Origin of the sequence: Weissella cibaria, from assembly GCF_004521965.1 — a bacterium.
GTDB lineage: Bacteria > Bacillota > Bacilli > Lactobacillales > Lactobacillaceae > Weissella > Weissella cibaria_A.
In genome coordinates, this window is record NZ_SDGK01000037.1 from 1 (window position 1) to 56,952 (window position 56,952).

At 44.8% G+C, this 56,952-nt stretch carries 65 protein-coding genes; 18 read left to right on the forward strand and 47 right to left on the reverse strand.

Annotation, left to right across the window (positions count from 1 at the left end):
- Positions 1 to 11: 11 nt before the first annotated feature.
- The 7 genes from EST42_RS05325 to EST42_RS10515 form a co-directional block, all read right to left on the reverse strand.
- Entirely contained in the window at positions 12 to 1,337 is a 1,326-nt protein-coding gene (locus tag EST42_RS05325; protein ID WP_118122938.1) for an APC family permease, read from the reverse strand.
- Between the two features lie 276 nt (positions 1,338 to 1,613).
- Entirely contained in the window at positions 1,614 to 2,051 is a 438-nt protein-coding gene (locus tag EST42_RS05330; RefSeq protein WP_128736236.1) for a hypothetical protein, read from the reverse strand.
- A gap of 8 nt (positions 2,052 to 2,059) precedes the next feature.
- Positions 2,060 to 2,521, reverse strand: coding sequence for a helix-turn-helix transcriptional regulator (locus tag EST42_RS05335; RefSeq protein WP_106444564.1), 462 nt, complete (start codon positions 2,519 to 2,521; stop codon positions 2,060 to 2,062).
- 16 nt (positions 2,522 to 2,537) lie between these two features.
- Positions 2,538 to 2,819 (reverse strand): type II toxin-antitoxin system RelE/ParE family toxin, encoded by a 282-nt coding sequence (locus tag EST42_RS05340; RefSeq protein ID WP_164238954.1) that lies wholly within the window; start codon positions 2,817 to 2,819, stop codon positions 2,538 to 2,540.
- Positions 2,820 to 3,018: 199 nt separating this feature from the next.
- Positions 3,019 to 3,933, reverse strand: a complete 915-nt coding sequence (locus tag EST42_RS05345) for a GRP family sugar transporter (protein ID WP_043707861.1) — start codon at positions 3,931 to 3,933, stop codon at positions 3,019 to 3,021.
- A 144-nt stretch (positions 3,934 to 4,077) separates the two neighbouring features.
- Positions 4,078 to 5,442: an MFS transporter gene (locus EST42_RS05350; protein ID WP_134644536.1), complete on the reverse strand. Its 1,365-nt coding sequence runs from the start codon at positions 5,440 to 5,442 to the stop codon at positions 4,078 to 4,080.
- 125 nt (positions 5,443 to 5,567) lie between these two features.
- Positions 5,568 to 5,726 (reverse strand): hypothetical protein, encoded by a 159-nt coding sequence (locus EST42_RS10515; protein ID WP_167711110.1) that lies wholly within the window; start codon positions 5,724 to 5,726, stop codon positions 5,568 to 5,570.
- Between the two features lie 213 nt (positions 5,727 to 5,939).
- On the opposite strand from EST42_RS10515, the gene EST42_RS05355 reads away from it, so the two are divergent.
- Together EST42_RS05355 and EST42_RS05360 are read left to right on the forward strand one after the other, a co-directional pair.
- Entirely contained in the window at positions 5,940 to 6,851 is a 912-nt protein-coding gene (locus EST42_RS05355; protein WP_134644537.1) for an NADP-dependent oxidoreductase, read from the forward strand.
- A gap of 103 nt (positions 6,852 to 6,954) precedes the next feature.
- Positions 6,955 to 7,440: a phosphatidylglycerophosphatase A gene (locus tag EST42_RS05360; protein WP_134644538.1), complete on the forward strand. Its 486-nt coding sequence runs from the start codon at positions 6,955 to 6,957 to the stop codon at positions 7,438 to 7,440.
- Positions 7,441 to 7,501: 61 nt separating this feature from the next.
- On the opposite strand, the gene EST42_RS10520 is transcribed toward EST42_RS05360, so the two are convergent.
- The 5 genes from EST42_RS10520 to EST42_RS05380 all read right to left on the reverse strand — a co-directional run bounded on the left by EST42_RS10520 (position 7,502) and on the right by EST42_RS05380 (position 11,914).
- Positions 7,502 to 7,642, reverse strand: coding sequence for a hypothetical protein (locus tag EST42_RS10520; RefSeq protein WP_004560182.1), 141 nt, complete (start codon positions 7,640 to 7,642; stop codon positions 7,502 to 7,504).
- Between the two features lie 128 nt (positions 7,643 to 7,770).
- Entirely contained in the window at positions 7,771 to 8,688 is a 918-nt protein-coding gene (locus EST42_RS05365; protein ID WP_134644539.1) for a proline iminopeptidase-family hydrolase, read from the reverse strand.
- Between the two features lie 12 nt (positions 8,689 to 8,700).
- Entirely contained in the window at positions 8,701 to 10,320 is a 1,620-nt protein-coding gene (locus tag EST42_RS05370) for a peptide ABC transporter substrate-binding protein (protein WP_134644540.1), read from the reverse strand.
- Positions 10,321 to 10,745: 425 nt separating this feature from the next.
- Positions 10,746 to 11,450, reverse strand: coding sequence for an MIP/aquaporin family protein (locus tag EST42_RS05375; protein ID WP_245150404.1), 705 nt, complete (start codon positions 11,448 to 11,450; stop codon positions 10,746 to 10,748).
- Between the two features lie 125 nt (positions 11,451 to 11,575).
- Complete coding sequence (locus EST42_RS05380) at positions 11,576 to 11,914, reverse strand: hypothetical protein (RefSeq protein ID WP_010375057.1); 339 nt, start codon at positions 11,912 to 11,914, stop codon at positions 11,576 to 11,578.
- A gap of 248 nt (positions 11,915 to 12,162) precedes the next feature.
- On the opposite strand from EST42_RS05380, the gene EST42_RS05385 reads away from it, so the two are divergent.
- From EST42_RS05385 to EST42_RS05400, 4 genes are all read left to right on the forward strand, one after another.
- A complete protein-coding gene (locus EST42_RS05385) occupies positions 12,163 to 12,828 on the forward strand; it encodes an NAD(P)H-hydrate epimerase (RefSeq protein WP_010375058.1) in 666 nt (221 codons plus the stop codon).
- Positions 12,828 to 14,681, forward strand: a complete 1,854-nt coding sequence (locus EST42_RS05390) for an FAD/NAD(P)-binding protein (RefSeq protein ID WP_134644541.1) — start codon at positions 12,828 to 12,830, stop codon at positions 14,679 to 14,681. The genes EST42_RS05385 and EST42_RS05390 overlap by 1 nt, the downstream gene beginning before the upstream one ends.
- A 169-nt stretch (positions 14,682 to 14,850) precedes the next feature.
- Positions 14,851 to 16,167 (forward strand): Y-family DNA polymerase, encoded by a 1,317-nt coding sequence (locus tag EST42_RS05395; RefSeq protein ID WP_134644542.1) that lies wholly within the window; start codon positions 14,851 to 14,853, stop codon positions 16,165 to 16,167.
- Entirely contained in the window at positions 16,145 to 16,531 is a 387-nt protein-coding gene (locus tag EST42_RS05400) for a hypothetical protein (RefSeq protein ID WP_123157476.1), read from the forward strand. Before EST42_RS05395 ends, EST42_RS05400 begins: the two co-directional genes overlap by 23 nt.
- A gap of 82 nt (positions 16,532 to 16,613) precedes the next feature.
- Here the strand turns inward: EST42_RS05400 and EST42_RS05405 are convergent, their stop codons facing one another.
- The 3 genes from EST42_RS05405 to EST42_RS05415 all read right to left on the reverse strand — a co-directional run bounded on the left by EST42_RS05405 (position 16,614) and on the right by EST42_RS05415 (position 19,284).
- Positions 16,614 to 17,075: a phosphate-starvation-inducible PsiE family protein gene (locus EST42_RS05405; protein ID WP_010373122.1), complete on the reverse strand. Its 462-nt coding sequence runs from the start codon at positions 17,073 to 17,075 to the stop codon at positions 16,614 to 16,616.
- A 76-nt stretch (positions 17,076 to 17,151) separates the two neighbouring features.
- Complete coding sequence (locus EST42_RS05410; protein WP_425335774.1) at positions 17,152 to 17,769, reverse strand: cation diffusion facilitator family transporter; 618 nt, start codon at positions 17,767 to 17,769, stop codon at positions 17,152 to 17,154.
- 117 nt (positions 17,770 to 17,886) lie between these two features.
- Positions 17,887 to 19,284 carry an APC family permease gene (locus tag EST42_RS05415; RefSeq protein ID WP_134644544.1) on the reverse strand — a complete coding sequence of 466 codons (1,398 nt, stop codon included), beginning with the start codon at positions 19,282 to 19,284 and terminating at the stop codon, positions 17,887 to 17,889.
- Positions 19,285 to 19,725: 441 nt separating this feature from the next.
- Here EST42_RS05415 and EST42_RS05420 point away from each other — a divergent pair, with 441 nt between their 5' ends.
- Complete coding sequence (locus tag EST42_RS05420; protein WP_134644545.1) at positions 19,726 to 20,964, forward strand: amidohydrolase family protein; 1,239 nt, start codon at positions 19,726 to 19,728, stop codon at positions 20,962 to 20,964.
- Positions 20,965 to 21,022: 58 nt separating this feature from the next.
- Here the strand turns inward: EST42_RS05420 and EST42_RS05425 are convergent, their stop codons facing one another.
- Positions 21,023 to 21,574 carry a 3'-5' exonuclease gene (locus tag EST42_RS05425; protein ID WP_134644546.1) on the reverse strand — a complete coding sequence of 184 codons (552 nt, stop codon included), beginning with the start codon at positions 21,572 to 21,574 and terminating at the stop codon, positions 21,023 to 21,025.
- Between the two features lie 126 nt (positions 21,575 to 21,700).
- Here EST42_RS05425 and EST42_RS05430 point away from each other — a divergent pair, with 126 nt between their 5' ends.
- Entirely contained in the window at positions 21,701 to 22,063 is a 363-nt protein-coding gene (locus EST42_RS05430; protein WP_134644547.1) for a hypothetical protein, read from the forward strand.
- 75 nt (positions 22,064 to 22,138) lie between these two features.
- Here the strand turns inward: EST42_RS05430 and EST42_RS05435 are convergent, their stop codons facing one another.
- The 7 genes from EST42_RS05435 to EST42_RS05465 form a co-directional block, all read right to left on the reverse strand.
- Positions 22,139 to 23,074 (reverse strand): nitronate monooxygenase, encoded by a 936-nt coding sequence (locus tag EST42_RS05435; protein ID WP_134644548.1) that lies wholly within the window; start codon positions 23,072 to 23,074, stop codon positions 22,139 to 22,141.
- Positions 23,075 to 23,184: 110 nt separating this feature from the next.
- Positions 23,185 to 24,081: a YeiH family protein gene (locus EST42_RS05440; protein WP_245150405.1), complete on the reverse strand. Its 897-nt coding sequence runs from the start codon at positions 24,079 to 24,081 to the stop codon at positions 23,185 to 23,187.
- Between the two features lie 257 nt (positions 24,082 to 24,338).
- The gene (locus tag EST42_RS05445; RefSeq protein ID WP_134644550.1) at positions 24,339 to 24,668 is read right to left on the reverse strand and encodes a hypothetical protein; all 330 of its coding nucleotides are present in this window, start codon (positions 24,666 to 24,668) and stop codon (positions 24,339 to 24,341) included.
- 291 nt (positions 24,669 to 24,959) lie between these two features.
- Entirely contained in the window at positions 24,960 to 25,505 is a 546-nt protein-coding gene (locus tag EST42_RS05450) for a helix-turn-helix domain-containing protein (protein ID WP_134644551.1), read from the reverse strand.
- 132 nt (positions 25,506 to 25,637) lie between these two features.
- Positions 25,638 to 26,633 (reverse strand): YeiH family protein, encoded by a 996-nt coding sequence (locus EST42_RS05455; protein ID WP_010373158.1) that lies wholly within the window; start codon positions 26,631 to 26,633, stop codon positions 25,638 to 25,640.
- Between the two features lie 52 nt (positions 26,634 to 26,685).
- Complete coding sequence (locus EST42_RS05460) at positions 26,686 to 26,865, reverse strand: hypothetical protein (RefSeq protein ID WP_134644552.1); 180 nt, start codon at positions 26,863 to 26,865, stop codon at positions 26,686 to 26,688.
- A gap of 24 nt (positions 26,866 to 26,889) precedes the next feature.
- A complete protein-coding gene (locus EST42_RS05465) occupies positions 26,890 to 27,462 on the reverse strand; it encodes a GNAT family N-acetyltransferase (RefSeq protein ID WP_085637149.1) in 573 nt (190 codons plus the stop codon).
- 182 nt (positions 27,463 to 27,644) lie between these two features.
- On the opposite strand from EST42_RS05465, the gene EST42_RS05470 reads away from it, so the two are divergent.
- Positions 27,645 to 28,706 carry a tRNA dihydrouridine synthase gene (locus EST42_RS05470; protein ID WP_209019478.1) on the forward strand — a complete coding sequence of 354 codons (1,062 nt, stop codon included), beginning with the start codon at positions 27,645 to 27,647 and terminating at the stop codon, positions 28,704 to 28,706.
- 62 nt (positions 28,707 to 28,768) lie between these two features.
- Positions 28,769 to 29,341, forward strand: coding sequence for a YiiX/YebB-like N1pC/P60 family cysteine hydrolase (locus EST42_RS05475; RefSeq protein WP_134644553.1), 573 nt, complete (start codon positions 28,769 to 28,771; stop codon positions 29,339 to 29,341).
- Here EST42_RS05475 and EST42_RS05480 read toward each other — a convergent pair.
- The 6 genes from EST42_RS05480 to EST42_RS05505 form a co-directional block, all read right to left on the reverse strand.
- Positions 29,310 to 30,251 (reverse strand): YihY/virulence factor BrkB family protein, encoded by a 942-nt coding sequence (locus tag EST42_RS05480; protein ID WP_134644554.1) that lies wholly within the window; start codon positions 30,249 to 30,251, stop codon positions 29,310 to 29,312. The two genes, EST42_RS05475 and EST42_RS05480, sit on opposite strands and share 32 nt — an antisense overlap.
- A gap of 88 nt (positions 30,252 to 30,339) precedes the next feature.
- Positions 30,340 to 30,546 (reverse strand): hypothetical protein, encoded by a 207-nt coding sequence (locus EST42_RS05485; RefSeq protein ID WP_010373175.1) that lies wholly within the window; start codon positions 30,544 to 30,546, stop codon positions 30,340 to 30,342.
- Positions 30,547 to 30,559: 13 nt separating this feature from the next.
- A complete protein-coding gene (locus EST42_RS05490) occupies positions 30,560 to 31,453 on the reverse strand; it encodes an alpha/beta hydrolase (RefSeq protein ID WP_134644555.1) in 894 nt (297 codons plus the stop codon).
- A gap of 76 nt (positions 31,454 to 31,529) precedes the next feature.
- The gene (locus tag EST42_RS05495) at positions 31,530 to 32,873 is read right to left on the reverse strand and encodes an amino acid permease (RefSeq protein WP_134644556.1); all 1,344 of its coding nucleotides are present in this window, start codon (positions 32,871 to 32,873) and stop codon (positions 31,530 to 31,532) included.
- Between the two features lie 205 nt (positions 32,874 to 33,078).
- Positions 33,079 to 33,489 (reverse strand): DUF6508 domain-containing protein, encoded by a 411-nt coding sequence (locus tag EST42_RS05500; protein ID WP_134644557.1) that lies wholly within the window; start codon positions 33,487 to 33,489, stop codon positions 33,079 to 33,081.
- 104 nt (positions 33,490 to 33,593) lie between these two features.
- A complete protein-coding gene (locus EST42_RS05505; protein ID WP_134644558.1) occupies positions 33,594 to 35,054 on the reverse strand; it encodes a glutamate--cysteine ligase in 1,461 nt (486 codons plus the stop codon).
- A gap of 151 nt (positions 35,055 to 35,205) precedes the next feature.
- Here EST42_RS05505 and EST42_RS05510 point away from each other — a divergent pair, with 151 nt between their 5' ends.
- Positions 35,206 to 35,847 (forward strand): NAD(P)-dependent oxidoreductase, encoded by a 642-nt coding sequence (locus EST42_RS05510; protein ID WP_134644559.1) that lies wholly within the window; start codon positions 35,206 to 35,208, stop codon positions 35,845 to 35,847.
- 134 nt (positions 35,848 to 35,981) lie between these two features.
- On the opposite strand, the gene EST42_RS05515 is transcribed toward EST42_RS05510, so the two are convergent.
- A complete protein-coding gene (locus tag EST42_RS05515) occupies positions 35,982 to 36,758 on the reverse strand; it encodes a nuclear transport factor 2 family protein (RefSeq protein WP_280633876.1) in 777 nt (258 codons plus the stop codon).
- 136 nt (positions 36,759 to 36,894) lie between these two features.
- Between EST42_RS05515 and EST42_RS05520 the strand changes: the two genes are divergently transcribed.
- Positions 36,895 to 37,230, forward strand: a complete 336-nt coding sequence (locus EST42_RS05520) for a winged helix-turn-helix transcriptional regulator (RefSeq protein WP_134644560.1) — start codon at positions 36,895 to 36,897, stop codon at positions 37,228 to 37,230.
- A 226-nt stretch (positions 37,231 to 37,456) separates the two neighbouring features.
- Here the strand turns inward: EST42_RS05520 and EST42_RS05525 are convergent, their stop codons facing one another.
- Both EST42_RS05525 and EST42_RS05530 read right to left on the reverse strand, forming a co-directional pair.
- Positions 37,457 to 38,197 carry an amino acid ABC transporter ATP-binding protein gene (locus EST42_RS05525; protein WP_134644561.1) on the reverse strand — a complete coding sequence of 247 codons (741 nt, stop codon included), beginning with the start codon at positions 38,195 to 38,197 and terminating at the stop codon, positions 37,457 to 37,459.
- Positions 38,198 to 38,203: 6 nt separating this feature from the next.
- Positions 38,204 to 38,905 carry an amino acid ABC transporter permease gene (locus EST42_RS05530; protein ID WP_134644562.1) on the reverse strand — a complete coding sequence of 234 codons (702 nt, stop codon included), beginning with the start codon at positions 38,903 to 38,905 and terminating at the stop codon, positions 38,204 to 38,206.
- 453 nt (positions 38,906 to 39,358) lie between these two features.
- Between EST42_RS05530 and EST42_RS05535 the strand changes: the two genes are divergently transcribed.
- The 4 genes from EST42_RS05535 to EST42_RS05550 all read left to right on the forward strand — a co-directional run bounded on the left by EST42_RS05535 (position 39,359) and on the right by EST42_RS05550 (position 43,061).
- Positions 39,359 to 40,096, forward strand: a complete 738-nt coding sequence (locus EST42_RS05535) for a transporter substrate-binding domain-containing protein (protein ID WP_280633877.1) — start codon at positions 39,359 to 39,361, stop codon at positions 40,094 to 40,096.
- 304 nt (positions 40,097 to 40,400) lie between these two features.
- The gene (locus tag EST42_RS05540) at positions 40,401 to 41,198 is read left to right on the forward strand and encodes a transporter substrate-binding domain-containing protein (RefSeq protein WP_134644563.1); all 798 of its coding nucleotides are present in this window, start codon (positions 40,401 to 40,403) and stop codon (positions 41,196 to 41,198) included.
- Between the two features lie 80 nt (positions 41,199 to 41,278).
- A complete protein-coding gene (locus EST42_RS05545; protein ID WP_134644624.1) occupies positions 41,279 to 41,551 on the forward strand; it encodes an acylphosphatase in 273 nt (90 codons plus the stop codon).
- 616 nt (positions 41,552 to 42,167) lie between these two features.
- Positions 42,168 to 43,061 (forward strand): prenyltransferase, encoded by an 894-nt coding sequence (locus EST42_RS05550; protein WP_134644564.1) that lies wholly within the window; start codon positions 42,168 to 42,170, stop codon positions 43,059 to 43,061.
- 51 nt (positions 43,062 to 43,112) lie between these two features.
- Here the strand turns inward: EST42_RS05550 and mprF are convergent, their stop codons facing one another.
- A complete protein-coding gene (gene mprF / locus EST42_RS05555; protein ID WP_134644565.1) occupies positions 43,113 to 45,623 on the reverse strand; it encodes a bifunctional lysylphosphatidylglycerol flippase/synthetase MprF in 2,511 nt (836 codons plus the stop codon).
- Complete coding sequence (locus EST42_RS05560) at positions 45,620 to 46,336, reverse strand: alpha/beta fold hydrolase (RefSeq protein WP_134644566.1); 717 nt, start codon at positions 46,334 to 46,336, stop codon at positions 45,620 to 45,622. The genes mprF and EST42_RS05560 overlap by 4 nt, the downstream gene beginning before the upstream one ends.
- A 209-nt stretch (positions 46,337 to 46,545) precedes the next feature.
- On the opposite strand from EST42_RS05560, the gene EST42_RS05565 reads away from it, so the two are divergent.
- Complete coding sequence (locus tag EST42_RS05565) at positions 46,546 to 47,667, forward strand: AI-2E family transporter (RefSeq protein WP_134644567.1); 1,122 nt, start codon at positions 46,546 to 46,548, stop codon at positions 47,665 to 47,667.
- Positions 47,668 to 47,937: 270 nt separating this feature from the next.
- On the opposite strand, the gene EST42_RS05570 is transcribed toward EST42_RS05565, so the two are convergent.
- The 6 genes from EST42_RS05570 to EST42_RS05595 all read right to left on the reverse strand — a co-directional run bounded on the left by EST42_RS05570 (position 47,938) and on the right by EST42_RS05595 (position 51,933).
- Positions 47,938 to 48,696: a hypothetical protein gene (locus EST42_RS05570; protein WP_134644568.1), complete on the reverse strand. Its 759-nt coding sequence runs from the start codon at positions 48,694 to 48,696 to the stop codon at positions 47,938 to 47,940.
- On the reverse strand, positions 48,693 to 49,403 hold the full coding sequence (locus EST42_RS05575) for an ATP-binding cassette domain-containing protein (protein WP_134644569.1): 711 nt from the start codon (positions 49,401 to 49,403) through the stop codon (positions 48,693 to 48,695). The genes EST42_RS05570 and EST42_RS05575 overlap by 4 nt, the downstream gene beginning before the upstream one ends.
- A 5-nt stretch (positions 49,404 to 49,408) precedes the next feature.
- On the reverse strand, positions 49,409 to 49,777 hold the full coding sequence (locus EST42_RS05580) for a GntR family transcriptional regulator (RefSeq protein WP_245150408.1): 369 nt from the start codon (positions 49,775 to 49,777) through the stop codon (positions 49,409 to 49,411).
- 101 nt (positions 49,778 to 49,878) lie between these two features.
- Complete coding sequence (locus tag EST42_RS05585) at positions 49,879 to 50,652, reverse strand: ABC transporter permease (protein ID WP_134644570.1); 774 nt, start codon at positions 50,650 to 50,652, stop codon at positions 49,879 to 49,881.
- Positions 50,636 to 51,295 carry an ABC transporter ATP-binding protein gene (locus EST42_RS05590; protein WP_134644571.1) on the reverse strand — a complete coding sequence of 220 codons (660 nt, stop codon included), beginning with the start codon at positions 51,293 to 51,295 and terminating at the stop codon, positions 50,636 to 50,638. Before EST42_RS05590 ends, EST42_RS05585 begins: the two co-directional genes overlap by 17 nt.
- A 56-nt stretch (positions 51,296 to 51,351) precedes the next feature.
- A complete protein-coding gene (locus EST42_RS05595; protein WP_134644572.1) occupies positions 51,352 to 51,933 on the reverse strand; it encodes a TetR/AcrR family transcriptional regulator in 582 nt (193 codons plus the stop codon).
- Between the two features lie 210 nt (positions 51,934 to 52,143).
- Here EST42_RS05595 and EST42_RS05600 point away from each other — a divergent pair, with 210 nt between their 5' ends.
- Positions 52,144 to 53,001, forward strand: coding sequence for an aldo/keto reductase (locus EST42_RS05600; protein ID WP_134644573.1), 858 nt, complete (start codon positions 52,144 to 52,146; stop codon positions 52,999 to 53,001).
- Between the two features lie 72 nt (positions 53,002 to 53,073).
- Here the strand turns inward: EST42_RS05600 and EST42_RS11555 are convergent, their stop codons facing one another.
- The 7 genes from EST42_RS11555 to EST42_RS05640 all read right to left on the reverse strand — a co-directional run bounded on the left by EST42_RS11555 (position 53,074) and on the right by EST42_RS05640 (position 56,886).
- Entirely contained in the window at positions 53,074 to 53,178 is a 105-nt protein-coding gene (locus tag EST42_RS11555; RefSeq protein WP_167711111.1) for an IS3 family transposase, read from the reverse strand.
- Positions 53,179 to 53,188: 10 nt separating this feature from the next.
- Positions 53,189 to 53,542, reverse strand: coding sequence for a hypothetical protein (locus EST42_RS05610; protein WP_134644574.1), 354 nt, complete (start codon positions 53,540 to 53,542; stop codon positions 53,189 to 53,191).
- 96 nt (positions 53,543 to 53,638) lie between these two features.
- Positions 53,639 to 53,926, reverse strand: coding sequence for a hypothetical protein (locus EST42_RS05615; RefSeq protein ID WP_245150409.1), 288 nt, complete (start codon positions 53,924 to 53,926; stop codon positions 53,639 to 53,641).
- Between the two features lie 165 nt (positions 53,927 to 54,091).
- Positions 54,092 to 55,069, reverse strand: coding sequence for an NlpC/P60 family protein (locus EST42_RS11400; protein ID WP_134644577.1), 978 nt, complete (start codon positions 55,067 to 55,069; stop codon positions 54,092 to 54,094).
- Positions 55,070 to 55,200: 131 nt separating this feature from the next.
- A complete protein-coding gene (locus tag EST42_RS05630; RefSeq protein WP_167711115.1) occupies positions 55,201 to 56,250 on the reverse strand; it encodes an acyltransferase family protein in 1,050 nt (349 codons plus the stop codon).
- A 62-nt stretch (positions 56,251 to 56,312) separates the two neighbouring features.
- A complete protein-coding gene (locus tag EST42_RS05635) occupies positions 56,313 to 56,540 on the reverse strand; it encodes a YneF family protein (RefSeq protein ID WP_010371877.1) in 228 nt (75 codons plus the stop codon).
- Between the two features lie 91 nt (positions 56,541 to 56,631).
- Entirely contained in the window at positions 56,632 to 56,886 is a 255-nt protein-coding gene (locus tag EST42_RS05640; RefSeq protein WP_134644579.1) for a DUF896 domain-containing protein, read from the reverse strand.
- Between the last annotated feature and the right edge of the window lie 66 nt (positions 56,887 to 56,952).

Sequence of the window (56,952 nt, forward strand, 5' to 3'; positions counted from 1 at the left end):
GCTTTTTTGATTTATTGCTTATTTTTATAGTATAGATAAACCGGAATACCAACAGCCACAAACACAAACGAAATGAGGACCATTGTAAAACTAGAAATCAACGTATTAATCAAGATGAACAACGCACCTAAGATAGCCACCAAAGGCACAAACGGGAATAACGGTACGCTAAACACTTCCGGATCACGTGCCAAACCGGCCCGTTTGTTACGAATACGTAAGATGAAAATACCAAAGAATGTTGCCGTATAGAACAACCAGATGACGAACACAGCCATATCTGATAGCCAATCTGCCTTTGACGTAAACATCAACGCACCGGCTAAAACAGCTGTGGTCCACAAAGCGCCAACCGGGGCCTGCGCTTTATTCAAACGGGCTAAGAACTTGGGCAACATGCCATCTTCAGCCATCGCATACACCATACGTGGGAAAGCTAACATCTTACCATTCAAAGTTCCCGCCATTGAAATCAAAATACCAATCGATAGCAGACGACCGCCTAGCTCACCGAAGGCCGACTTTGCTACTTCATAAGTCACATTATTGCCAAGTTTAACAATTTGATCGGCAGGCATCGCACGGTACACACCATATGAAACACCAACATAGGCCAACATAACAATCAAAATCCCCCCAATAATTGAACGGGGAATATTACGCCGTGGGTTCTTTAATTCACCCCCCAAATTGGTCAGCGTTGCCCACCCATCGTAAGCAAACAACGTTGCCAAAACGGCCATACCAAAGTTTCCCGTTGCCGTTGATGACAGCTGGGCAACCGTCTGACCCAGCGCGTCAGCCTTACCGAAAAACAAACCAAATACCATCAAGACTGCAATTGGAATCAACTTAATACTGGTCGTGGCGACTTGGAACATCGAAGCAATTCGATTATCTAGCGAATTCATCAATGTGATAAGCACTAACGTTCCCAATCCAACCCAAATCACCGCACTATCTGGTAGGCCAAAAAAATTAGCAAACAGATACGCGAAGTATGCAGCAATAGAAGCCACAATTGCCGGCGCATAAACCACAACTTGCGTCCAGCCGGTCAAAAAGCCCCAAAACTTACCGTACAACTTATCCATATAAATATAGATACCACCGGTCTGGGGAATGTGCGCGCCAATTTCTGAAATCGTTAACCCGGCTGCCAAAGTGATTACCCCACCAGCAACCCAAGCGAGTAACCCAAGTGTTGTGCTACCAGCCGTTTCCAACACTTGTCCCTGCTTGAAAAAAATTCCCGATCCGATAACGGTTCCGATTACAATCGAGATACCCGTCCAAACACCCATCGTCCGTTTCAAATGATGCTCTTGCCCTGCCATATCCTATACCCTCTACTTTCAAAATAACCCAATATCACACAAAAACACGCAATCGTCACGACGAAAATTTCGTCAGTTAACGATTGCGTGTTCGATTAAGCGCTTAATAATTTTTGTACGCTAAAATCCTCAACCGTTAAACTGGACGGTTGAGTCAGAGGACGTCGTCATGATGATAGCTGTGCTAATTCGATTATTCATAAGTCTGCCCTCCTTTTGGCGTTTTTGTATGATTAGAACTTTATCATCATCTCATCGTTTGTGCAATAGGTTTTCTCATTCTATTTTTAATATCTTCAATGCATCCCCAGACTGATTTAGAATTCGAATCTCTAATCCTGGCTGCGTTACCCCACCAGCCCGCATGGCCCCCAGCACCTTATCCGTTAACTTTTGAACCTGTGCTTGTTCATGCTTCAAGCCAAAATTAATGAGTTCCGTCGACACATTAGTTGTCCGGATGGTGTATATAATACGATTCTGATCATCGGTTGCATTAGCCGACGTAACCATCCCCTGCGACAGTTTTAATACGCGACGTTGGTAGGTATTTAATTGTGACGCAACCGCATGCGCGGATCCTGGTTGCAAGTTAACCTGCAAATCTGCTTGTGATGCCACCGGTAATTTAGGTTGCGTCTGCGACCAAACCACCAACCCAATCAGGATACTTAAAAAGAGGAGGCCACTGATTATCCACGCTAATTTTTTCATAACATGCCTCATGCCTGTAATAAAAAACTCACTAATTCATCTACTGTCTCAAACGATGGCATATCAGACGGAATAATCCCCATTGCCTTCGCTTCAGCTTCGACAAAGCTTTTCCGCTGGACGACATCATTTATATGCGGCACATCCTCACTTCCGTCCTTTGAATCATATGGTATCAAAAACAAGTCCTGATTAATATCATCCGCATCTTCACCTAAATGATTCAATTTGTACTGCGCATCCGCATGTAACAACATTTGTGCTGGCGTTCCCGTGATTGTTTCAATCCGACTCGCTATCTTTGGGGAAATAAATGCTTTAAAATGCAAAACATTTGATAAATACTTTTGCGATACGCCAATTCGCGCTGCAAAATCTTGTTGTGTTGCATTAAAATATGACATCAGCTCCGCAATCATCGTTGCAGCACCAAATTCGCCTTGTACTTTTATCGTTAAATCATTATCCATTCCATCATCCTCGCTATTAATGATAATCAATCACTTCAATAACCGCGACACTTCGAACCGCATCAAGCTGTGTGGAACTATTTCCCGATTCATCATAACCTCGAATAATAAGCCGCCAATTTCCTGTTAAATTAACCGCAAAGAGGCCGGCATACTTCCCTTTCAATTCATGTAGGCCCGCCGGCGGATACTGAGATAGTTGATACAAATTTTCCGCTTGTTCCATTTCCCAAATTCGTGTTCTGATTTTCGTTGCAATAACCGTTCCGAACCTAACCAACAATTTTCGTTCGTCCATTAAAATTTTCGTTAACTTCGTTGTATTACCCGATACTTTCAAAATATCCTCTTTCTCCATTATACCAAAACGGTATAATGGCGTCAGCCCATTGTCGTAACATTAATAAAGATAACGAATTAGCTAATTTGTCCATTTTTAGCAAATTAAAAAGCCTTAACCACATTTCAACAGTTAAGACTTTTACTATTAATTCAATTTAACCAGCAAGCGTTACTAGAATACCGCCCAACATAACGAAGAGGGCCCCGATGGCAATACCAATGATTTGCGTCTTTGTTTTACGTTCCTTCAAGATCAAAATCGCACCCAACGTTGAAACGATAATGCCCATCTGTGACAACGTTGAGGCCTTCGCTTGACCAACTGCAGGGTTCAAGACAGCAAGACGAATCATCACCTCACCAGTTCCCCACATAATACCAGCCAAACCATTCTTTGCCGTTTCCTTCGTCAATAATGGCAACTTGAAGTTTCCACCATTGAAGATGAAAATACCAAAAATCAAAGCCCCGATTGTTTGACCGATGGCGATGGGCAACGACAAGGCCATCGTGTTGTGCAACGTACCTGTATCAACGTGGACCAAGTGTAACAAAGCAACTGTCTTTGGAATCATGAAATAAATCATGTAAGCAAAGACTGAAATGATCGTTAACCGTACCCCATCCTTATTCAAGTGTGATGGCTTACCTGAAATCAAGAAAACACCAATAATGACGGAAACAATGGCTAACAAGCCGATTGTCCACTGGTGGGCACCTTGCCACTCACCAAAGACTGCTGCACCAACCAACGCGTTCACCGCAATTTGGCCAGCTGTATTCAAACCAGACGCCTGTGAAACACCCATCTTCTTAAAGGCTGCTAATTGGAAGCTCGTTCCGGCAGCCCAAGCGATTCCTGATAAGACGTACGTCAAACCAGCCATACTGAAGACAACGGGCCAAGTTGGTCCCTCAAACAAGGCGTACACGCCAACTACGATTGAGAAGACCAGCGAACCAAGCGCGCCACCCAAAATTTGGTTTGCGACACGACCACCAGCCCATCCATTTACAATTCCCATTGCTCCCCACAATACGGCGGGAATCAAAGCATACATAATTGACATGTACCATTTCTCTCTTTCAATTCTTTTTTATCAACGTTAATTACTATAGCACCGGGTTTTATGCCGTTAAATTAAAAAGGGAATAAAATAGACCAATCCAAGAATTGGCGTATACCACTTCTCGAATTGGTCTAGTTATGACACTTAATTAATTGCCGCTTCACCAGCATTTTTAGGCAGCAACATCACTTCAATCATTGGTACAATGGCAAAAATACCCAGCACGACAAAGCCCCCTGCATAGGCACCTTGTAGTGTCATACCATGACGGAAGATGTGGATAATCACCGTAATCAATGAAATACCCAAACCTTGGCCAAGACTCTGCGTCACAGCCGTTAAGGTATTAGCCCCATTTCGGTGAATTGGGGCAACATCCGTGAATTGTAGCCCATTATATGACGTAAAGGCCAACGACCGCCCCACACCCGAAACGAGTGCCAGGAACATAATCGCAATTGCCGTCGTATGCGACCGAACCAGCGCCAGTCCAAATGAACTCAATACCAACATCAAAAATGACGCAATTAATGCCCCACGGAAGCCAAGGCGACGAATAATTGGATTCGTAAATGGCTTAATGCCGATGTTACCAATGAAAATAAAGATGACATACCATCCTGCGCGGGCCGCTGACCAACTAAAGACCGTTTGCAACAGCACCGTTAAGACGTATGGCAAGCTGGCAATGGTAACTTGGAATAGCGTCCCACCAGTTTGCGACACTCGGAACGTCGGTACCTTCATCGTCACCACCGAGAACAATGGATGTTCAGCTCGGTGCAAGTGCTGGTAAACATTTACACCCAACACAATACCAATAACGACCATAATCAAACCGTACCAGACAACCACGCCTGTACGTGCTAACATTTCAGCACCCGTCAGCAACGCCATTGACGCCAGCGCTAATTCAACGAAACCACGCACATCAAACGGCCGTGGTTGTTGCTGATCATCACGTGGCAATAACCGGACGCCAATCAAAAAAGCGAGCAAGCCGATTGGCAGATTAATCAAGAAAATCCAGTGCCAAGTAAAGTATGTCACGAACATACCGCCAATAACTGGCGCCACAGCTGGTGCCATCAATGACGGCCAGACCAAATAACTAATCATCTTTAACAGCTGATCTGCCGGTGTCTTTTCCAACACCATCAGTCGGGCCGTTGGCGTCATCATAGCCCCCGCAATTCCTTGTACAATTCGCATAATCAATAGCACGGTAAAGTTGGGCGCCACTGCACTACCAAAGGAACTTAGCGTAAAGAGCACAACTGCCCACAACCAAATGTTCTTTTTACCATAGCGTTGCGCCAACCAGCCACTCAATGGAATGAAAACGGCCACGGCAATCATATATGTACTAACCAACAAACTCGCCGTCGTCGTACTAACATTAAATGTTTGGGCCATTTTTGGCAGAGCCGTAGTTACAATTGTGCCATCCATGACATCCATAAATAAACTCGCTGCCATCAATAACGCAATTTTAATTTCTTTCGACACGCTACTTACCTTCCCTTTCTAAAACTCACGAAGAATAAGTGTATGCCTTTTTAACAAGCGTTACAAATCAAAACGCGATACCACATCCAGTCTTGTGACCTTCTTGTGATATCGCGTCTCATTAACTAATATTGCACTGCCACCTTGGTAGCTACGGTTGAATCAACTTGTTCAATGTCAGATTCAAAGTCTTCCGTGTCCTCTAAACGGAACGTGATGATGTAAGCAATACGTGCAGCAACTGTAGCTCCCAAACTCATTGCACTAATAAATAATGTCATCATCGTTTCCCCTTTACGTTCCTTTTGTATGTATTAACAATAAGGCCTGCGCATAACCATTGCAGACGATTTCAGCTGTATTAATTTTGTCAGAATATCAAAAAAATTAATGGTCTATACTGACAAATTATTCACCTTATTTTGTACATCCCCAATAAAACAAGCTACAATGAAGTCATTAAATCAAGATTGGTCAAACGGGGAGGTATTCGTATCATGAAGGCAGTTCAAATTAAAGAGTTTGGTGACGTTGATGTACTTGAAGAAATTGGCGCCCCAACACCAAAGATTTTGAAGAAGCAGGTGCTAATTAAGAATCACGCAGTTGCAATCGATCCTTACGATGTAAAGTTTATCCAAGGACTTGCTGGGGAAGCTGATAAGCTCCCATTAATTCCTGGCTCAAGCGTGGTCGGCGAAGTTATTGCGGTCGGCGAAGAAGTCACGGATTTCCAAGTCGGTGACCGTGTCGCTGCAACGCGCCACCACCAAACCTACGCCGAAGAAGTTTCCGTTGGCCAATCTGCAGTCGCTAAGGTGCCAACTGAACTAGATGATGAGCACGCGGTTGCTGCTGTACTTGGGGCCGCCACTGGCTACCAAATAATTACTGATGATTTAGATGTTCAAGCTGGACAAAGGGTTTTGATTCAGGGAGGCGCCGGTTCTGTTGGTTCTGTTGCCATCCAAGCAGCTTTAAACCGTAGTGCGGTTGTTTATGCAACTGCCAAGCCTGCCGATTTCAACTACTTGAAGTCACTAGGTGATGTGACACCCGTTGATTATCACACAGCTTATGAAAACGAACTATCAGATTTCGACGCCGTTTTGGACACAATCGGCGGTGAGGTTGCTATTCAGTCTGCCAAAGTCTTGAAGCAAGGCGGTAAGTTGCGCAATCTAACTAGCTACGATGAAGAAGCTATGCAATCATTTAATATTGATGCTGAGCACACCTATCTTAAGGGTAAGCGTCCTAATTTGGCAGCTTTATTGGCCGATATGGCTGCTGGTAAGATCGACGTTAAGATTGGTGAAGTGATACCATTTACCTTGGCGAACTTGCGTGACGTGCACGCTGCCGCTCGTCAAGGATCAGCTGCTGGTAAGGTTGTCTTAACCTTTTAATTGAACGTAAAATTTAAGCGAGCGAATGTTTCATGTGAAACACCGTTCGCTTTTGTTATTGGCTATAATAGAACTATTACTTTTTCGGGGGAGAATTTTTACTATGTTATTTACAGAACGCGACTATTACGAAGACGTCATGGCAATGCTAAACGTACGCGGGGTAAACTTAGAAAACATTGGCGAATTGGTTTTGTTTGGTCAAAAGGCCATCATTCCTGGCTTAACAATGGCGGACGCCGTTGACTCCGTGCAACACGTCCTCCATAAAACAGAAGTACAAGATGCGGTTATGACCGGCCTGGCAATTGACGACTTGGCGGAAGCTCGCCAATTGCCACAACCATTGCAAGGTCGCATCGACCGTGATCATGGTACGTATGGTATCGATGAGCAATTGGTGATGTCAATTCTTGGCGTTTACGGCACCATTTCTTGGACAAACTTTGGCTACCTCGACCGATTGAAGCCTGGTATCGTTGGTCATTTAAACGATGAGCAACACGCCGGCGGCCGTGTGAACACCTTTATTGATGATATCGTATCAGCGATTGCCGCAGCCGCTCAAGCCCGAATTGCGCACGATTAAAAATGAACAAAAATAAAGCCAGACGCACATGTGCCTGGCTTTATTTTTGTTCATTTATCAATTACATAATGCCGTTTGCCTTGGCAGCTTCGATCAAATCAAGCTCCTTAGCGCTTTGAACAGGTGTAGGTGTTCCGTCAACGTTAATTGACTCAATCCCCTTCTTTTCCAACAACTTCTTCAACTTATTCTTCTGTGACATAAATCCATACCTCCAGCACATTTTTAATTTGCGCGTCAGGTGATTGACCCGGCGTGTATGTCTACCCTTATAGTGTAATCCTTTTTTACCGGTTTGTTAAATAAAGTTCACGAACAAGCTAGCTGCCATTAATCTGGTTGGAAAGTGCCCGTCTCTACATCTTGAATGAAATGTCGTAAATTATAGAAGAATACCTCTGGATTATCGACCATGTGGACGTGCCCTGCATCTGGTGTGACACGCAATCGTGCATTTGGAATCTTATCACGCATCTCCTCTGCTATTGACAGCGGCATTGATTCATGACCACCAAATGTTAGTAACGTCGGCACTGTAATTTTATGCAGCCGCTCTGCAATTGACCAGTGGGCCAACTCGCCAGTAATCACAAATTCATTGTTTCCCTGGAAATGATTATAGACGGCCGTCCCCATCGTACTAATCTGATGATGCGGTGCATTGGGGTGACGCGTGATATATGCCTGGTCAAGTTGTGTAGCGTAGGCTTGATAGGTTGGATTATCCCATTCACCCCGTTCTTCAACTTCGCTCATAAACGCTACAACGTCAGCATCGAATTCATGTTCTCGGATGGCATTGATGTTCGTTACATAATCATCAATATTATCAATCATTGAAATAATAATGAGTCCTTTGACAACACCCGGGTGGCGCAACGCATATTCCTGCGCTAATAATCCACCCCACGAATGGCCCGCTAAATAAAATTCACCATCTTCATAACCTAATTGCTGCCTAACTTCTTCTACCTCATTTAGATAGTAGTCATAATTTAAAAATTGTTCAACATTAGCCGGATCATCAAAATCTGGTTGATCAGAATACCAAGCCCCCAATTGATCATATTGTGTAACTTCAATACCATCAGGATTTAAAAATTCTGGAAAACGCTCATATGGTTCATGCCCAGCGCCCGGTCCACCGTGCAACGTCAGTAATTTAATTGGCTTATCCGTACCATCTGTACGCAACCATAAATGATAGCCATTCTCAAGCGATAAAATGTGCGTGCCATCTTTTGTCATCCAATCATCCCCCTATTTCTTTTCAGCGTGCTTCCAATCAAAGGTTCCCCCGACTGGATTGACGTAAACACCCTTAACAGCAGGATTCTGTAATGCCGTGATTTTTGAGTACGTCAGTGGCGCAACCGCAGCTTGCTTTTCAGCATATTGTTCAGCAGCAACCAAATCCTTGTAACGTGCCACCTTATCATTAGCATCCGTGACCGTTGCCTTACGATATAGCTCGTCATACTTTAGGTCAGACCACCCCGTCAAATTCCATGAAGCCCCCGTAACCAATGTTTGTAGCATGTCGACTGGGTCTGTGTAATCCGCATTCCAAGTCGAGAGACCCAGATCGAATTTTCCCGCCTTAGTCAACGCACTAGTCTGCTTAGCTGGCACTGACTTCACACTCACTCGCAAACCTTTCAAATTCGTTTCCAATTGTGACTGTAGATATTGGCCTGTTTGCTTAGCCGCATCCGTATCACCTGTTAACAAGGTCAACTTCACGGTCTTCTTACCCGTTTCCTTCAAACCAGCAGCCCATAATTTAGCTGCTTCCACCTTGTTATAACTAACGTACTTCGTGCGGGCCGTATCGACAAAATCCTTACCCGTATTTGGGTCCTTGGTTAATCCCTTTGCCACAAAGGTCTTGGCTGGTTCAGCAGCCCCTGTTAGCACGTTTTTCGCCAACTTTTCACGATTTACAGCATAAGACATCGCTTGACGCAACTTCACATTTTTCAATACTGGATTCTTTTGGTTCATCGTCATATAAGTTGTCGCTGCGGTATGGACAGTCGTAAACCCACGCTTGTGCTTAGAGTTACGTGCTTGGGTAGCATTTAACTGCGAAAAATCAGCTTTACCGGCATTATACAAATTGAAACTTGTCGTCGCATCCGCCGTTGTGGTGACATTTACAGCTGGCGTCATAACGGCATCGGCATCCCAGTAATAAGGATTTTTAACATATTGGTATGTTGAACTTGAGCCATCCCACTTCTTCAAGACATATGGCCCACTTGATAATGAATCCTTAGCCGTCGTTCCGAACGCCTTGCCAGTCCTTGTGACAAAACTTTCCTTTTCTGGGAAGAAGTACATCATCGCCAACTCCGCTTTCAATTGTGGCAACGGCCGATCCAACGTGACTTGCAACGTTGTATCATCAAGGGCCTTCACGCCTAATTGGCTCATATCAGTAACTTTTCCTGATTGGATAGCATCCGCATTCTTGATACCACTAAAAAACATCGATCCGATTGCCGCCGTCTTAGGATTGTTTGTGCGTTGCCAACTATAAACAAAATCATGCGCCGTTAATTGCGATCCATCGGACCACTTTAAATTATCACGCAACTTAAATGTCCACGTTAACCCGTCATCTGAGACATCTACTGAATGCGCGGCCGCCAATTCTGGTTGTCCGCTTGTACCAACACGATACAATCCTTCACCCGTGGCTTGCACCGCATTTTGTGATGGGATATCCGCTACGTTTGAAGGATCTGTTGTCTTCAAGTCCCCCGTCAGCGTCCAATTCAATTCCTTACCGGCCGCATGCGCCACTTGTGTACTAGCACCTGCAACTGCAACCAAAGCAACTGACATCAATACTGAATTCTTAACAAACTTATTCATAACCTACACGCTCCTATAATTTGGGTGGGACGAGTAATAGTTTGAGCTCAAAAATATATAAAAAACGGCCAGTATTCTGCGCAAAATACTAGCCGTTACTCGTTTACAAAGTAATTAAATTTGGCTAGCCATGTTAACTGTATAGCAGTTTCATGGCTAGCACGCATCTCAAAAAGCCAACCATCACTGCAAAATAATAATAATCGCAATAATAATTGGGGCAACCAACGTCATAACATTCAATTTTTCAACAGACACGTTCTTCATGACGTCGTCCTCCCTTTTCTTGATGTTTCTAAGTATACGTAATTTATGATAAGTGTCAACACTTTATTCTAATATTTTTCTAATCAAATTAAGTGCCACCGTATACAAAAACCGCCCATGATCAGTTCACGTGTCATGGGCGGTTTATTATTTAACAATTAGTCTTCTTCTGAACCAAGACCAAACTTAGCAATTACAGCTGCAACCGCACCACCAAGCAAAGGACCTACGATGTAGGCACCGATGTGAGTCAATGCAGTTGATGAACCAAACATTGCAAAGAATGCGGCTGGGGCCAATGAACGAGCTGGGTTCAATGAACCGCCCGTTGCCTGCAAACCAAGCATGATCAATGCACCCAACGTCAAACCAATAATCATTGGGGCCAAAGCTGAGTTCTCAGCGTTCTTCTTTGACGTAACCATCAAGATTACCAAAACAAAGACAAACGTCAAGAACGCTTCAATCAACGTAGCAGACAAGAATGAAACTGGTGTGTTGTAATCTGTTTGACCAAAACCAACTTGCTTGATTGTTGCAGCAGTTGCACCAAAGGCCTTCATGAAGCCAAAGATAACAGCTGAACCAGCAAAAGCACCAATGATTTGGGCAACGACGTAACCAATAAATTCAATCCATGAGATACGACCGTTGATGGCTTGCGCCAAAGAAACGGCTGGGTTAAAGTGACCACCTGAGATTGGGCCGAAAGCGTATGCTCCGGCAGCAACCGCGATGGCGAATGCCAAAGCAACTGGCAATGGACCAGCTTGAGTACCAACGAAGATAACAACTCCAGTACCCATGGCAACCAACATCATAGTTCCGAAGAACTCGGCAAGATACTTGCGCATGTTTTCCATGATTAAAAACTCCTTTGAGATATACTTTGTACGACTGTACAAAATTAAAAATTTCTGACCTTACTATATAACAAAAACCGACTTAAATTCCGCTTTAAAGTTCCGCCGTTAACGTAATTTTAATATTAGCGACCAATAATCTTGCTGGCTGCACGATCCAATGCTAACCAAGCATTCATTGAGTTTGCCTTAAATTGTTCAATAAATGATGGCTTGCCTTCTTCTGGCTTTGCCTCACCCTCGAATGAATTTTCAATGCCAAAGACTTGCAAAGCATTGAATTCTTCATCCCAACGAACTGTATAGTAGTTACCTTCCATACGTTCATCAACAATATCTTGAAAACCAAGTTTCAAGGCTTCCTTAATGACATCATCCTCGCTGACTGGAAAGCCACGTGCGGCCATCAACGCGACACGATCCGCAACCTGTGTCATATCCTCAGGAATTGAATGCTCGTTCATAATCTTTACTCCTTCTTTCAGTGACTTACTTTGTGTTCAGAATTAAACACGTTACTAAACACATTTTAGCAGTGAGTTGCGATATAATAAAGCAGACTGGTCATGTTAGGGCTTTTAGGCCCCTGACCAGGTCCAGTCACCGTTATCTGACGTATTCGCAGCACCTGCTTAACACTGCCAGATAACCCGATAATGTCCAAAACAACGTTATCGATAACATTTAATCTACTATAAGGAGGTTACTTTTCATGGTTGAAGCAGTAACCGCACAAGAGATGCAACGATTTGACCGTTATACAATGGAAGAAATCGGTGTTCCCGCCTTGGTTTTAATGGAACGCGCCGCAATGGCCACCATTGAAGTTTTGGCAGCTGGTACCTTTGATTTAGCCAACGTGCTTGTTATCGCCGGACTTGGTAATAACGGTGGTGACGGTGTCGCCATTGCACGCATGTTGATTCAAAAAGGCGTTAACGTCGACCTATTGATTCTTGGTGATGAAAATCGTGCCACCGCTAACACAGCCACGCAACTTAAGATTGCCCGTGGCTATGGTATTCACACCCAAAACCGTGTCCGTGATTTCCGCAATTACACGGTCATCGTGGATGCGCTATTTGGAATAGGCCTTTCTAAGCCCGTTCCAAGCAAACTTGGTGATATTATTAAACGTGTAAATGCCGCTAATATTCCGGTTGTCTCTGTTGATGTCCCATCTGGTTTGCACGCAACTACTGGAGAAATCCTTGGCTCTGCTATTCGTGCCACCGCAACTGTTACTTTCGCCTATCCTAAGCAAGGGTTGTTGCAAAACGAAGGCCTAAAACGCGCCGGCAATATTTATGTGAAAGACATTGGCATTTATTCACCGGAAGAATTAGCAGAATTTAAACAGGAAGAGAGCGAGAACTAATGAATATCGTATTAGTCGGGTCTGGTCCACGTAACTTGTCTTTGGTTGAGCGTCTAATGGCGCACGCCAAGTCAACGACCGAGCCTGTTGACATCACCCTATACGACCCATTTCCTATCGGTGGTCGTGTTTGGAACCCAGATCAAGACCCAACTTTCTTGATGAACACTGTTACACAACAATTGACGTTGTTTACTGATCCTTCAGTACCTAACCACGCTTCTACCGCGTTGTATGGTCCTAATTTTTATGAATGGTCTGTCACGTTCGGTAAGGAATACGTGAAGATGCACGACTTCAAGAATGAAGCTTACTTCTTGGATGAGTTGACGCGTATCAACCCTAACCGTTTCACGTCACGTGCTTTGTTTGGTGTGTATGGCCAATGGTTCTTTGAACACCTTGGTGCTCACGTCCCTGCAAATGTGACATTGTCATATGAACGTCGCAGTGTCACTGATGTTGTTAAGCAAGATAATCAATATACGGTCACGATTGACGGCACTGATACCATCATTGCTGATCAAGTGGTGATGGCATTGGGTCACGTGGACAACAGCTTGAACGATGAAGAGCAAACTTTCGCTGATGCCGCTGCGGGCAATGCTAACATGTTGTACATTGCCCCAACGCACCCTTCAGAAGCCGACCTCGATGCCGTTCCAGCCCGTGAAAATGTTGTTTTACGTGGTTTGGGATTGAGCTTCTTCGACTACATTGCTAAGTTAACAATCAGCCGTGGTGGTCGCTTCGCTCGCGATAACAACGGTGTGATGTACTACCTACCATCTGGTAAGGAACCTCACATGATTGCTGGTTCTCGCAAGGGCTTGCCTATGCACGCACGTGGTGTTAACCAAAAGGTTGCGGCTGAAGGTTATCAACCACTATTCTTTACGTCAGAGAATTTGGATAAGTTGGCTGAAAAGTCAAACGGTCAAGTTACCTATGACGAATTCTTTACGTTGTTGCGTAAGGAATTGGAATACAAGCACTATCAAAACACAATTAACGACTTTGGCGTTACATGGCCATTCAACGCTGCCGAATTCATGGATGCTTTGGCAGCCAGTGATGATTTGAATGAAACTGCCCGTAAGTACGGCATTTCTGAAGAATACATCATGGATTGGAATCGTATTTTGAACCCCGTTGATGATGTACCAGCTGAAGTTGAATACAGTGACTTCATGATGAATTACCTAACTTGGGATATTAACGATGCCAACCAAGGTAACAACGATGCACCTTATGCCGGTGCCTTTGATATGTTGCGTGACGTCCGTGGTATCATTCGTCACTATTTGGATGCTGGCTACTTGTCATCTGACGAATATGCCAAGTTCCTATCAAAATTCAACCCATTTAACTCATTGATTTCCGTTGGACCTCCTGTCCTACGTGTTGAGCAAATGCGCGCTTTGATTGAAGCTGGTGTCTTGGAAGTTGCTGGCCCTGGCTTGGCAGTTTCTGTCCGTGATGACCACTACGTTGCAACGGATAACCGTGGCAACACGTGGACGGTCAACAACTTGGTAGAAGCACGTTTGTTCCCTGTGTCATTAGCTGCATCAACTAACCCTTTGGTTGCCAACTTGCGTGATCGTGGTTTGTTGAGTGCCGCCGAGTACACAAAGGCTGACGGTTCAACTTATGTTGTTGGTGGTACCCGTATGAACAAGGAAGATTTGACTGTTATCGATGCTAACGATAACGAAGTTGATGGTTTGTTCATTTGGGGTGTCCCAACGGAAGGTTGGTCATGGTTCACAACGTTTGCTCCTCGTTCAGGGGTTAACGATAAGAACTTGCGCGATGCTGAAAACATCGCCCGCCGTATCTTCGGTAAGTAATTAAGAATTTTTAAAACGCCCATTATGGCTAAGACAGCAATGTCAGCCATAATGGGCGTTTTTGTTGTCATACAGGCATCCTTACAATTGCAAAGATTTTCTAAAGGGTGTATATTAGGTTTATCCTAACGTTAGGATAAACCTAATATATCATTTTGAGGCCTTGCTTATGAGTCATAATGTGTATGCTAACGAACCACGGCGTGCTGTCATGGTAATCGATTCCAAAAGTTTTTACGCCAGTGTGGAAAGTGTTGATTTAGGATTAAATCCCCTCAAGTCCTTGTTAGTGGTCATGAGCCAGCAAGAAAACACAAATGGTGGTCTCGTCCTGGCTGCGTCACCACAGGCTAAAAAAATCCTTGGTGTATCCAATGTGATGCGTCAACGCGACGTTCCTCGTGATCCACGTTTGGCTATCGTCCAACCACGCATGAATTACTACATTCAAAAAAATAAACAAATCAACGACATCTATCGACAATTTGTCGCTGATGAAGATTTACATATCTATTCAATTGATGAATCCATTCTCGATTTAACGGACAGTTGGTGCTATATCGAATCAAAATTTGGGCGCAAGTTAACACTTCGCAACATGGCCCGTCTCATTCAGGAAACCGTTCACGATACAACGGGCATTTATTTGACGGTTGGCATTGGCGATAATCCCGCGATGGCTAAGATGGCCCTCGATATTTCAGCTAAACATAACAAGGATTTAATTGGGGAATGGCACTACGAAACAATTCCCGAGCATTTATGGCCGATTACCAAGCTCGATGACGTTTGGAGTATTGGTAGCCGTACTGCCAAAACCTTACGCCGTTTAGGCATTTTATCGATGCGTGATTTAGCCGCTTTTAATCCTTATCGGCTCCGGGAACTGCTCGGGGTCAAGGGGATTGAATTATATGCGCTAGCTTGGGGTGTCGATCGCAGTCGTCTCAGTAATAAATATCACGTCAAAGAAAGTTCCTTTAGCAACGGCCAAGTTTTGCCCCGCGATTACGATAACCCCACTGAAATCGAAGTTGTCATTCGCGAAATCGGTGAACAAGTAGCCAGTCGGTTACGCGCAAAACGTGTCGTGGCCAGCCAAATCAGTTTAGGCATTGGCTTTGGCTATCGTACGACCGGCCCGAATCACGGTTTTAGTGGCCAGGTAACGATTGACGCCACCAATCTAAGCCTCCCCATTACCAACGCCCTACGCGAAATTTTTCGCACCCACTACGATGGTGAGGTTGTTCGTAACATTTACGTCAGCGCTGGTCGCTTGGCTCCTGATGACGTGGAGCAAATCGACCTCTTCACCCCTGTGACGATTAACATGAAGCAACGCCAAATTGACAGTGTCATCGATACGATTCGACAAAAATTTGGCGTCGGCGCTGTCTTTAAAAGTTCTAGCGTCGCTGGTGGAACGATGCTAAATCGCATCGGGTTAGTTGGTGGCCACAATGGCGGTAACGCTTATGGATGATGATATCGATATTTTTGCCCAAGCTGCCCGCTTCTTCGCGCACGACTATCATGAAAGAGGCATGGTGAAATGGCAAGGCTACTACCTATCTGACCACACTGAAGATGTTCATAAAAACCAATTGGCCGCGGCGCAGGCGGCCACCCGACGACGAATGCCAGAAATGGATTTAGCAGCCATTACCGCGTTACTTTTTGATGCGTACGGACGGCATGAAATTGTCCATGTGCAACAAAATTTCAGCGCTACTGATGGTGTGGTGCCTGAAATCATTACCGGCTTAGTCACGGGTTACACTGAGTCAGCCGTAATTATCGGCAACGCTCATATCCCGCTCGACCAATTATGGTGGGCTAGCAAATAACGATATGGTGGCTTTTTAGGCTTGTTAAGCGCAAAAAATCCCGGTTCATGCAAACACACGAACCGGGATTTTTTAATATTGTTTAATCTTCCACTTGATCAGGATGATTTTCGGCAAATTCAACTTCTTTACGTTCTTCTTCATGCGCTAAATCAGCTAAATGGCGACGTGACCAGCGATATGCAATCAACACAACAATCAATAACGCGATGGCCGCGGCTTGAATCAATACGCCAATCGTATCGGCATGATATACCAATAAATTACGCAATAAAGCTGTAATACCAATATACATAAAATTCTGTAATGAAATACGATCTTGCACAAAATACTCTTTTGTTAAGACCACGAACTCGAAGAACAAGAACGTTTCCAAAATCGTTTCAGTCACTGCGTAAAAATCAACTTCTAAATCGGTGTGCAACACCATCGTACCTAAATTCCAAAGATCCTTAAAAAAGAATCCGACCATGGCAATGCCCAAAATGAGCATCGCCACATCTAGTACAATGCCATAACCCTTCTCGATAAATTTTCGATTCATATGGCTACCCTCCAGGAGTTCTTACTTCCAATCATAACAAACCCCACCTAAAAAGTACCGCATAACTTGTCTCAAACTATTTTTCAAACAATTCCAAGCCTTCACGACCAATGTAAATCGCAAAGATAATGGCCGCAACCGCATCAGCCCACCACAAACCAAATAATGCTGTTAACAGCATGCCAAGCAAAACCAAGGCCGCTAACACGGCACACGCCACGTTACACATCGCATCTTCGCGTAGGGCTTCCGAGCCAATTTGGGCACCTAATCGTCGCTTCATCGTTGTCATAACTGGCATCAAAACCACTGACGCAATCGCCACAACTAAGCCAATACTACTTTCACCCGGCACTTCATGTTGCACTAAATTGATAACTGACGTGACGATAACGTAAGTTGCCAATAATAATAAAATTGCCTTCACAATTTTCGAAGCACGTCGTTCAACAGTCAATACCCGCTCATTATCAGCACCATCGTATTCTGCCCGCAGTCGCCAAATCAACACGCCCCCCGCGATGACTTCCAAAAGCGCATCCAAACCAAAAGCAATCAACAAAATCGAACCAGCTTGCAGACCGGCTGAAACGCCCAACACAAATTCAAGTGCCATCCAAGCGATTGAAATCACTTCCAACTGAATGCCCCTCGCTAATAATTTTTGTTTCGCTATCATTTCCCGTTCCCCCAAAATAACACATGTCATTTTCTTCATATATTATAACACAACTTTGAGAAACTGTGCACAAACAAAAAGTAAGCGCGGTAAATAAAAAACGGTTGTTCCACGTGGAACAACCGCATCCTATTAATTCATCCGTGAATGTTTAATACCATATGTTAGGTATAAAATCAGTCCTAACACAAACCAAATAGCCGCTGCAATTAATGTTTCAACGTGTAATTGCGTAATCAAGAAGAACGTAAATACGGCTGACAAAATGGGCAACACTGGATAACCGGGCATCTTATAACCATCTTGTTTCACATCAGCACGCTTACGTAATGGCAAAATGCCTAGCGACACAACCATAAAGGCTAGTAACGTTCCCATATTAACCAGATCAACCAATTTGTCCAACGGTACCATACCGCCAAAGAATGCTACCACAATTGTTGCAATTCCCAACGCGCGGTTTGGTTCACCCTTTTGGTTTAACTTCCCTAAATCACCGGGCAATAGACCATCACGGCCAACAGCATAGATCAATCGTGATGATGCATAAAGCATCGTTGTCATCATAGTGAACATCCCAATCAATGCACCAATTGTAATAATTAAGGCCGCCCAATTTTGACCGACTTGTTGTAACGCAAACGCAGCCGGATCAGCCACATTTAGTTTGGTGTAGTGCACCATTCCTGTCAGCACGAACGCGACTAATCCATACAATATGGCTGCAATAATCAACGTCCCAATAATTCCGATTGGCATGTCGCGCTTCGGATTTTTCACTTCAGCTGCTGAAGCCGATAAGGCGTCAAATCCAAGAAAAGCAAAGAAAACCATCGACGTGCCGGCCAAGACACCTTGTACACCAAATGCGCCATGCATCCGCGCTGGAATCATTGGCATCAAATTACTGCTCTTAATAAAGAAGAACCCCACCACAATAAAAATAATGATAATCGCGACTTTCAACAAAACCATTGCGTTTTGAATTCGCTTCGATTCCTTCATACCACCACGTAACATTAACCCAATCAACAACACAATGATTACCGCAACCAGATTCACGTACGTCCCTTGGGCTGGATTGTAAGCTCCCGACAAGGCCGTGGGTAGTTTGAAGACCGGCGCTATCAAATTGGCAAAATAGGCTGACCAGCCGGTTGAAACTGCCGCGACCCCCAATGCATATTCCAAAATTAGTGCCCAGCCTAGCACCCAACCAACAACTTCACCAAAAATAACGTTACCATACGAATATGCTGAGCCCGCAACCGGCATCGCTGAAGCAGTTTCCGAATATGCCATGGCCACTAACCCCGAAACAATTGCGGCAATAATAAAACTAAAGACAACGCCTGGACCAGCGGTTGTCGCAGCAACCGTTCCTGGCAAAATAAAGATTCCGGTCCCGATGACCGCACCAATTCCCAAGCCAATCAAATCTTTCGCGGTCAGCGTTTTGGCAAAGTGTTCATCACTTTTTAAATACGCCGTCAACGATTCCTTCTTAAACATCCGTTGCCACAACTGCATCCTACTACCTCCTATGAAACCAATAAAAAACACGTATCGGATAACACCAAAGTATCCGATACGTGTTTAAATGAGTTCCATGGTCTGCCCGCAGCAGTTAGCATGTCTCACACACTCGGATACTTTACCGTCATCCGAGTGTCCAACGCAAAATAACTTTACGATTGTTTCGGATGACTAACCGAAGAAAAACGTAAAGTTGAAAAACGCTTGCGTTGTTGACAGGTGCATTTGCATGAATTTCATTTCCTTTTCTAATTGTTTAGGTTTTAACTCCCTAATCATAAGTGAGGAATTAAATTTCGTCAACCATTTCTCAGTAAATACTCATACTGACTATTTGTAACCGCCTCGGAACACCTTAGAAATCGGATAATGGCGCGAACAGTTGGAAAAAGCATATAATGTTAAGTAAGTATTCTAAATAACTGAGGTGGTTTCATGTCGATCCGCACATATCATAATGCGCAAGTCTACGATGTTGCGCAAGCGAAATTCATTCCTAATTCATGGTTCTCAGTTGATTTAACAACCGGGCGTATTACGGCTACCGGTACTGGCGCTACGCCTGCCGATGCTCAAGGACTTGTTGATTTAAATAACAAGTTCATCACGCCTGGTATGATCAACACCCACGTTCACATCATTAATAAAGTCTTCCCATACGGGCCAAAAGCCTCACGCGAACCCTTCGAAATTGCAATGCAAGCCCAAGCTAACCTAAATGAAATGTTAGCTTCAGGGGTGACATACACCCGTGTCCTGGCAACTGCGCAAAGCTTCGATATTGGTATGCAAAAGATGACGCTGAATGGTCAATGGCGTGGCACTGGCGTTGTCGCATCTGGTCGTGCTTTCTCAACCATTGGTGGCCACGCTTCAAAGATTGGTGAAGCTTTGTCTGGTCCAGAAGAATTCCGGGCCGGTGTCCGCCGTCGGATTGAACAAGGTGCCCATGCGATTAAGTACATGGCGTCAGGTGGTATTGCGTTTGATCAATTCGAGCAACCCGATATGCCACAAATGACGGAAGCTGAAATGGCTGCTGGCGTTGACGTGGCACACCGTCGTGGCATCAAGGTTGCGGCGCACGCGGAATCTTTGCAAACTGTTAAAGAAGCCTTGCGCGCCGGCGTTGATTCGGTTGAGCACGCTTTTGTGATTGACGATGAGGCCCTCGAATTATTCCAATCAACGGGTACATATTTAACGCCAACATTAGTGGCTCCTTATGTCATCATCAAGCGCGGTGATGGTTTGTTGCCACAGTGGATGGTCGACAAAGCCTACAAGTGGGTTGATTCACACTTTGCAGCCTTTGGTAAAGCGGCAAAGAATGGCGTTAATTTGGCACTGGGTACTGATGCTGGTTCACCATTGAACGGTTATGCCGACACTGCCCTTGAGGCTGAACTTTGGTCAATTGCCGGCGCAACTAACGCCCAAATCTTGCAGGCACTCTTCACGAATGCAGCTGATTTATTGCAAATTAGTGCTGATTATGGTGAATTAGTTCCTGGCAAAATGGCTGATTTCGTCGTCTTTGATGCTAGCCCACTAGCTGACATTAAGGTACTCCAAGAGCCAAAGCGAGTGGCGAAGTTTGGTGAGTTCGTTGACACAACTGGCTTCCAAAATCCTTATATCTTACCTTTAGATAAAGGACATTTAGTTTATTAATAGTAGATTCTAAAAGGTCCCAACTCCTCCGCATTTGTTCGGAAGATTTGGGACCTTTTTATCGCCATGTTCGTTGCATTGCTGAGAAGACAGCCAAAGTTGCCTTGGCATCCGCCAAAGCACGGTGCTTCTGCTTACCGATCTCGACATCATACGTCGCAGCCAAACCCGATAATGAAATATCATTAGGATTACCATTTAAGGCCCCGTGGAGCTGTTGCGTATCAAAAATTTTACCATTCGTGTGCCACTTGCCTAAATCATGATAGCGGAGCCCCTCTTTGACTAACTGCACATCCCCATCAACAATCGCGTGGCCAACAATCGGATATTCGCCAACAAACTTCATAAACCGGCTCAACGCCCGTTCTTCCGACAAACCATTATGAATCATATCCAACGTAATCCAGCCGTGTTTCCCACCCATGGATTGTGAAATGAATTTAAATGACGCCATTCCACTGCCCTTGGGCGGGTTATTAACAATCGCGGAAAATTTTTCAATATCTTTACCGGTGGTAATTTTCAAAGCCCCAACTTCAATAATTTGATTACTACCGTTCATCTCTAAATCGAAAACGACATAATCCTTCAATTCTGTAAATAGCATTAACAATACTCCCCGCTCGTTTGTTTCTCTCAAGTATACGCTTCACCGACGAACTCTTCACTTGCATTTACTTCAAGTCAGCGTAAAGTTAAGATTGTCAATTATACAGAATAGGAGATTTTCCCCATGAAATCACTCGCAAAGTACAATAAGTTGCGTCGAAACTTCAACATGGAAAGCCACCGTGGTCTACAGCTCGACGAACACGGTAATACCGATGTTTTTGAGGGTGTCCAAGTCACGGTTTTAGTTAAGGATGATCAAGCAACGATGATTTTCATCGATTCAGAGGATGCTGATAGCGACGAAGCTGGTCGCGCATTCGTTGCCTTCGAGCACGGCATGAGCTGGTCATCGCAGGAGTTCTTCAACGCCTACATGGCCGTTCACGAAAACCCCGACGAACTAGCTGTTGCGACAGCAAACGGCATCCAAGTGACCCACAAAATCGATGCAAACGGGTTGCACATCAAAATTGTGCCAGCTTAATTTGCGCAAATAAAATGACCGCCAGGCTAAAATTCCTGGCGGTCATTTTATTTATCACAGCAGCTATCGGTCTTATTAATACGTAATCTTCAAATTCTTAACAACGGCTTCGGCTTCATTGAACAAGCCTTCAATGATGTCCTTAACCGGACGCTTGCTGTTAACCATACCCGCAATTTCACCGGCCATGACTGAACCGTTTTCAACATCACCATCAAAGACAGCCTTTGAAAGTGATGCCATCGTCAACGATTCTAATTCCGCAAATGAAGCACCGGCGTTTTCAAGTTCAAGATACTTGGCAATCATAGCATTCTTAATTGTTCGCACCGGTGCGCCGATACGTTGTCCTGTTACCGCTGTTGCCGTGTCATCAGCTGCCAAAATCGCTTGTTTGAACGCATCTGCTACCGGCGTTTCATCAGCTGCCAAGAAAATTGTCCCCACTTGAATACCTTGCGCACCCAATGCGTATGCAGCAACTACACCACGTCCGTCACCGATACCACCAGCTGCAATCACCGGAATATCTATCGCGTTGGCTACTTGTGGTACCAACGCCATTGTCGTCGTCCCACCGATATGACCACCCGATTCCATCCCCTCAGCAACAACTGCAACGGCCCCTAAATCAGCCATTTTCTTTGCTATCTTGACAGACGGAATGACTGGAATCACCTTAACGCCAGCTGCCTTGAAAGCTGGCATATAAGGTTTTGGCGTACCAGCCCCGGTCGTAACTACTGGAACCTGTTCTTCAATAATGACATCAACCAAATCTGGCATATTATCCATCATTAACATCAAGTTAACGGCAAATGGTTTATCAGTGCCGGCCTTAACGCGCCTAATTTCCGCGCGCAATTCTTCCTTATCAAAGCCGGCAGATGTTAACACGCCTAATCCACCAGCATTTGAAACAGCAATAACCAACTCATGCCGTGAAATACGTGCCATCGATCCCTGAATCAACGGATACTTCGTTCCTAGAATTTCTGCAACAGTTGCCATGATATATGCCCCTTTTTAAGTGATTATTGTTTAATGTATCACATAAACTAAAACAACCCCAAATTATCTGAATAACAATCAGATAATCTGAGGCTTCATCTTACTACTTTTTACATCATTAACAGGTGAATCAAGCCAAGCGCTAGCAATACCTGAATCACACCAATTACCAAACCAAAACTCAGGAAGCGAACCCCCGAATTCTTGATAATTGACCATTTTAGACTCAACCCAATGCCAGCCAAATTAATGACCCCGAAGAAACTTGCCAATTCCTTGGCGACAGCGACTACCGGTACTGGCAAGCCAATCATCGTATTCACCAACATAAAGATGACAAAGGCCGTGACGAGCCATGGCATCATGCGCCAAAATGGCTTTGCTGGCGCCATCACAGCTTCTTGTTGCGTTTGTCCACGACGACTCATCTTCGTAAAGGCCATAACCACAAAGGCCAACAATACCACGCGGAGCATCTTAAACAATGTTGCGTACGTTCCAGTCGCATCATTGACCATCAAACCAGCGCCAACAGCTTGACCAACCGATTGTAACGTACCACCAATCAAAGCACCCGATAATAAATCATTGTGACCTAGAATAGCCGGTCCGATGGTTGGCAAAATCAGCAACAGTGCCACACCAGTCAACGACACGGTCGCAGCAGCGGTCCGGCGTTGTGTATCATTAGCACCAATTACCGGCGAAACGGCAGCAATCGCACTCGTGCCACACACCGCATTACCTGCACCCATCAACATTGCTGACTCAGATGACACCTTAAAAAAGCGCCCACCGAGCCACATCACAATTAAAATTGTGGCCGTCATCTGCAACACAATAAACAAAATCCCTTGCCAGCCTAACTGCTCAACCGTCCTAAGCGTGACCGTTAACCCAAGAAAAGCAATGCCAAATTGAATAAAATACTTTTCCGACCAATCGACCCCAGGGTTCCAGATTTGCTGACGAAAGGCAGTATTCCCAATCACAATTCCTAACAACATGGCGATGCCTTCCGCACCCAAAAACGGTAGTAATGGGGTTAACCTAGTTCCTTTTTCCACGTATATTTTATCACAGCAGTTATTGGTCTACGGTCCCTGGCTTTGGCCAGGAATCAAGACCAAGGACGAACCTGATAAGGGCGACTTGGTCACGTCAGAGGTCTAAGACCTCTGACATTCCTAGTTTACTTTATCAAAATAAAAAAATACGGTCCAACCAAATATTTTGATTGGACCGCACCAATTAGTTGCGCTGATTAATATAGTGAAACACCATTATGTTCTGAATCAATGGGTGCCACATTATCCATTAGATAATGTTCTACGGCGCGCTTATATGATTGATGACTACGCATCGCAATGCCCGTCAACTTGCTAAACTCAGTCGCATTTAGTGCCCAAACTTGCGCCACCGACTGTTTCAACAAGTGATCATGGAGCGTTTGCGTCAAACTAATAAATCGTTGGAATTCAGCATGACCGATACCGTAGATACGCTTTAAGTTACCCGTTCGCTTTTCGACGTTCGCTAACATCACCAAACCTTGCGCAAACGTTGCCGCCGTTTGCCTACCAAAGTTATACATCGTTGGTGTTGGGTAGGGGTGACCATTTGGATAGGCCCCTGATTCAGCCTCGTAAGCGCAACTTGGCTACCACTTGGCCTGCCACATCAGGTCGAATACCTGACTTCACCAAAATATTGCCAAATTCCAGCATGAACGCCTGCGTATGAACTGTCATCGTCATTATCTAAATCCCTCTCTTTGTACTCTTCTCTTAGTCGCCGAATACTAGTGTATGGCGAACCCAATTAGTGTACGCAAAAAGTTCACAGAATAGTACAAAAAAGTGTTATTTTTGTGATTGGCTCATCTTTAGTTAGCGTGCACACCAGCCATAAAGCCATCTATAAATCCTTGAATAGAATCGGTTAGATATGGCACGCCTAAAATAACCACAAAGGCTAGCATGGCCCAGAAAAACGGCCTATTTTTAGCAAATAGCTTATTGATATCCCGCCGCCAATTAGCAGTGATCATCAGCGAAATAAATGCAACCAGTCTCAGTAGCTCGACATCATTATCGATCGTTCCTAACTTAATATGCAGCCAAATTTTTTCAATAATGTATGTGACTACGCCCAATACGAGTGTCGTAATGACAATAATATTAGCTGGTGTAATCTTTGTACTTTCGCCTGATTCAAACTTTTCAATCAACGCTTCATCCCCCTTTACTAACTCATCCAACGACACTAAGAAAAGGTCGCTCAAAGCCAGAACATTTTTGAAACTTGGCAACGCCGATCCATTCTCCCACTTTGAAATAGACTGTCGCGAGATACCCAAATAATCGGCTAAATCTTGCTGCGACATCCCTTTATCCTCACGACGTTGTTGAATATTATGCCCAATTTCCATAACCGGCCTCCACAGTTAATAATATATATCCACCATACCTGAATCGTATATTTTTAACCAGCAACTATCGGTTGCGCTTTAATATGCAACTAAAAAACGCCTAGCACCTGCATGCTAGACGTTCTTAATCGCTTATTTCATTAATACTGTAATGAGGACAATAGCCAACACAACCTGGAAAATAATGGTCACTAAACCATAGCCCAAGAATTTCATTCCTGACTGCTTAATGGTCTGCCACTTCAAATTCAAGCCGATTCCCGCCAAGTTGACAATACCGAAGAAGCTTGTAATTTCGTGGGCCGTTCCTGTCAGGACGTGAGGCAAACTGATAAATGAATTCACCAGCATCAATACCACGAACACCATCACAAACCACGGGATTTTAACACTTGTTTTGGGCGCAGTCGCTTCAATTGGCGTCAACTTTGAGGCATGTCGCGCCATCAAGATCACGACAACTGACAACATAATGACACGCAACATTTTAAAAATTGGTGCGTATGTCACCACGTCGCCACCAACCAATGAGGCCGTTCCTGATACCTGACCAACCGATTGTACAGTACCACCAATTAGGGCACTCACTAGCAAGTCATTATGTGGAAAGACTGCCGGACCAATAATTGGCAAAACAAACAAGAGCACCACGCCGGCTAGTGAAACCGTCGCAACAGACGTACGCCGTTGATCATCAGTCGCGCCGACGGCCGGCGCAACTGATGCGATTGCACTTGAACCGCACACCGCATTTCCCGCACCCATTAACATGGCCGTCTGTGGTGCGACCTTAAAGACGCGACCACCCAGCCACATCACCACTAAAATCGTTGCCAACATCTGCAACAAAATAAAAATGATGCCCGTCCAGCCTAATGATTCAATGTTCTGTAACGTGACATTTAGTCCCAAGGCAGCGATACCAATTTCAATTGGGTATTTTTCAGCCCACTTCACACCGGCACCCCACCGTTGCTGGGCAAAAACAGTATTTCCTAATATAATCCCTAGCACCATCGCCAAGGCTTCAGCGCCCAACGTTGGTAACCAAGGTGAAACGAATTTTGCAACAAGCGCGACAGCTAGCGTCAACAAGATACCAGCAATCATTTGTCGTTTTATGGCCATAATTAATGACGTCTCCCACTAAACAAACTCTACTATCCAGTATACGCCTCTTTTATCGTTTGTGCTGATAGATTTTCTTCACAACGAACCGAATAATAGCTGTTAATACCGCTGCCACAATCAGTGACTTAATAGCGCCTGGCCAAAATGAATCTGTGCGAAAAACAATCGCATCCGACACGGCATAAATCAGCATGAATAATAAGCTGACCCAATCTACAAATTCTGTCATACCTTTCACCCCTAAAGCGTTAACTTAGCTCAAGTCACGCTGCATATGTGTATAGTGATGCGCACCAATCATTAGTTCGCCCACTGCGACAAACCCTTCACGTTCATACAATGCGCGCGCCTTTGGATTACCATCATCAACATTTAAGCCAATGACCGTTTCACCTTGTGCTGCCACCACTTCTGGCAAAGCCGCCAGTAATTGCGTGCCGACACCTTTACCGCGTGCTGATTCAGCGACTGAAATTGAGTCGAGATACCACTCATCGGGCAACGTCTCAACATCTGGGAACAGTTCTGCTAATTCACCAAACCGTTCCGCTAGCAATCGTTGCATCGTTAAATCCAAATGTGGCTCGCTAGCTGACGGATAGCCAAACGCCACCCCCACAATAGCCCCACCTAATTCAGCGACCGTTGCGTGCGTATGCGAATAGCGGGCCGTGTCATCAGCCAAGGCACTATCATGCAATAATTGTTCGATATTATCGCGTCCTAACTTGGCTACCATTGGAATTTCCATTTGGTCAATAATCGTCATTTCTAAATGCACAATGGTTGCTGTATCAGCCACTGTTGCTGGTCTAATTGTAATCATGCTTAAATCCTCCCCCATCTTTGTTACTAGTCTACTGGCTTTAAGGGGGAATTACCACTTTCATTTGGTAAACACCTTGAAAGGCAACTCAAAACCCTTTAATATGTTATTGTCCCAGTTTAGATTTGCGGAAGATCGAGCCGCACGAATGAAAATATAAGGTTAAAGAAAGGAATTTTGACATGGTTAAAGCAAAGTCAGCTTACTGGCAAGGCGTTGTCGACGAAGCACAACAGCACCCTAAGGCGGCCGGGATTGAGAAGACCCCATTCTTCTCACTTGCCCCAATGGAAGCCGTAACGGATACTGTTTTCCGTCGCGTTGTTGATAAGGCCGCTGCACCTGATGTTTACTACACGGAGTTCACTAACGCCCGTAGTATTACACACCCAAAAGCTAAGTTTACTGTACAAGGTCGCCTACACGTTGATAAGAGCGAAAAGGTGCCAGTTGTGCAAATCTGGGGAAACCGTGGTGAAGACTTCGAAAAGTCATCCCTTGAATTGCGTGATCGTGGATACAATGCCATTGATTTGAACATGGGTTGTCCGGATTCAACAGTTATTAAGAACGGAGGCGGATCGGATTTGATTCGTCACTACGAGTCAGCACAAGAAGTGATTCAAGCTGCCAAGACGGCCGGCTTGCCCGTTTCTGTTAAGACGCGGTTGGGCTTCAATGATTTGGAAACATTCCGCGAGTGGATTCCATTCCTTTTGAAGCAAGATATTCAAGTTTTGACGGTTCACTTACGTACACGTAAGGAAATGTCAAAGGTGCCTGCTCACTACGAGTACATCGATGAAATCGTTAAGATGCGTGATGAAATTGCACCAGACACATTGTTGCAAATTAACGGTGATGTTAAGACTCGTCAAGAAGGGCTGGAATTGGTTCGCCAACACCCTGGTGTCGATGGTGTCATGATTGGTCGTGGTGTTTTCGAAAACCCATTTGCCTTTGAAATCATGCCTGCTGATCACACGTTGGATCAAACCCTTGAATTGCTCCGTTTGCAATTGGATTTGTACGATGAGTTCACGGCTGAATTTGGGCCAATGAACTTCCAAAAGTTGAAGCGTTTCTTCAAGATTTACGTCCGTAACTTTGCGTACGCTTCAGATTTGCGTGTTGCCCTAATGGATACCAACACGACTGACGAAGTTCGCGCACTTTTGGCCGAATTCGACAAGCAATGGGCGGCTAAGAAAGCTGTCGACGCTGTTGCAATTGAAGCTAATTAATTAATAAATCCCCCAGCGCATGCACTGGGGGATTTACTGTATCTTCAGAAAGGTCATTACCTATGCAATTACAAACTGGTGATTTAATTTTTGTTTGTGTCACAGACACCGACAACTTCTCTCAACGCATCGCAGCGAGTACACATCGCGAGACCGCTGTTGACTACACCCATATCGGGCTTGTCGAGAAAACGACAGCCACACTCTTCGTGCTCCACGCGTCACCCGAAACTGGCAGTACCTGCGAACCTTTGGCGACGTTTTTGAACCGCCAAACTGGCGTCGCCGATGTTTACCGACCAACAATCAGCAACGCACCCTGGCCAGCAATTTTACAAAATGCCAAAGCAATGCTTGGCCAACCCTATAACTGGTCCTTTATTAAATCCCGGCCTGGCTATTACTGCTCTGAATATATTATGAACGCCTTTCAACCAGCCCAAATTTTCACCGAAGCGCCGATGACATTTGGCCCCAACAATAGCATCTTACCCGGCTGGCTGGATTACTATGCCGACTTGGGGTTACCCGTGCCAAATGGTGAACCCGGCACCAATCCAAATGGTCTTGCCAATTCACCTCACCTTAACTATCTCGGTCGTCTTAACGACGTGAACGCGGTTGATGCTTGGTAATTTGACGCTGGCTAACTGGTGACCGCCGTTTAGCCGCCACCCCTTTCGCCTGCTCGGGTACATAGGCATACCGGGTGCCGTGCGCAGCAAATAAATCTGCAAACCAAGCAATTAAAATTTGTGCGACAACCATAATGGTCCCGACCAAATTAAGATAAACCATCAATACCAACAATGACCCCAGCGATTGATAAAAGCCTACGCTCTTAACGGCAAATTGTGCATAAAAGCTAAAACCGGCATTCAACGCTAAGAGAAGCAAAACTTCAATCCCAGAACCGGCCACAAGCGCCTTCCAAGGTAACCGTTTAGCCGGCAATGCGAAGTTGAACACACACATCAATACCCAGAGCCCAAATAGCGCAAACAACCAGCTCTGCTTGGCCAATGTATCTAACCACGGCATGTCAAACGGCAATGCCGCAATAATTGCTGGCATCATCGCACTTGCACCCATCAGTACGCCGGCCGTTAACAAAATGACCATCAACCATAGAAAACTAAAGACCCGCGTTAGCATACCACTAACCCGTTCTGGCACATCATGAACCGCATTAAATGCTTTACGAATAACCGCCAACACTGAACTAGCACCCCAAATCGTGATCACGATTGAGAATGACAAAATTCCTACACCACCACTTAGGACCGACGTAATAATCGGGCCAAGAATCGACATGATGTTTTTAGGCAATTGTTCCCGCAACATAGCGTTTAGCTCCTGGGCATTGATTCCGACCAATCCGGCAATGGCACCTACACTCATTAGAACCGGCACCAATGATAGTAATGTATAGTATGTGATTGTCGGCCCAACCATATTGAGGTTCGCTCGGCTTAAATATATCTGGAGCGCTGGCACCTGAAATTGTTTCTTCAGCAACGCGAGGTCAACCAAAAATCTACGCATAAACATCCCCCTAACTATCCTTTTGATTAAGTATCGCAAGGTTATCCTACATGGGTCAATGATTATGTATTTTGGTTTGCCAAGTTTTTCATTGTTGTCGATTATCTTTGACGTAATTCCAAAAGCTTCCCAAAGCTGAAATCAAGTCAATGCCGGGCAAAATTGCGATAAAGACCCACTTTGAAAATGGATCTGTTGGTCGAAAAATAATAAACCAAACAATATCAATTAGCAATTGCACCAGTAATTGTTTTGGTGTTGCTCGAAAAAACGACTTACCAAAAGCCCCTATCATAGTATCCCCTTAATCAGAGCCACTTCGCCAAAAATGCTGCCTTTTCATCGGTGAATTCTGGCGACATGTAGTCTGCCGGTCCGTGTCCTGTTCCCTCAACTAAATGCAACACTGCCTTGTCTTCAGAAACAAACTCACGGGCTCCGTTAATCATATTTACTGTCTGTTGATAAGGTACCACAGCATCAGCCGTTCCTGCAAATGCCAAAATAGGTGGCATCTTTGCGTTGAAGTACATCTTAGGACTGTACATCTTCACACGTTGTGGAACGTCTTTGGGTGCTTGTTGATTAAACATTTGGCCCTCGAACGACTCAGCCGTACCCGTCTCAGCATACTTAGGCGTAACGCCACTCTCGTTGAATTGGTCAACAAATTGATCAAATTCGTATGGCCCATACATCGCAATAATGGCATTAACCGTCTCTGGTTGATTATTATTATCGCCCATAAATGGGTTTTGCAATGCGTCAACTGACGCCGTTACGCCGGTCATCACGGCCAAGTGGGCACCTGAAGATTCACCCATCAATGCGACACGATTCATGTCCAATTGATATTCGTCTGCATGCGCACGTAAGAAGCGCAAAGCTGCCTTAATTTCATAAATTTGGAATGGAAAATCCTTTTGATGAATTAACGAATAGTCCACACTAACAACGGCATAACCCTTATCCAGCAAACGCAAAGCCGGTTCCAATTTATGTGAACTCTTGTCACCAAAAATCAAACCGCCACCATAAATGTCAACAATTACTGGGAAAGGTCCTTGCCCTTCATTAGGCAAGTACACATCAAGCGTGTGGCGCTCACCATCCATGTAAGCAATATCGTGCCATTGCTGCTTAATGTAAGCCGTCTCAGCTTCAATTTTCTTATAATCGCGATCAATAAACTTGTCTGTCATATCAGTCCACTCATTTCTCTAGGCATAATAAAAAAGGTAGCTGCATATCTGCAGCTACCTTTTATCATACACTATTTTAATCTTTAACCCGGCGACTAAGGGCAATCATAATGACAAACCAAGCTAGTGCCAGAAGCGTTGTGGGCATCGTTGATTTCGTGAACAACAAAATCATAAAGATACCAAACAAGAATGCTAACGTTAGGTAATCCGTAAATGGTGCACCAGGCATTAGGAAGCGCTTCTCACCATTCTTAAAGTCAGCTGATTGACGGTAACGCAAGTGCGCAAACACCAACACGCCATAGATTACCACGAAGGCTGCTGAGGCCACTGATGTCACCAAATCGAAAGCATTTGATGGGAAGAATACGTTCACAAAGACAGCCAAGGCAATCAAGACAGCTGACACGTTAATGGCGTTACGTGGAATGTAACGGCGGTTCAACTTACCAACATAGCCCTTACCATTTGATAATGAGAACAGCATACGACCCGTCGTAAACAATGAACTATTCAATGACGAGGCCGCCGCAGTCAACACGACGAAGTTAATAATGCCGGCCGCCGCCGTAATCCCAATACCTGAGAACACTTGCACGAATGGTGATTCACTTGCACTGTAGTTCGTCCAAGGTTGGATACTCATAATTGCAACTAAGGCACCTACGTAGAAAATCAAGATTCGAATAATAATTGAATTGATTGACTTTGGAATCGTTGTCAACGGATCCTTTGCTTCAGCAGCTGTCATACCAACGAATTCAATTCCCAAAAAGGCGAAGAATACCATTTGGAAGGCCGCTAGCAACTTGTGCCCGTGATGTGCGACGACACCGTGTTGCCACAAGTTCGACAAGCTTGTCACGCCAGCTGACGTTTTCGCATGCGTCACAATCATAATAATTCCAGCAACAATCATCGCCACAATCGCAACGATTTTAATCATTGAGAACCAGAATTCGGTCTCACCAAACGCCGAAACTGCGATGACGTTGATGCCATAAAGCGCAACCAGGAAGATGATTTCCCAAATCCAAACCGGAATACCTGGGAACCAGAACTTCATATACGTTCCCACGGCCGTTAATTCAGCCATGGCAATCGTAATCCAACCAATCCAATACGTCCAACCAATGACGAATCCCGCTTTTTTACCAAGATACTTTTCCACGAACCCGACAAAGGTTGGCTTGTCCGGATCAGTCAAAAGTAACTCTCCTAGCGCACGCATCATCCAGAACATAAAGAGTCCTGTAATGATGTATACAAGCAAAATGGCAGGCCCTGCTGTGCTAATTGAATGTCCCGCTCCCAAGAACAACCCAGTTCCGATCGTTCCACCAAGCGCAATCATTTCAACGTGGCGACTAGATAGGCCTCGCTCTAGCTTCTGCTGTGAAGCTTCTTGCTGTGCCATAATAACACTCGCTTTCTATATTTATTTCTAATTTACAATCTCAGCCCCTACTGGGATGTTTCTTACAACACTTAATCTAGTATATAAGAATTCCCCCATTTTTCAATATTCCTTACCATTTGCATGAGTGAAATTTAATCATTCTCATGCACGCAACCACAAAAAAACGCCTGGTAATTACACTAGGCGTTTGATTCATAATTGTTTAGTAATTTGGTCCTGGGAAATCGTCTGGTGTCAATGAATCCAAACGTTGCAACAAGCGACGCAAAATACCCTTCTCCGTCATTGCTGCCCACATGCCTTCCAAACGACGCTCACCATAAATGATAACTGATGCCACAGCGCGCACATCACGGAAATCTGAACCAGTACGTGAAATTTCATCCACTTCTTCTTCAGGCAACTCTTGGTGACCCTTTTGCTTCAACGTGCGATCAAAATTCTTGTCGAAGAAATCTGACCATTCAAACGCCTTTGCCAACTCGATCATACGAGGGTCGTATTGTGGGTGGCCATCTGCTACAGCACCCATCACCCAAGGAATTTCCTTGCCTTCAATTTCTGCCAAAAAGGCATCCCACTTCTTAAAATCAAAAGGGTGTTCCTTTGCCATTTGTTGCCTCCTTCTTTTGACGAGCGTGTTCGACAACTAGGTCGACCTCTCGATATCACGAAAGCTATTGTAACACTTTGCTTCTTTTTAGTCAGTAAACAAGACTAGTCTGCGTAACGTTCTGGGAAAAGCGTTGCTAACGAAACCGGCACATGTATCGTTTCTGAGTGGTCATCCACCGCCAACGTTAAGTCAGTTCGGGTCCAATTTTTTACCCGAATACCCACAACCATTGCTTCGGCAACAAGTTCTGCAAACTGACCAGTACCAAACAATTCTGCGAATTGTGCATCACGTTCAGTTCGGAACAACTCATAACGTTGATTACCTAACTCAGTTGCCCATTCCTGGAGCGCTTTCGGCGTGGCGGCAGTCGCAATAATCCGAGCAGCCGGCGTCTTACCAGGTGTCAAAATACGCTCAGCCAACAACGACAGCCCATCATTAAACCGCATACCGAAGTGATCTGCCAGTTGCGAAATCTCACTCATAATCGTCATGGCATCTTCCTTATTAGGCAATGGACTAGTTGGACTTTGCAGGGCAATCTGGTTAGCCAATGACTCGCTTTGAATTAACTCAGTTGCTGAGTACTCACGGTCGCTTATAACAAAATGCAACAATAGCAAATGAATCAAATTCAGGTCGTTTTCAGAAATGCCAGCCGGATCAAACGGATCAGCATCTAATATTCGCAATTCCAAATATTCAACCCCGTGTTGCAACATATCATCGTAGTCTTCACGCCCCTTAAAGCGCACCGTACCATAGAACTCATGATTTGAAAATAATTCACCACGCGCAATATGCGTTTTAATTTGATTAAGGTGATCCGCCAAGTTCGTGGCATAATCAACATGAATGTTACCGTCGTTAGCAAACCCAAATTGACTAGTTCGAATTGAACGTACCGGCTGATCCATACGAGGGACCCGTGAATCGGTATCATTCATACTGAAAGGCGTAGCCCCGAAGAGATAAACAAATAACCAACGGTGGGCCGCAATATGTTGCGCTAATTTAAAGTAGATAGCATTTTTAAACGTCACATAATCCGCTTCATCGCTCAACGCAAACAGCTTTTCCAACAACGTTTCTGGCAAAGAATAGTTCAAATGCAAGCCAGTAATAATTTCGTGCGTTGACCCATATTTTTTGGCCAACCAATCGCGATAATCCTGCATCCACGGGCGATCAAACGTCTCGTCAACCCACTGCAAATCATCCGCCATTAACTTAGGCGGCATACTTAATGGCCAGATTGTCTCGGTACCCGACATATGATCACGCATAATCCACTGTAACTGCAACAAAAAATTCCGAGCTGCTTCAAATGAGCCAACCGGTTCCGTTACCAGTTCAGATTGCGTCTCACTATAGTCAGTCTGCAAATAAGGGTGCATTGTTCGCGATCCCAAACTTGCGGGATATGTCCGCCGACTCAACCGCCCCTTGGCAGTCACCCGATGTTGTTCAATTTCTATGCCAAACTGGCCACCACTCAACTCACGATATAAGTTATTTTCAGCAATTAATTTGCCAATTTCCAAATGGTTTTCTGCCATTTCACACATCTAACTTTCATTTAGTATTTAAAAACTATTATAAACAAATAAGCCAATTTTAACAGCCTTTTTGTCGTGTCCCTTTTTATTTGTCCCAATTCAGAAAAGCGCTTATGATTAGCCTTGAAATTAGACGAATGGAGTCAGCACTATGAAGATTGGAATCATCGGCGCAACCGGAATGGCCGGTTCAGCGTTCGTTATTGAAGGTTACCAACGTGGGCACCAAGTAACGGCAATTACCCGTTCAGCTAGCAAGGTAACACGTATGTTTGGAAACGAAATTCCAGCCCTAGAACGCCAAAACTTTGAATTGACTCGTGAAGACTTGACGCAATTCGACGTAATCGTCGTTGCGTCAACGTTCTCACGCGCCAGCGATCACCCTCGCTTTGCTGAGTACCTACACGACCAATTGGCCGGAACAGACGCCCCAATCGTGGTCTTTGTGGTTGGTTCATCAACATTGCAAATGCCTGACGGTTCAGTCATGGCTGACCGTTTGGGTCTAATGCGTGGTCAAGCACCTTGGATTGAAGTTGCCATTGAGCAAGCTGCCGAGTTTAACTACTTGAAGACGGTTGATGATTTTGCCTGGATGGCAATTTCACCACAACAAGCCTTCATGCCAGGCCCTGCAACGCCAACGTACTTGAAGTCAGATGATGCATTGATTTTTAACAACCGTCAAGAATCACGTGTGACGACTGGTACTTTGGCCAAGGCCTTGTACGATGAATTGGCAAATCCAACCCACGTTCGCGGTCGCTTCACTGCCGCCGATAAGTTTTAACAATTAACACGAAATTACTATTCAAAAATCATATAAATCCTAATATAATCCAAATCCATACAAGAACAGTAAAAAGGCGTCGAGCAATGCTCGGCGCCTTTTCGTTATGCTTAGAACTTTCCGTTGGTGTTTGCCTACTCTGATTCAGCGGGAATTTCTTCGATAATATCCCAGTGTTCAGCAATCTTGCCATCAGCAACCCGGAACAAATCATAGAATGCGACTGGCTTACCACCAAATTCGCCATCCCCCAAAACCAATACAAAGTTACCTTGACCAAGGACCTTAAAGACCTTGTCGTAAACCATCGCAACGCCCTGTTCGGCCATCGCAGCAAAGGCTGTCGTTAAACCAGTCAACCCGTCAGCGATATCGACATTATGTTGGATGTAATCTTCACCCGCGATATATTCTGGCAGCTTATCTGGATTTTCACCGCGCAACACGTCACGAACAAAGTCAGCAACCAGTGCCTTATTGGCATCTGTCTTGTCCAAATCGGTTACTTCAGTTGCACCATCTGTTTGTGTGTGCCCTGATGGATTTGGTGCCACGACATTGGCCACGTTATCCCAGTGCTCAGCAATTTTGTCGTCTTCAAAACGGAAGACATCTAGCGCAACTTGATCACCACTACCAGCAAAATTAACGATACTATGCAAAACGACATACTCGCCATCTTCAAATGAACGAACCGTCTTCAACGTCGTCTTAACTGGCGCTTCTTGCAAGCCCTTAACCGCCGCAACAAATGCATCACGACCATCCCCAAAATTCAAATTGTGTTGCTTGTATGATGGCAAGGCACTTGCCTCAGCCACTGCAACATCACCACTTACAAACGTACCAACCAATGCTTTTGCAATATCTGTGTGTGTCAGCTGTTTTCCCTCCCAGGTGTGGGTATTCAATAATTGTTTTATCTATGCCAATAATATAACGCAACGCCGACAATTGCATAAGTAGGCACTTCAAAGTGGTATAGTTTCGCAAAGGAAACTTTTGTACGATAATAGGGTTAATACGAAATCATTTTAGGAGAAGCACATGGGCTTTACTGTTGACATGACCCCTGCCATTGCCGAAAAGCTCGTCACACTGAATGAGTTGCACCGCAATCGTTGGCGGCCAGACATCGTTAATTTGTTATTGGAAACCGACACGTTACGGTTTGGTGAATTAAAAAAACAACTCGGCATCACGCAAAAAGTGCTGACCGAAAACTTAAAGTGGCTCGAAGAAAATCAAATCGTCATCCGAACGGTTTACCCCGAAGTGCCACCCCGAGTTGAATATTCTTTAACTGAAATTGGCAAAGAACTCCGCGACGTACACGAAGCGATGCGGATATGGGCCGACTACTACGTCACCCATGCCAAATGAAAAGAGAGTGAGACGAAAGGCGCTTTGGACCCGATGATAACGTTGTTTGACCCACTTATGCCTTGGAGCGTAGCGTAGAGGCATGAGTGGGTCAAATGGCGTTATATTAAGGGTTCAGTCTTTCGGAACACGTTTAAAAGCCGCCAATCCTCCGACTTTAAATCGGGAGATTGGCGGCTTTTGAGGCTGAGACAGAGACTTCTGTCCCAGCCTCTTTTTAGTAAACTTAATTTTCGAACTTGAACGCGTTCAAGAAGTGCTTAATACGATCAGTTGGTTCGCTGAAGAATTCAGCTGGCGTACCGTCGAAAACGATTTCACCGTCTTCCAGGAACAACATCCGGTCAGCCGCCTCACGGGCGAATTCCATGTTGTGCGTCACGATAATCATTGATTGGTCTTCTTTGGCCAATTCGTTCAATACACGCAAAACTTGGGCTTCTAATTCAGGGTCCAAAGCTGATGTTGGTTCATCCAACAACAAGTAATCGGGTTCCATGGCCAGAGCACGGGCGATGGCGACACGCTGCGTTTGTCCGCCAGAAAGTTGGTAAGGGTAACGGTCAGCTGTGTTATCCAAATCGACAGCTTGCAACAATTCATGTGCCTTCTTAATGGCGTCGGCCTTCTTTTGCTTCAACACGTTAACAGGCGCTTCGATGATGTTGCCAAGGATGGTTAGGTGATCAAACATACGTGGTTGTTGGAAAACCATCCCCGTCTTGCGTCGTACCCATAACAATGTATCCGTCGTCACCGGTTGGCTCAAATCAATCGTGCGGTCGTCAATTGTATACAAACCTGAATCGGGATGCTCCAACAAGTTCAAAGAACGCAACAAGGTTGACTTTCCTGAACCTGATGGGCCAACGATAACGGTCGTCTCATGTGGATTGAACGTGACGTTGATGTCCTTCAAGGCGTGGTGTTCTGCGTATTGCTTATCGATGTGTTCTAGCTTCAACATAATGAATTACCCCTGTACCTTTACGAAACGGTCGGCCCAACGTTGGATGTAGTGTTGTGGGATCGACAAGATTGAAACGAAAATTGCGTAGATGGCAGCGACGAGCAAGTACATTTGCAACGGCTCGAAGTTGGTTGCGGCCAATTGTTGTGAGAGGTAGAACATCTCGACAATGGTCACGACGGATGCCAAAGACGTGTCCTTAACCAATGAAATGAATGAGTTGGCTAAGGTTGGAATTGAAATACGGGCAGCTTGTGGCAGGATGATGCGAATGAAAATTTGGGCATCCGTCATACCGAGTGCCGCGCCAGCTTCGCGTTGTGTATCTGGAATTGAGGTGATTGCCGCACGAATGGCTTCAGATGCGTAGGCTGCCGTATTCAATGACAATACCCACACAGCTGCCGACCAGCCTGAAGGTGACAACCAGCTAATACCAAGTTTTGGCAACCCATAGAATACCACGAACAGTTGGACTAGCATTGGCGTTGAACGGAAAAGCCAGACGTAGAACCACAAGATAAACTTGAGGATGAGCCAACCAATTGACTTGATACCTGTTGCGTGTGGCACGTATGAACGTAACACGGCAACCAAGGCGGCGATGATAACAGCAAAAACAAATGAAATAAGTGCAAGTGGCACGGTGTACTTAATTCCAGCCACGATTAATTGTGGGGCATAAGTAGCGATAAATTCAAACATGATGATTCCCTTTCTGGATGTTTGGGCGCAAAAAAAGAGCGCGCAGGCTAATTTCTGTTTCGACAGGAATGCCTAGCACGCTCTCGCTGGTTCATCGAAATGATTAGTTCACCAAAACGACCTACCGCGATAAGCGCGCTAGGCTGATGCAAGCAACAGTGATTTGTGTGTTAACTGACATCATGATGGGAACGGTCCTTTCGTTTTTTACGACTTTAATATGTGTCCATTGTAGAGATTTCGCTGACTTATTGCAAGCGTTTTAGGATGAAATTTCCCGGGCAATTAAAATTCCATGACAAAACAGTTTGACAACGATTTGAGAACGGGTTATGATTTTGCTCATACTTTGAAAGGTGACGTAAGATATTATGCACAAGCACAGCTTTAATGGGATTAAGCTAGCCGCTGCAGTATTTGCAGCAGGAACAATGTTGAGCGCCGGGGTGTGTAATCGCTAATGCGGATACAACAAAAGACCTTGGCCTCGTTCACAAGGATCAACTAACTGTTGGTTTAGAAGGTACGTACGCACCTTACTCATACCGTGCTAAGAATGGTAATTTGGAAGGTATCGACGTTGATATGGCCAAGGCAATTGGTAAGAAGATGGGTCTTAAGGTGGTCTTTGTACCAACAAAGTGGGACTCATTGGTTGAGGGGCTTCGTGCTAACAAGTACGACATCATTTTGAATGACATGGCACCTAATAAGGAACGCATGAAGTTGTTCCGTTATGGTTCTAAGTACATTTACACTGGTGGTGTGGTTGTCACTAAGAAGGACTCTGGTATCAAGTCTGTGACAGATATCAAGGGTAAGAAGACTGCCCAATCAGCAGTTGGAAACTATGTGAAGTACGCTGAAAAGTTGGGGTCAACCAACGTTGCCGTACCTGGATTTGCTGAAGCGGTTGCGACAGTTGAGAACGGTAAGGCTGATGCAACGTTGAACGATGCTGCGGCATGGAGTGTTTACAAGAAGGAACACCCTGAGACGAAGTTGGTTGCTATTAAGTCACCAGCTAAGTACATGCCTGTAACGGGTGCTGCACCAATGATGAATAAGAAGGCGACGGCTTTGGATAAGGCTGTCACAAAGGCTGAGGCAAAGATGCGCAAGGACGGCGAGATGAAGAAGATCTCTGTTAAGTACTTGGGAGCTGACTACAGCCACAAGCCAACAAAGTAAGACGAATTTAAGATATGACCGTGAGCGTACCGGTTCGCTGATTTGCAATTTAGGAGTTGTTTTGGTTATTACTTGTAAATGACCGAAACAAACCTTTTTTGTTTGTATGAAAATTGGAATACGCGTATCATTCTGTTCTAGCTAGTAGAAAGAGAAGAAAATGATGCGAGTATCACAGGTGTGTTATGCAAGACGATTTTGGTGGATGCGACTAAATGTCGCAGTCAGCATTTCAGTCGTAACAATAAGTTTGGGATCGACGCTGTTAATTGGGACAGCGGGATAGCATTAGGAGATTATAGATATGAATAGGATGATGAAAACAGCCGTCGCGCTTGTCGCATCTGGTGTTATCGGTGGTGTTGCCGTACCAACTATGACAACGTCTGCAGCTGCGTACAAGGGCAGCGTGCACACGAAGGGTAAGTTGACGGTTGGTTTGGAAGGTACGTACGCACCTTTCTCGTACCGTAATAAGTCTGGTAAGTTAACTGGGTTTGAAGTGGAGTTGGTTAAGGCTGTGGCTAAGGAAATGAAGCTTAAACCAGTCTTCGTGCAAACGAAATTTGATTCATTGGTAGCTGGTTTGAATGCCAAGAAGTATGATGTGGTCTTTAATAACATGTCAATTAACCCGGAACGTAAGAAGGCGTACACTTTTGCGCAAGCATACTTGTACACAGATTCTGTCATGATCACAAAGAAGGGGTCGGACATCAAGAATGCTTCAGATTTGAAGGGTAAGAAGGCTGCACAAACGGCATCATCAGACTTTGGTCAAACAGCCCAAAAGAAAGGGGCAAAGATTATTTCAGCCCCTGGTTTTGCGGAAGCTTTGGACTTGGTTGATTCAGGTAAGGCTGATGTGACGTTGAACTCACAAGATTCATGGGGGGTTTACAAGAAGGCCCACCCAAAGACGGATTTGCAGGCTAAGGTAACCAAGGCTTTGGGCGAGACGACGGCTGCACCAATGTTGAACAAGAAGGACAAGAAGTTGGCCAAGGCCATCACCAAGGCGGAAAAGACTTTATTGAAGGACGGTACGATGAAGAAGTTGTCTGAGAGGTATTTCGATACAGATTTAACGACTAAGAAGTAATTAAAGGTTATAATTAATCCCACAAGATACATGTATCCCGTGGGATTTTTTGTATCGTTTTTCAGGTGAGGTAAGGGATGATGATAGCGAAAAAAGTGATTGTGCGAGGCCGCGTTCAAGGGGTTGGCTTTCGCTACTTTACGAAGCAATTGGCGGATAAATTGGGTGTGACAGGGGTCGTCTGGAATGCGTCAGATGGCTCAGTGCGAATTGAAGCGCAGGCCGATGACACGGTGATGACAGATTTTGTTAACGGGGTTAAAGTGTCACCATCCCCATATGGGCGCGTCGATTCGGTTGAGTCAGAAATTATTCCAGTTGATAAGTCGCGTCGTGTATTTAAAGCTATTTAATCAGGTATACCATTTTGCTGATCTGTTGGTGTAATGGGGATGGCTGAGAAATTGAGGACTAGACGTTGGGGTGTCTACGCGGATGTTACCTGGCGTTGCCAAATAGGTGCTATCAACCCACCCCAATCATTTGCGCAACTTGCCGATTGATTGGGGTGGGTTTTAGTGTTGATTTGTTGAGCAGATGTTTAGAAAAATTGTAGGCAAAGAATCGTCAGTTGGGATGTAGCAATTAACAAACAGTAAGGGTGTTGGACTAAAGTTGGCCACGCGATTTTCGCGTGTTTAGTCCGCAATGCATAAATAGCTAATTGGCAATAGGTATAAAATGTATAAGTATACAAACTGTGCGGGCGGTCAGTCTAGGGTTACCGGAAGTTGAAAACATGAAAATTTTTTACAAATTTCGGTGAATGCCTCGTTTATCGATCTGTAACATGTAACACGGGTAAAGTGTGCCTGTTTTGCCTATATAGCAACTTATTGCTATATACAATTTTTGCGATGTGCCCCAACACACTCCTACCCTACTTATTATTTAGCGGTATAATTCTTGCGACAATGCCGTTCTTCGGGTAAGCTGAACTATCGGAAAAACTTTTTGGAGGTTTTGAGCATGACTTTGAAAACGTGGTTGAAGTTCGTTGAAATTCAATCATTAGTCGCTAGCGTTTTACCCTTAATCTTGGGTAATCTGTACGCGGCAAGTACGTATCACCACATGAATGCAGTGCCAGCAAGTGTCTTTATGATTGTCGCCTTTGCATTGCAGATGGGGGTGAATGTTTGGAATAATCTGCAGGACTTTAAATCAGCAACCAGTGACGAGTGGAAGAACGGTGTAAATAATATCGTTGGATCGGGTGGGATTACTCCCCGCGAAGGTTGGACGACGTTAATCGCTCTTGTGTTAATTGTAGTAGTCGGTGGCCTTTGGTTGGTTACGCAGACAGGTATACCATTGTTGATTATGGGACTGATTGGTTTTACGGTTGCGTACTGGTATGCTGGTACGCCACTACCATTATCACGAACGCCATTCGGTGAATTGGCCTCTGGTTTGACGATGGGGTACTTGATTTTCTTGAGTGCAACATACGTCAATGTAGCGCCAGTCTTTAACGGTGAATTGCTGTTACACGCCATCGTAGCGTCAGCAATTTCATGGTTCGCAATTGGTGACATTATGTTGGCAAACAACATCGGCGACTACGAAGAAGACCTCGCTGAAAATCGCCACACATTGGTTTGGCATTTGGGTAAAGACCGTGCGGTTAAGTTGTTTGGCTGGATTTATTTAGCGGGATATCTCATGTTGATTTTGTCAGTTGTATTGAGGATTTTGCCATGGCCAGCTTTGTTGGCGTTGGTGTCATTCCCAATCGTGCGCAAAAACACCCAGGCTTTTCAAGCAAAACCAATTAAGCCTAATTTCCCACAAGCCATTAAGAACGCTGTTGTCATCTCAATAACATTGGCTATTGGGTTGGTGATTGGATTATTTATTTAACAATTGATATAGACGAAAAATGCGTCCCCTAGCTGTAGGAGGACGCATTTTTTAATCTAAATCAACACCAGGGTTATCAATCGACAACAACGCAATCATAACAAAGGCGATGTTTGAATGGTTTGAATAACCGATGTAGTAAGGTTGCCACTCACTCGCAAATTTGTGCTTGTAGTGACGAAGACCTTCGAATGAATAAATTTTTGAACCAAATTGATAAATCAAATTAGCAACGCGTTCACGGATGAAACTTTGTTCGTGAAGCCCCACGTTTGATAGAGGGGACATCCCCAAATTAAACGTGTTGTAACCAGCGTCACGTGCATACTCGAACGTCTTTACAAAAAGTACATCCATCGTGCCGTTGGGTGATTCGCTCGTGAAACGCATCAAATCGACAGTCATTTGATTTTCAGTTGCGGACGTAACCAGGGTTGCGAAGGCAACGATGTGGCCATCCGGTGCTTTTAAGACGCCGATACCGCCACGTTGCAAGTAGTGGTCGTTGAAGAATCCAAGTGAGTAACCTTTTTCTTCACGACCGTGTAACCATTCGTCAGAAATTTGGCGCAATTCTTGCAACAAGGCATCTGAGAATGGTGGCTGCAAGACTTCATAGGTGAAGCCAGCGGCAGTTGCTTGATTGATTTCACTGCGGATGTTCGCGAATTTCTTACCAGCTGTCTTGAATGATGGTGTATCAACCCACGCTTCTTCTCCAAGTTTCATAAAGTTATAGCCGAATTCGTGCACCATCATGGCAATCTTTTCGGAAACCTCATAGAAAATTGGCGTGTAGCCTAAGCGGTCGGCCTCGCTAATAAAGGCGGCCAAGGCGGCCTGGAAGTCAGTACTATCACCAAACGGATCGCTCATGACGGCGGCCTTGTTGTTAACCAAACGGAATTGGATAGCCACCGTATCGGCCTCGCTTTGGTCGGGCCGGTAGTAGAATAAGCGCTTATCGCCAAGGAAAATCAGGTTGGTGTAGTGATTATCACCACGTGCCAATACCTGATTGACGCGTTCCTCATCAAGGGCTTCACCGAGTAATTGCGTGCGGCCTTGCATGTAAGCGATAAAACCAAGCACACCAAGGCTCACAATCGCAATTGCGATGAATCCAATTAACCACCAGCGCAACGATGGGACTAAGAAGAACCCAGATGTTCGCACGTGGAAACGGTGTGAGACGGCAGGTAGATTAGCGACCCCAATGGTGAGGTAAGCGATAAACAACCCGCCGTAGATGACACCATCAACCAGTCGATTTTCCCAGCTGTAAATGAATTGCACCCGGGTTAACGTTGGCTTGATGAATAACGTCCCAATGAACAATGCACCAAGTAAGACGAGGGGCTGTACGTGTTCGTGAGAAATAGCAACATAGCCAAAGCTAATTGCCAACAAAGTTAAGGTCGGCCAGTAAGCGCGCTTAACCTTATTGGCAATCCCACGACCGGCAATAATCAGCATGAACCCGATGAAAATATTTGGTACTTGCAGCAAAAAGCCAGAGGTCCAGGGGTTTAGGTGGCGCAATAGATGGAACGATTGTAGTGTTCCTGGCAAGGCCCCGGCGATAATCAATGTGATGCCCGAAAAGTAGAGTAAGACGGTCACGGCTTTTTGTAACATCGATCGTACAATGACGCTTGGGATGCCACGGAATTTACGGTTGGTTTCGCGGAGTGCGCGTGTTGCGGCGATAATAACCGCGATGATAAATGGCACAATTGTGTAGGCAACACGATAGAACAGAATCCATAAGAAAATAACAGCTGGGTCCATCCCAAGTGTTTGCAGGCCGATAAAGGCGAAAATATCAAATGTTCCCCAACCGCCAGGAACGAGTGTCACAATACCAAAGGTCCGGGCAGCGATGAATAATGGCATGACTGACCAGATAGCGATTGGCATTTGGAATAAGGCGCCGATTAATAGAAAGCCGGCTGTGTTAGCCACCCAGGTAGCTAACGACGCGGCAAAGAGTCGTGCGTAATCGCTAGCACTGAATGGCAAGCTGTCACGATGACGGAAGTGACTGACGATTAACCCAATGAAAGGTAATGTGACGGCAACAACCAGCCAAGGTGCGTAATTGATAACGGCAGTGTGTGACCAGTAGATGCCAGTTGCGATAAGGCTTAGTAAGCTGACAACGGCCAAACCGCTGGTCGATAACCACCAACTGCGATGTAACGTTGCACTACGTTCAGTACGGTTATCATCGAAGAGCTGATTTTGGAACCACATCACGACGAAATCTGCCACCCCAAAGGTGTTATCGAGCGCATTAATCAGCCAACTCGATAGCCAATATTGTTTGGGATCTGTAGGGGTTAACAAACGTTTATAGGCCCAATTGTAACTAACCCCGACGCTGGCAGTTAGGATACCGATAACGAAAATCCCAAGTAATAGGCCAATCGGGATTTCAGCGAAAATTGCTAACAATAGTTTTAACGGCATGCGTTTGATGACAGCGCCTAATTCAAATAGCGCGACAAACGCGACGGCGATAATCATAATCCGCCGAATGTTATGCCATTTCTGATTCATATGAAAAACTCCTTAATAAACTGACGCACGATTTTTGTGAATGCGTGTGGGGAAACCTGAATGAATAAATGACTACGGAATTTTACCACCATCAGCTGACCATTTGGAAGTGAATTTGCGATGTTTTCAGAGTGTTGTCGCTTAATGAAGTCGAACTGACCGACTAAAACTAATGTCCGGTTGGGCACTAGTCGCAAATCAGCCTTGCTAATGTGGGGCGATTCGAACATTAATTGCGTCTGCAACCAACGAGCGTGGAGAAATTTACTCAGATAGCGCGTGCGACGAAGCAACCAATCAATACCGGTTGCAAGCGCCATGATTGGCGCTTTGACGCCCGATAACGACAAATTAGGGGCGTTTAAGACCATGGTATCAGTGTGACCGGGAAAATCTAAAGTGTAGCGCAACGCTAGGTTAGCGCCATCGCTATAGCCGACGATGTGCCAATGCGTGATATGAAGTTCTTGGCGCAGGGCTTCGACATCTTGGGATAAGAGGCTATACGTCAGATGATCAGTGTTTGATGTTGATTGTCCGTGGCCCCGGGCGTCTTGCGTAATCACGTAAAAATCCGGTACCAAATAAGTGACATGGCGCTTGAAATCATGCTGCGATCCGTTATTGCCATGTAGCAGCAAGAGGGCAGGATTACTTGGATTGCCGAATGTTTGGTAGCTGAGTTGACTACCGTTAAAGTTAAAAAATGCCATAATGCATGCCTCGAGATATTAATACTTATATTGTACACAGTTTGCCTGTGGATAACTTGTGGAAAGCTTGTTCGCATGACAACTGTCACGTGCACAAATACGCTAGGTTAAACTTAATTGGATAGTGAAACTTTTCACTACGCCCGTAAATGGGCGTTTGTCACATGTTCTGATATAATGAAAGGCAAATAGAAATACGAGGTAGCGGTATGTTACAACAAATGAAACAGTCTAAAATTCTTTTTTGGACCGTTGAATTACTCGCGGTTGCGTTGTTGATTTTAGTCATAACGCAGCTTAGTTTTATTCTAGAACCGATTGGAAAATTCATTGGGGCGGTGTTTGTGCCTTTGATTGTATCGGGATTTTTATATTACTTATTAAACCCAGTCGTTGAAGCGTTGCAAAAAATACCAGTGGGTAAGCGCCACCATGTTAACCGACCGGTTGCCATTGCCATTGTGATGATTTTATTGCTGGCCTTAATCGGGGCCGCAGTGCTGTCGTTGGTGCCAGCCTTGGCTGAACAAGTCGGTAAGCTAGTGAAAAATGCACCAGCCTTGGTCGAAACGATGCAACAATGGGTCAAACATATGAGCCAAGTGAGTTGGGTTAAAGAAATTGGCGTCAAAGTGGATTTTGCTAAAATTCAAACCCAAATTGAGAATTTCGGCGAAACGTTCATCTCAGGGACTGCAAATAGTTTGAGCACGTTGATCGGGACGGTCACGAGTGTCACAATCACTGCGATTACTGTACCAGTTATGACGATTTATATGTTGAATGATGGTCAAAAGTTAGTGCCATTTCTGCAGAAAATTTTCCCAGACCGCTCCCGTGGCCGGGTTGCCGAAATTTTAGGCCGTTTGAATGGCACGATTGCGCAATACATCAGTGGTCAGGCGATTGAAATGATTTTCGTCGGTGTCTTCACGACGATTGGTTATTTCATCATTGGACAAAATTACGCCTTGCTACTAGGTGTTTTTGCTGGTTTGACCAACATGATTCCGTACGTTGGGCCGTACATCGGTTTAGTACCCGCATTATTCGTGTCTTTTACGCAAAGTCCAATGCAGGCAGTGTGGGTGATTGTTGTGGTCTTGATCGTGCAACAAGTTGATAGTAATTTGATTTACCCACGGATTATGGGGGCTTCGTTGAATATTCACCCACTAACAATTATTGTGTTGTTGTTGGCGGCCGGAAATATTGCGGGGATTCCGGGGATGATTTTGGCAGTGCCATTTTACGCTGTTGTGCGGACGATTGTTGTTTATGCTTGGCAACTTTGGCAAATTGAAAAGCCAACGGTTACTGAAGAAAATTAAAGTGTACAAAAAGAGGCTGGGACAGAAGTCTCTGTCTCAGCCTCAAAAGCCGCCAATCTCCCGATTTAAAATCGGAGGATTGGCGGCTTTTAAACGTATTCCGAAAGGCTGAACCCTTAATATAACGCCACTTGACCCGCTCATACCTCTACGCTATGCTTCAAGGCATAAGCGGGTCAAACAACGTTATCATCGGGTCCAAAGCGCCTTTCGTATCACTCTCTTTTTGTTGTTAACGTGTCGTGTTGCTGCGCAAACAAATGTGGCAAACTATTTTGCGTCGTTAAACTTGACAAACAAGCCGTAAATACCGCCAATCATCAGCATATAAAGCACAATGGCAACAGATGTATCTAGCCATTCCGCATCGCCTAGTATTGGTGACAAGAAACCGACGGACGCTGACATCACAAAAGAAAATACAGCTAAGCCAATAAACAAAACCATCGCTGTAATTGCCACATTGGCCCAGTGTGATGATACTGATAGGAACCGGCTCATCCCCAGATTGGCGGCCAGGCCAATAATATTAACCAATAGAAACAAGCCAATCATGACAAACACTGTGCTAAGAACGAATTTTCCAATAATCGGCATCACTTCCGATACATTTTGCGGATTAAATCCGACAAATTTCGCATTTACGGACGGTTTAACAATCGCCATGTACACAAGTAACATTGCAAAATAAAGAATAGCGTTCACCATCGGCACCAAAAAACGAACCAGCAAATTTGTCGTAAAAAAACGGCGTTTCGAGACTGGCAGCAGGACAAAATGGGCGTCTTGCCAAGATAAAACGGCCTGCTTTAGCGCCAGCAACCCATAGACAAAATAGAAGAATCCCAGCATTATCAGATTTTGTGTCACGATCATCCAAACTATGTGACCAACGGATTGGCCCCACTGTGCGTGAATAATTGCCACAGCTACCAACACCATAATGCCGGCATAAATTTTCAAAACCTGCCACAACGGCCGATAACTATCTGCAATCATTAGTTTCACTAATTGTTTTGTTGATGTCATAACTCAATCCCTCCATTGTCTTCTACATATCGTTGCACATAATATTGTTCCAACGTCATATGCTCATTATCACGAATGTCGTCGATCGTCTGATCAACAATGATATGTGCATCTTTTAGAATGAGAACACGATCAATAACCGGTTCAATTTCCGCAATTTCATGTGTCGACATCAAAATCGTCGCATCCTCCGGCACCCATTGAATCAGCGTTTGTAGCAACTTACGCCGTGTCAGGACATCAACGCCACTAAATGGTTCATCCAGCATGAACACCTTAGCATCACGGGATACCGTCAATGCAAAAATCAACCGTTCTAGCATTCCCTTTGATAAGGCAGATACTTGATCTTGCTCGTTGAGCCGAAGCGTTTTATTTACTTCAGTCCAGCGTTCCTGGTTAAAATCCGGAAATCCCGCACGATAAAAAGCCAATACATCCGCAATCGTATCGCGCTTGCGAACCCAATTAAGATTTGGGATAAAAGCCACGGCGGATTTAAGTGCATCGCCCGTTAGACCATCCAACGAGATATTGGCCCCCTTCTTCGGCAACACAGTCCCCGCAATCAAGCGCATCAATGTTGTTTTCCCGACGCCATTTTCACCCAGTACCCCAATGATTTCTGGTGCGTTACTCTCAAAGTTGATATCTTGCAACACTGAGCGTCGACCACGCGCATAATTTAGACCCGCTACTTTAAACATGCCTCTTACTCCTTCTGTACTGACGCTAAAGTTTCCGCAATAATGTGCCGTAACTCATCTTCCGAAACAAAGGTCAAACTATTTTTAATAAACGTTTCCGCCATCACTCTAATTTTTTTCGTTCGAATCATTTCAAACGTCTTTTCATTCGATGTTACAAAGTTTCCCAGGCCACGCCGTGTTTCAACTAAACCACTCTCCACCAAACGGTTCACCGCATTTTGCACAGTACGGCCGTTAATCACTAATGTAGCCACTAGTTCACGAACGCCAGGAATCTTTGTATTCATTGGATACTTACCATCTAAGATTTCCCGCTCTAGGAAATCGGCGACTTGAATATATAATGGTTCACTATCATTGAATTCCATCATTCGCCCTCCTGATATAGTGTAGTATAACACTACTACACAAAGTTGCAAGCGCCACTAAAAAAAGCCAGGCTAAAATCGCCTGACTGTCGTTTATTTAATACTTATTTTTTAGGTAACTGTAACTGCCAACGCTCATTAAAGAACTTGCGGTAAGCCATAAAACTAGCAAAAACTGATGAAATACCAGTCGCTGACAACAACATGAACACCACCATGATTTGATATTTAATCGCATGAATTGGATCAACACCCGCCATAATCAAACCGGACATCATCCCCGGCAATGAGACCAAGCCATATGTCCGTACTGAATCAATTGTTGGTTGCATCCCTGTTCGGATTGCTTCGCGGACAATCTCACCGGCTGCTAATTTTGGCGATGCGCCCAAAGCCAACCGTTCAAACACTTGACCTTGTTGGTCACGGAATTGTTGATTCAGACTGCGATAAACAAGTCCCACCGCCGTCATCGAGTTTCCTGCGACCATACCAGTCACTGGAATCATTTGGTATGGTTCAAACTTCAGCACACCGGTTAAGACCAAAATGCTCATCGTGATGGTTGTTGATAGTAATAAGCCCCACCATGAAATCACAAACGCACTCGGAATACCCTGACTCCGCTTCTTTCCGTTGCGAGCGGCATTATAAATAATGAATAGTTGCATAGTCAATGTTAGCAACCAATTATCCACATTGAAAATAAACTTCAATAGGTATCCAACAATAATTAATTGCACAATCGCGCGGGCAACTGAAATAATTGTCTCTTTCTCTAACCGCAACTTTTGGCGGTAGCTAATGACCAAGGAAATGACAACTAGGATAAACGCTAATGCTAACGACCAGTTACTAACATTAATTTGACTGTTCATGACGTCGTGCCCCCTCTCCGTTTTGAATCGTTAAGATATCTTGGGCATCGGCAATTTCACCTTCATCGTGCGTCACTGATAACACAATTAACCGTTCGCGCGCATGCAACGCACGAATCGCACGCCAAATAATCTGCTTGGTCTCTGCATCTAAGCCAGTTGATATTTCATCAAGTAGCAAAACCTTGGGTGGAAATAGTAGATTGCGCAACACCCCGACGCGCTGCCGCTCGCCACCCGACAACTCTGTCACAGCTTTATCTAAATAATCCGCCGGCAAATCCATCTGTTCCAACCCCGCAAGTTGTTGCTGATCATTTGGTGTTTGTTGGCGCACCAGATATGGTAAATCTAGATTATCACGCACTGTTTCACCAAATAATTGGGCAGATTGTGTGGCATACGACACTTGTTGACGGTAATCGCCAATCGGCAAGCGCATGACGTCTTCATCATTCAAAAAAATATGCCCCTCTGTAATATCCTGCAATCCAGCAATGGCTTTTAGTAGGGTACTTTTCCCGCCACCCGACGGACCAACCACGGTTACCCAATCACCATCATGCAACTCAAAACTAATATTATGCCAAATTTGACGACCTTCAACCTGATAGCCCGCCTGATCAACCACTAGCTTTGTCATAAAAACCTCCCCAAATAAAAAATGATACACACCATCCTGTATACTATTTTACACAATTATTCTTCTGTGGTTGCCGAAATATCCTGCGTCACGACTGGCAACATCTCTAACCAAGTCGTTTCGAATAACGCTTTAAACAAATTATCGTCCCATTTATCCGCAAAAAATGGGTGGTAAAAATACGTGAAGGTTTGCATGATGGTCATACCACGTTGATGACGAAATGTATCCCATGCCATGATATTTTCAACCGCAGCCGCAAAGTCCTGCAGCCGTGGGTCAATCAAAACACTGCGATCGGCAAGTTGTTCCTCATAGAACGCCATCATTTCCGGTTCGCGGCCAAACCCTTCCCGCCGACGTGAGGCCAATAGCCACAGCCAATCATGTAACGCGGTTTCTCGTTCCTCTTCAGGCGCTCGGACATTAGCTGCCCACACCGGTCCATCCACTTGTTCGAGCCAATCGGTATTCATTGACTCAAACAACGCTTGCTTATTGGCAAAATGTTTGTACAACGCCGCTGGTGTAATATCCAGTCGGCGTGCCACATCCGCCAATCGTGATTTTTCAAAGCCTTTTTCAGCTAAAACTTGTCGTGCAGCGTCAAAGATAGATTCTGTTGTAACCTTTGCCATGGCGCTCCTCCTCCTTTGTTTTGGCAACAATTAACTGCCTTACTTTCTACATTATAATCGAGCCTTAAAAGAGTTCCTAATATTTTCAACTTATTAATATTTTTGGTATAGTGGGTAAGTAGTTATTTGCTTATTTTTAGCAAGTAACAGAGAGAGTCGCATGGTTGTTTATTATTTAAACAACACTAATTTAATAGGAGTGTGAACAAAATGGCAATTTCATCATTGACTGACACATACACGCTTTCAAACGGTGTTAAGATTCCTGTCGTAGGATTTGGAACTTGGCAAACACCTGATGGTGACGTGGCTTACCAAAGCACGATTGATGCTTTAGCTGCTGGCTACCGTCACATCGATACGGCTGCTGCTTACGGTAACGAAGAATCAATCGGTCGCGCCTTGAAGGATTCAGGCATCGCCCGCGAAGAAATCTTCGTAACGTCAAAGTTGTGGAACGACATGCACGGTTACGAATCTGCTAAGCAAGCCTTGGATGACACGTTGAAGCGTTTGGATTTGGACTACTTGGACCTTTACTTGATCCACTGGCCAAACCCAAAGGCTAACCGTGACAACTGGGCTGAAGCAAATGCTGAATCATGGCGTGCTATGGAAGAGGCATATGAATCTGGTAAGGTTCGTGCCATCGGAATTTCAAACTTCCAAGTTCACCACTTCGAAGAGTTGTTGAAGACGGCTAAGGTAACACCTATGGTTAACCAATTGTTTGTTAACCCTTCTGACATGGAAGACGACATCGTGACTTTCAACAACGACCACAATGTTTTGACGGAAGCTTACTCACCATTGGGAACGGGTAAGATGTTGACAGTTGCCGCAATTCAAGAAATTGCTAACAAGTACAACAAGTCAGTTGCGCAAATCGCATTGCGTTGGTCATTGCAACACGGCTTCTTGCCATTGCCAAAGTCAACGCACAAGGAGCGCATTATCGAAAATGGTCAACTCTTTGACTTTGAGTTGACGGCTGATGATATGGCTGCCTTGGACAAGCTTGAAGGCGTAGCTGGTGCACACAACGACGCTGACAAGACAAACTTCTAATTTACTAGACAAAAACACCCTAGCTGAACGATGCGATGTACCCAAAAAGTTAAAGTAAAATATTTTAGCTGATTAAGCGGCCATTTGTCGGTATTCTACCGGTGAGTGGCCGTTTAATTTTACCTGAATTCGTGTGTTGTTGTAATACAGTGTCCAATTATTAATTGCATCAATCAACTCTTTTGCTTCACTCCATTGCGGAATAGATAACGATGTTTACCATCACTTCTGTAACCAGTTGCTCGTTTACCATTTTGGTAGAAAACGTCTTTTTTATAACCGGTAAATAGCTTGGGTTTGACCACTTCTTAGTAACCGGTTTGGCTATTGTCGTAGCTGCACGCTTCGCAACGGTTACCTGAGTGGTTGATACGGGCGCATGCTTAGTGGCTTGTGGCGCCGCCTTAGCAGCTTCGACCTGCGCCGTTGATTTTGGCACTTGTTGTTTCACGACGGCTTCAGACTGATGCGTAGCTTGTGCAGAAAGCGTCACTTCCCGAGTTAATCCACGCCGGCTAACCGTTGTAGATGAATACGCCACTGAGGGCACACTGCTTGGTACATTTTTTTGTTTCTACCGCGGATTGTTGTGGGGTGACTGACGAAACTTCTGCCGCCGTGGCCGAAATAACACTACCTAATGATTCAGTTGAACTGTCAGTCGCCTGAGATAAACTGCCACTTGAGTCCTCTGATTCAGCGTTGCCACACTTGTGTTATCGACTGATGATACTGACGTGACTGGCATGCCAGCCGATTCTGGTACCAAAGTTGCACTAGTCGTAACCTCGTTTTGCAATACAACGGCCGAGTCAGGTTGCGGGACTGGTTCATCAACAACCACACTTAGTTCATCCCCATTGTCATCGGCCGACACAACGGCCCCAGCAGCCATAACACCAACAAGGGAGTTGCAGCTACCCAAACCTTACCTGCTTTATACATCTTTTTGCGCATGTTCAACCCCGCTTAAAGCTTAATACTTCCTTAGCTTATGCCAATAAGTGTAGTCGCTCACAAACCCAAAATCAAAAGTCCTGCTCGAAACAAAAACACAACTCAGCAAAAGAGTTGTGTTTATCTGCAGTTATTAAATTGTGTGGTATGCCAAAGGCGCATCCCAAATATCGTGAACCCCAGTTGTCATACCTGGCTGTGGCGCATCGATCATCTTACCATTACCAATGTACATACCAACGTGGTATTCGCCACCAACTGACCCCCAGAACAGCAAGTCACCAGATTGTGCTTGTGACAACGGCTTCGGTTGTGAACCGTGGGCACGCAAGTATGCGGCCTGTTCGTAAGTTGTGCGGCCCAAATCAGTCAAGTGCGCGTGTTGACGTACCAATCGAATGAATCCTGAGCAATCAACGCCGTATTGCGTTGCACCACCCCACATGTAAGGAATTCCCAACCAGTGGTTTGCTTCTTCAATCATTCGTGTTCCAGCATCACTATCACGCAGGAAGAATGTCCCATCATTACCAAAGTAATACGTCTTCCCATCAATGACACGTGTGCCTTCTACTGCGCGACCAACGTTATCGACATAGTACTTCATCCCCCAAGCAGTCTTCCACTTGTTTTGTTCGCGCACCCCATTTTCAAACCAGTAGTATGTGCCCATGTAGAAACGGAATCCTGTAAATTGCTGACCGTTTTCATACCACTTCCAGCCTTGACCTGCATCCGTATATCCTGATGTCTTGCCACGCAGGAAGAACGTCCCATTATCACCGAAATTATAAGCCGTACCATCAATGACGTAATTACCTTGGACCGCACGTCCCTCATTGTCCGTGTAGTATTTCATTCCCCAAGCTTCACGCCAACCAGAATCCTGACGCACCCCATCGATGAACCAGTAATACGTACCCATGTAGAAACGGAATCCCGTGTACTTTTGACCATTTTCAAGCCAACGCCATCCTTCATTTGTACTAACGTAACCCGTTTGGCCAGCTGCTGAAGCTGAGTGACCAGCTTCCATCCCCATCGCAAACGTGAAACCGGCAATAACTGACGCGATAAACGCCAATGCCTTTTTCCCTTTAAACAATGTCATATTTAACATTACTCCTGTCTTTGTTGTTTTTAGAGTAACAACCCAATATGACATCTCTATTACAACGGGCTTCTTAATATTTTATTATTCTATTACAACGTGAAATAATGCACATCGTTTTCATAATTTATTCAAAAACGCATTGGCCAGCGTCGGTCTATGAATATTTTTCGAACAATCGGTAACCCAAGGGCCACATAAGCCATCACAATAATAGGTGCAGTGTTCATCAGCACCATTAATACCCAGGCGATTGGCCGGCCGTACCACTGCACCCAGAGTCCAACAGTTGGACCGTAAACAATTTTACCAAGAATCAAAATGACAAAAGCATGAAGAAACAAAACCACCGCCGAATTTTGTCCAACCCAGGCGATCCCGTCACCCGTTTGCCAAAGTCTGTGTTCAATCAACTGTGACACACCAGCCAATGCAAAAATGCTACCAAACGCCCCTAACAGCATCTGCCAAATTGGCCCCGTAAACGTCCCCGATACGAGATAGAATGTTCCTCCCTGAGATGCCCAGTACCACACCGCCAAACCAGCAACAAACATCGTGACCATGCCGTAAAAAGGCCATGGTTGCTTCATCCAACGTTGCGCCAGATAGCCCCCGAGTAAGAACAATTGACTCAAGAGCACCGCATTCAAAGACCACGGTGCAACCGCTGGTGCTAACAGTCCCAGACCAAATAATCCCAAGCCAATGGCAACCAATGTGCCTATTCGCCAGCGGTCTGGTAGTTTGGCAACGAGCGCCTGAGCACAACTAAAAATAATCGTCGCTAGGCCGAGTGCTACAAAGAACCACACAGCCCCAAGTGACATCATCCCCGCTGGCATTGTACTATTATTACCACCCGCCCATACGGCGCCAAGTAACGTACCCGTTAATGACCAACTTGCATGGCCAAATTTTACCGCTGGCCATTCATAAGCTAAAATCAGCAACGCGAACACAATATACAACAGAATCAAGGTATTAAAATTAGTCTTGATGCGTTCGCTGAGTGGCTTAGGCCGATACAACAGACCGCTAAAGAAAAAGAAAATCGGTAAACTACCTAAAAACAAAAAATTCTGTCCCGCTTGAAACGCCGGTTCCGAACCGGACACATGGCCAATAATCACCATTAACATTGCTAAACCACGTGCAATGTCGATCCATTTATATCTCATTATTTTCCCCATCAATTACAAAAAAGGACCGAACCATTTTGTTCAGTCCTTTTTAACAAGCCTTACTTCTTTGCAGAAGATTGGGCCTTCATTTGTGCCATCATTTGGTTCAAACGCTTTTGTGAAGGCTTTTGTCCCATTGATGTCATCATTGACTTCATCATCTCTTCTGAGATAGGTGGGTTGTTCTTCAAGTACGTTTGCATTGAGCGACGTGCCAAGAAAAATCCAGCAACTGCACCCAACACAGCAGCAAGGATGACAATCAAAATCCAGATACTAGTATTCATCGCATTACTCCATCATTATAATTCATATATTATTGTAGCGAACATTCGCCGTTTTGACTAGGTCATCCCGCATTTCTTCGCGAAAACTTCATTAGTTGTCACGCAAGCCTTTTTCGCGTTGGATATCCTTCACCTTATCTGGCGTCACTTCATTACCGTCATCATCAAACACTTGGAGCATTTCAACTTGTGAACGGAACGTAGCACGGAAGTTTTCAAGGAATTCAGCCCGTAAATCCGCACGTTCGGCAATTTCGTCGTCCGTCAAACCTTCGGGCGTCTTTGCCTTGGATGCTAATTCATTAATACGTGTGCGCACGGCCAACATGCGATCTGTTTCTGCCATATCAGTCACCACCTAATTTTTTATCGTTACTCTATTCTACCATGAAACAATGTCTAACATTCACAA

Coding starts and splice junctions, on each gene's coding strand:
- EST42_RS05325 (WP_118122938.1), bottom strand. CDS start 1,337: ATGGCAGGGCAAGAGCATCATTTGAAACGGACGATGGGTGTTTGGACG.
- EST42_RS05330 (WP_128736236.1), bottom strand. CDS start 2,051: ATGAAAAAATTAGCGTGGATAATCAGTGGCCTCCTCTTTTTAAGTATC.
- EST42_RS05335 (WP_106444564.1), bottom strand. CDS start 2,521: ATGGATAATGATTTAACGATAAAAGTACAAGGCGAATTTGGTGCTGCA.
- EST42_RS05340 (WP_164238954.1), bottom strand. CDS start 2,819: ATGGACGAACGAAAATTGTTGGTTAGGTTCGGAACGGTTATTGCAACG.
- EST42_RS05345 (WP_043707861.1), bottom strand. CDS start 3,933: ATGTCAATTATGTATGCTTTGATTCCCGCCGTATTGTGGGGAGCAATG.
- EST42_RS10515 (WP_167711110.1), bottom strand. CDS start 5,726: ATGATGACATTATTTATTAGTGCAATGAGTTTGGGAGCTACAGTTGCT.
- EST42_RS05355 (WP_134644537.1), top strand. CDS start 5,940: ATGAAGGCAGTTCAAATTAAAGAGTTTGGTGACGTTGATGTACTTGAA.
- EST42_RS05360 (WP_134644538.1), top strand. CDS start 6,955: ATGTTATTTACAGAACGCGACTATTACGAAGACGTCATGGCAATGCTA.
- EST42_RS10520 (WP_004560182.1), bottom strand. CDS start 7,642: ATGTCACAGAAGAATAAGTTGAAGAAGTTGTTGGAAAAGAAGGGGATT.
- EST42_RS05365 (WP_134644539.1), bottom strand. CDS start 8,688: ATGACAAAAGATGGCACGCACATTTTATCGCTTGAGAATGGCTATCAT.
- EST42_RS05370 (WP_134644540.1), bottom strand. CDS start 10,320: ATGAATAAGTTTGTTAAGAATTCAGTATTGATGTCAGTTGCTTTGGTT.
- EST42_RS05375 (WP_245150404.1), bottom strand. CDS start 11,450: ATGGAAAACATGCGCAAGTATCTTGCCGAGTTCTTCGGAACTATGATG.
- EST42_RS05380 (WP_010375057.1), bottom strand. CDS start 11,914: ATGAACGAGCATTCAATTCCTGAGGATATGACACAGGTTGCGGATCGT.
- EST42_RS05385 (WP_010375058.1), top strand. CDS start 12,163: ATGGTTGAAGCAGTAACCGCACAAGAGATGCAACGATTTGACCGTTAT.
- EST42_RS05390 (WP_134644541.1), top strand. CDS start 12,828: ATGAATATCGTATTAGTCGGGTCTGGTCCACGTAACTTGTCTTTGGTT.
- EST42_RS05395 (WP_134644542.1), top strand. CDS start 14,851: ATGAGTCATAATGTGTATGCTAACGAACCACGGCGTGCTGTCATGGTA.
- EST42_RS05400 (WP_123157476.1), top strand. CDS start 16,145: ATGGCGGTAACGCTTATGGATGATGATATCGATATTTTTGCCCAAGCT.
- EST42_RS05405 (WP_010373122.1), bottom strand. CDS start 17,075: ATGAATCGAAAATTTATCGAGAAGGGTTATGGCATTGTACTAGATGTG.
- EST42_RS05415 (WP_134644544.1), bottom strand. CDS start 19,284: ATGCAGTTGTGGCAACGGATGTTTAAGAAGGAATCGTTGACGGCGTAT.
- EST42_RS05420 (WP_134644545.1), top strand. CDS start 19,726: ATGTCGATCCGCACATATCATAATGCGCAAGTCTACGATGTTGCGCAA.
- EST42_RS05425 (WP_134644546.1), bottom strand. CDS start 21,574: ATGCTATTTACAGAATTGAAGGATTATGTCGTTTTCGATTTAGAGATG.
- EST42_RS05430 (WP_134644547.1), top strand. CDS start 21,701: ATGAAATCACTCGCAAAGTACAATAAGTTGCGTCGAAACTTCAACATG.
- EST42_RS05435 (WP_134644548.1), bottom strand. CDS start 23,074: ATGGCAACTGTTGCAGAAATTCTAGGAACGAAGTATCCGTTGATTCAG.
- EST42_RS05440 (WP_245150405.1), bottom strand. CDS start 24,081: ATGTTGTTAGGAATTGTGATTGGGAATACTGCCTTTCGTCAGCAAATC.
- EST42_RS05445 (WP_134644550.1), bottom strand. CDS start 24,668: ATGTATAACTTTGGTAGGCAAACGGCGGCAACGTTTGCGCAAGGTTTG.
- EST42_RS05450 (WP_134644551.1), bottom strand. CDS start 25,505: ATGGAAATTGGGCATAATATTCAACAACGTCGTGAGGATAAAGGGATG.
- EST42_RS05455 (WP_010373158.1), bottom strand. CDS start 26,633: ATGGCCATAAAACGACAAATGATTGCTGGTATCTTGTTGACGCTAGCT.
- EST42_RS05460 (WP_134644552.1), bottom strand. CDS start 26,865: ATGACAGAATTTGTAGATTGGGTCAGCTTATTATTCATGCTGATTTAT.
- EST42_RS05465 (WP_085637149.1), bottom strand. CDS start 27,462: ATGATTACAATTAGACCAGCAACAGTGGCTGATACAGCAACCATTGTG.
- EST42_RS05470 (WP_209019478.1), top strand. CDS start 27,645: ATGGTTAAAGCAAAGTCAGCTTACTGGCAAGGCGTTGTCGACGAAGCA.
- EST42_RS05475 (WP_134644553.1), top strand. CDS start 28,769: ATGCAATTACAAACTGGTGATTTAATTTTTGTTTGTGTCACAGACACC.
- EST42_RS05480 (WP_134644554.1), bottom strand. CDS start 30,251: ATGCGTAGATTTTTGGTTGACCTCGCGTTGCTGAAGAAACAATTTCAG.
- EST42_RS05485 (WP_010373175.1), bottom strand. CDS start 30,546: ATGATAGGGGCTTTTGGTAAGTCGTTTTTTCGAGCAACACCAAAACAA.
- EST42_RS05490 (WP_134644555.1), bottom strand. CDS start 31,453: ATGACAGACAAGTTTATTGATCGCGATTATAAGAAAATTGAAGCTGAG.
- EST42_RS05495 (WP_134644556.1), bottom strand. CDS start 32,873: ATGGCACAGCAAGAAGCTTCACAGCAGAAGCTAGAGCGAGGCCTATCT.
- EST42_RS05500 (WP_134644557.1), bottom strand. CDS start 33,489: ATGGCAAAGGAACACCCTTTTGATTTTAAGAAGTGGGATGCCTTTTTG.
- EST42_RS05505 (WP_134644558.1), bottom strand. CDS start 35,054: ATGGCAGAAAACCATTTGGAAATTGGCAAATTAATTGCTGAAAATAAC.
- EST42_RS05510 (WP_134644559.1), top strand. CDS start 35,206: ATGAAGATTGGAATCATCGGCGCAACCGGAATGGCCGGTTCAGCGTTC.
- EST42_RS05520 (WP_134644560.1), top strand. CDS start 36,895: ATGGGCTTTACTGTTGACATGACCCCTGCCATTGCCGAAAAGCTCGTC.
- EST42_RS05525 (WP_134644561.1), bottom strand. CDS start 38,197: ATGTTGAAGCTAGAACACATCGATAAGCAATACGCAGAACACCACGCC.
- EST42_RS05530 (WP_134644562.1), bottom strand. CDS start 38,905: ATGTTTGAATTTATCGCTACTTATGCCCCACAATTAATCGTGGCTGGA.
- EST42_RS05540 (WP_134644563.1), top strand. CDS start 40,401: ATGAATAGGATGATGAAAACAGCCGTCGCGCTTGTCGCATCTGGTGTT.
- EST42_RS05545 (WP_134644624.1), top strand. CDS start 41,279: ATGATAGCGAAAAAAGTGATTGTGCGAGGCCGCGTTCAAGGGGTTGGC.
- EST42_RS05550 (WP_134644564.1), top strand. CDS start 42,168: ATGACTTTGAAAACGTGGTTGAAGTTCGTTGAAATTCAATCATTAGTC.
- mprF (WP_134644565.1), bottom strand. CDS start 45,623: ATGAATCAGAAATGGCATAACATTCGGCGGATTATGATTATCGCCGTC.
- EST42_RS05560 (WP_134644566.1), bottom strand. CDS start 46,336: ATGGCATTTTTTAACTTTAACGGTAGTCAACTCAGCTACCAAACATTC.
- EST42_RS05565 (WP_134644567.1), top strand. CDS start 46,546: ATGTTACAACAAATGAAACAGTCTAAAATTCTTTTTTGGACCGTTGAA.
- EST42_RS05570 (WP_134644568.1), bottom strand. CDS start 48,696: ATGACATCAACAAAACAATTAGTGAAACTAATGATTGCAGATAGTTAT.
- EST42_RS05575 (WP_134644569.1), bottom strand. CDS start 49,403: ATGTTTAAAGTAGCGGGTCTAAATTATGCGCGTGGTCGACGCTCAGTG.
- EST42_RS05580 (WP_245150408.1), bottom strand. CDS start 49,777: ATGATGGAATTCAATGATAGTGAACCATTATATATTCAAGTCGCCGAT.
- EST42_RS05585 (WP_134644570.1), bottom strand. CDS start 50,652: ATGAACAGTCAAATTAATGTTAGTAACTGGTCGTTAGCATTAGCGTTT.
- EST42_RS05590 (WP_134644571.1), bottom strand. CDS start 51,295: ATGACAAAGCTAGTGGTTGATCAGGCGGGCTATCAGGTTGAAGGTCGT.
- EST42_RS05595 (WP_134644572.1), bottom strand. CDS start 51,933: ATGGCAAAGGTTACAACAGAATCTATCTTTGACGCTGCACGACAAGTT.
- EST42_RS05600 (WP_134644573.1), top strand. CDS start 52,144: ATGGCAATTTCATCATTGACTGACACATACACGCTTTCAAACGGTGTT.
- EST42_RS11400 (WP_134644577.1), bottom strand. CDS start 55,069: ATGACATTGTTTAAAGGGAAAAAGGCATTGGCGTTTATCGCGTCAGTT.
- EST42_RS05630 (WP_167711115.1), bottom strand. CDS start 56,250: ATGAGATATAAATGGATCGACATTGCACGTGGTTTAGCAATGTTAATG.
- EST42_RS05635 (WP_010371877.1), bottom strand. CDS start 56,540: ATGAATACTAGTATCTGGATTTTGATTGTCATCCTTGCTGCTGTGTTG.
- EST42_RS05640 (WP_134644579.1), bottom strand. CDS start 56,886: ATGGCAGAAACAGATCGCATGTTGGCCGTGCGCACACGTATTAATGAA.